General features: G+C 41.7%; 49 protein-coding genes and 2 tRNA genes. 29 read left to right on the top strand and 22 right to left on the bottom strand.

The annotated features are described in order from the left end of the window. The 6 genes from ENH88_RS13510 to cyaY all read right to left on the bottom strand — a co-directional run. On the bottom strand, positions 1 to 829 hold an 829-nt coding region (locus ENH88_RS13510), incomplete at its 3' end, for a heme biosynthesis HemY N-terminal domain-containing protein (RefSeq protein ID WP_304182845.1). Then, the gene (locus ENH88_RS13515) at positions 826 to 2691 is read right to left on the bottom strand and encodes a uroporphyrinogen-III C-methyltransferase (protein ID WP_304182846.1); all 1866 of its coding nucleotides are present in this window, start codon (positions 2689 to 2691) and stop codon (positions 826 to 828) included. The genes ENH88_RS13515 and ENH88_RS13510, both read right to left, overlap by 4 nt. After that, a complete protein-coding gene (gene hemC, locus ENH88_RS13520) occupies positions 2692 to 3630 on the bottom strand; it encodes a hydroxymethylbilane synthase (protein ID WP_304182918.1) in 939 nt (312 codons plus the stop codon). 63 nt (positions 3631 to 3693) lie between these two features. Next, the gene (locus tag ENH88_RS13525; protein ID WP_304182847.1) at positions 3694 to 4557 is read right to left on the bottom strand and encodes a DUF2914 domain-containing protein; all 864 of its coding nucleotides are present in this window, start codon (positions 4555 to 4557) and stop codon (positions 3694 to 3696) included. A 24-nt stretch (positions 4558 to 4581) separates the two neighbouring features. Further along, positions 4582 to 5238 (bottom strand): alpha/beta hydrolase, encoded by a 657-nt coding sequence (locus tag ENH88_RS13530; protein WP_064666844.1) that lies wholly within the window; start codon positions 5236 to 5238, stop codon positions 4582 to 4584. Continuing rightward, the gene (gene cyaY / locus ENH88_RS13535; protein WP_304182848.1) at positions 5235 to 5558 is read right to left on the bottom strand and encodes an iron donor protein CyaY; all 324 of its coding nucleotides are present in this window, start codon (positions 5556 to 5558) and stop codon (positions 5235 to 5237) included. Before cyaY ends, ENH88_RS13530 begins: the two co-directional genes overlap by 4 nt. Before the next feature lie 148 nt (positions 5559 to 5706). Here cyaY and lptM point away from each other — a divergent pair, with 148 nt between their 5' ends. The 8 genes from lptM to ENH88_RS13575 all read left to right on the top strand — a co-directional run bounded on the left by lptM (position 5707) and on the right by ENH88_RS13575 (position 11859). Next, positions 5707 to 5901 carry an LPS translocon maturation chaperone LptM gene (gene lptM, locus ENH88_RS13540; protein ID WP_304182850.1) on the top strand — a complete coding sequence of 65 codons (195 nt, stop codon included), beginning with the start codon at positions 5707 to 5709 and terminating at the stop codon, positions 5899 to 5901. Further along, positions 5901 to 7154, top strand: coding sequence for a diaminopimelate decarboxylase (gene lysA / locus ENH88_RS13545; protein ID WP_304182852.1), 1254 nt, complete (start codon positions 5901 to 5903; stop codon positions 7152 to 7154). Before lptM ends, lysA begins: the two co-directional genes overlap by 1 nt. A gap of 62 nt (positions 7155 to 7216) precedes the next feature. After that, positions 7217 to 8047 (top strand): diaminopimelate epimerase, encoded by an 831-nt coding sequence (gene dapF, locus ENH88_RS13550; RefSeq protein ID WP_304182853.1) that lies wholly within the window; start codon positions 7217 to 7219, stop codon positions 8045 to 8047. Continuing rightward, on the top strand, positions 8044 to 8676 hold the full coding sequence (locus tag ENH88_RS13555) for a DUF484 family protein (protein WP_304182855.1): 633 nt from the start codon (positions 8044 to 8046) through the stop codon (positions 8674 to 8676). Before dapF ends, ENH88_RS13555 begins: the two co-directional genes overlap by 4 nt. Continuing rightward, on the top strand, positions 8673 to 9638 hold the full coding sequence (locus tag ENH88_RS13560) for a tyrosine recombinase XerC (protein ID WP_304182856.1): 966 nt from the start codon (positions 8673 to 8675) through the stop codon (positions 9636 to 9638). Before ENH88_RS13555 ends, ENH88_RS13560 begins: the two co-directional genes overlap by 4 nt. 12 nt (positions 9639 to 9650) lie before the next feature. After that, the gene (locus tag ENH88_RS13565) at positions 9651 to 10364 is read left to right on the top strand and encodes an HAD-IA family hydrolase (RefSeq protein WP_304182857.1); all 714 of its coding nucleotides are present in this window, start codon (positions 9651 to 9653) and stop codon (positions 10362 to 10364) included. A 17-nt stretch (positions 10365 to 10381) separates the two neighbouring features. After that, positions 10382 to 11494 (top strand): retroviral-like aspartic protease family protein, encoded by a 1113-nt coding sequence (locus ENH88_RS13570; protein ID WP_304182858.1) that lies wholly within the window; start codon positions 10382 to 10384, stop codon positions 11492 to 11494. Between the two features lie 8 nt (positions 11495 to 11502). After that, positions 11503 to 11859 (top strand): HopJ type III effector protein, encoded by a 357-nt coding sequence (locus ENH88_RS13575; RefSeq protein WP_304182860.1) that lies wholly within the window; start codon positions 11503 to 11505, stop codon positions 11857 to 11859. Here ENH88_RS13575 and ENH88_RS13580 read toward each other — a convergent pair. The 3 genes from ENH88_RS13580 to ENH88_RS23215 all read right to left on the bottom strand — a co-directional run bounded on the left by ENH88_RS13580 (position 11852) and on the right by ENH88_RS23215 (position 12878). After that, positions 11852 to 12262 (bottom strand): GNAT family N-acetyltransferase, encoded by a 411-nt coding sequence (locus ENH88_RS13580; protein ID WP_304182862.1) that lies wholly within the window; start codon positions 12260 to 12262, stop codon positions 11852 to 11854. The genes ENH88_RS13575 and ENH88_RS13580 overlap by 8 nt on opposite strands. Positions 12263 to 12308: 46 nt before the next feature. Then, positions 12309 to 12491 (bottom strand): DUF6482 family protein, encoded by a 183-nt coding sequence (locus ENH88_RS13585; RefSeq protein ID WP_304182863.1) that lies wholly within the window; start codon positions 12489 to 12491, stop codon positions 12309 to 12311. A 180-nt stretch (positions 12492 to 12671) separates the two neighbouring features. Further along, on the bottom strand, positions 12672 to 12878 hold the full coding sequence (locus ENH88_RS23215; protein ID WP_304182864.1) for a DUF6482 family protein: 207 nt from the start codon (positions 12876 to 12878) through the stop codon (positions 12672 to 12674). An 85-nt stretch (positions 12879 to 12963) separates the two neighbouring features. On the opposite strand from ENH88_RS23215, the gene ENH88_RS13595 reads away from it, so the two are divergent. The 3 genes from ENH88_RS13595 (at position 12964) to ENH88_RS13605 (ending at position 15334) form a co-directional block, all read left to right on the top strand. Further along, positions 12964 to 13656, top strand: coding sequence for a pseudouridine synthase (locus tag ENH88_RS13595; RefSeq protein WP_304182865.1), 693 nt, complete (start codon positions 12964 to 12966; stop codon positions 13654 to 13656). An 82-nt stretch (positions 13657 to 13738) separates the two neighbouring features. Then, entirely contained in the window at positions 13739 to 14113 is a 375-nt protein-coding gene (locus ENH88_RS13600; RefSeq protein ID WP_064666829.1) for a BlaI/MecI/CopY family transcriptional regulator, read from the top strand. 9 nt (positions 14114 to 14122) lie between these two features. Further along, positions 14123 to 15334: a M56 family metallopeptidase gene (locus ENH88_RS13605; protein WP_304182867.1), complete on the top strand. Its 1212-nt coding sequence runs from the start codon at positions 14123 to 14125 to the stop codon at positions 15332 to 15334. A gap of 69 nt (positions 15335 to 15403) precedes the next feature. On the opposite strand, the gene ENH88_RS13610 is transcribed toward ENH88_RS13605, so the two are convergent. Then, positions 15404 to 15787, bottom strand: a complete 384-nt coding sequence (locus tag ENH88_RS13610) for an MAPEG family protein (protein WP_304182870.1) — start codon at positions 15785 to 15787, stop codon at positions 15404 to 15406. 260 nt (positions 15788 to 16047) lie between these two features. Here ENH88_RS13610 and ENH88_RS13615 point away from each other — a divergent pair, with 260 nt between their 5' ends. Further along, positions 16048 to 16929: a DMT family transporter gene (locus ENH88_RS13615; RefSeq protein WP_304182874.1), complete on the top strand. Its 882-nt coding sequence runs from the start codon at positions 16048 to 16050 to the stop codon at positions 16927 to 16929. 55 nt (positions 16930 to 16984) lie between these two features. Here ENH88_RS13615 and ENH88_RS13620 read toward each other — a convergent pair whose 3' ends face one another. From ENH88_RS13620 to ENH88_RS13630, 3 genes are all read right to left on the bottom strand, one after another. Then, positions 16985 to 17302, bottom strand: coding sequence for a DMT family transporter (locus tag ENH88_RS13620; protein WP_304182876.1), 318 nt, complete (start codon positions 17300 to 17302; stop codon positions 16985 to 16987). Beyond that, complete coding sequence (locus ENH88_RS13625; RefSeq protein ID WP_304182878.1) at positions 17302 to 18834, bottom strand: bifunctional GNAT family N-acetyltransferase/carbon-nitrogen hydrolase family protein; 1533 nt, start codon at positions 18832 to 18834, stop codon at positions 17302 to 17304. The genes ENH88_RS13620 and ENH88_RS13625 overlap by 1 nt, the downstream gene beginning before the upstream one ends. Before the next feature lie 183 nt (positions 18835 to 19017). Continuing rightward, entirely contained in the window at positions 19018 to 21309 is a 2292-nt protein-coding gene (locus ENH88_RS13630; protein ID WP_304182880.1) for a penicillin acylase family protein, read from the bottom strand. 257 nt (positions 21310 to 21566) lie between these two features. On the opposite strand from ENH88_RS13630, the gene ENH88_RS13635 reads away from it, so the two are divergent. The 6 genes from ENH88_RS13635 (at position 21567) to folX (ending at position 28337) form a co-directional block, all read left to right on the top strand. Continuing rightward, positions 21567 to 24929: an ATP-binding protein gene (locus ENH88_RS13635; protein ID WP_304182882.1), complete on the top strand. Its 3363-nt coding sequence runs from the start codon at positions 21567 to 21569 to the stop codon at positions 24927 to 24929. A 37-nt stretch (positions 24930 to 24966) separates the two neighbouring features. Then, complete coding sequence (locus ENH88_RS13640) at positions 24967 to 25596, top strand: YceH family protein (RefSeq protein ID WP_304182883.1); 630 nt, start codon at positions 24967 to 24969, stop codon at positions 25594 to 25596. Positions 25597 to 25649: 53 nt separating this feature from the next. Then, complete coding sequence (gene nadE / locus ENH88_RS13645) at positions 25650 to 26480, top strand: ammonia-dependent NAD(+) synthetase (RefSeq protein ID WP_304182885.1); 831 nt, start codon at positions 25650 to 25652, stop codon at positions 26478 to 26480. Between the two features lie 196 nt (positions 26481 to 26676). Continuing rightward, positions 26677 to 27396: a dihydromonapterin reductase gene (gene folM / locus ENH88_RS13650; protein ID WP_304182888.1), complete on the top strand. Its 720-nt coding sequence runs from the start codon at positions 26677 to 26679 to the stop codon at positions 27394 to 27396. A gap of 22 nt (positions 27397 to 27418) precedes the next feature. Next, entirely contained in the window at positions 27419 to 27973 is a 555-nt protein-coding gene (gene folE, locus ENH88_RS13655) for a GTP cyclohydrolase I FolE (RefSeq protein WP_064666818.1), read from the top strand. Between the two features lie 4 nt (positions 27974 to 27977). Further along, a complete protein-coding gene (gene folX / locus ENH88_RS13660; RefSeq protein WP_192540825.1) occupies positions 27978 to 28337 on the top strand; it encodes a dihydroneopterin triphosphate 2'-epimerase in 360 nt (119 codons plus the stop codon). Here the strand turns inward: folX and ENH88_RS13665 are convergent. The 4 genes from ENH88_RS13665 to ENH88_RS13680 all read right to left on the bottom strand — a co-directional run bounded on the left by ENH88_RS13665 (position 28334) and on the right by ENH88_RS13680 (position 35797). Beyond that, on the bottom strand, positions 28334 to 28768 hold the full coding sequence (locus ENH88_RS13665) for a YqaA family protein (protein WP_304182890.1): 435 nt from the start codon (positions 28766 to 28768) through the stop codon (positions 28334 to 28336). The two genes, folX and ENH88_RS13665, sit on opposite strands and share 4 nt — an antisense overlap. Positions 28769 to 28833: 65 nt before the next feature. Then, the gene (locus tag ENH88_RS13670; RefSeq protein WP_192540823.1) at positions 28834 to 29205 is read right to left on the bottom strand and encodes a DUF4870 domain-containing protein; all 372 of its coding nucleotides are present in this window, start codon (positions 29203 to 29205) and stop codon (positions 28834 to 28836) included. 186 nt (positions 29206 to 29391) lie between these two features. Further along, positions 29392 to 31584: a S9 family peptidase gene (locus tag ENH88_RS13675; RefSeq protein WP_304182894.1), complete on the bottom strand. Its 2193-nt coding sequence runs from the start codon at positions 31582 to 31584 to the stop codon at positions 29392 to 29394. A gap of 163 nt (positions 31585 to 31747) precedes the next feature. Then, a complete protein-coding gene (locus ENH88_RS13680; protein WP_304182896.1) occupies positions 31748 to 35797 on the bottom strand; it encodes a S8 family serine peptidase in 4050 nt (1349 codons plus the stop codon). Positions 35798 to 36036: 239 nt separating this feature from the next. Here ENH88_RS13680 and ENH88_RS13685 point away from each other — a divergent pair, with 239 nt between their 5' ends. Together ENH88_RS13685 and ENH88_RS13690 are read left to right on the top strand one after the other, a co-directional pair. Continuing rightward, on the top strand, positions 36037 to 36507 hold the full coding sequence (locus tag ENH88_RS13685; RefSeq protein ID WP_192540820.1) for a DUF2721 domain-containing protein: 471 nt from the start codon (positions 36037 to 36039) through the stop codon (positions 36505 to 36507). A 119-nt stretch (positions 36508 to 36626) separates the two neighbouring features. Continuing rightward, positions 36627 to 37079, top strand: a complete 453-nt coding sequence (locus ENH88_RS13690) for a c-type cytochrome (protein WP_304182899.1) — start codon at positions 36627 to 36629, stop codon at positions 37077 to 37079. Positions 37080 to 37146: 67 nt separating this feature from the next. Here ENH88_RS13690 and ENH88_RS13695 read toward each other — a convergent pair whose 3' ends face one another. Beyond that, on the bottom strand, positions 37147 to 37803 hold the full coding sequence (locus tag ENH88_RS13695) for a cytochrome b/b6 domain-containing protein (protein ID WP_304182900.1): 657 nt from the start codon (positions 37801 to 37803) through the stop codon (positions 37147 to 37149). Positions 37804 to 37926: 123 nt separating this feature from the next. On the opposite strand from ENH88_RS13695, the gene ENH88_RS13700 reads away from it, so the two are divergent. Continuing rightward, the gene (locus ENH88_RS13700; RefSeq protein ID WP_304182902.1) at positions 37927 to 38637 is read left to right on the top strand and encodes an AzlC family ABC transporter permease; all 711 of its coding nucleotides are present in this window, start codon (positions 37927 to 37929) and stop codon (positions 38635 to 38637) included. After that, positions 38634 to 38933 (top strand): AzlD domain-containing protein, encoded by a 300-nt coding sequence (locus ENH88_RS13705; RefSeq protein ID WP_304182904.1) that lies wholly within the window; start codon positions 38634 to 38636, stop codon positions 38931 to 38933. Before ENH88_RS13700 ends, ENH88_RS13705 begins: the two co-directional genes overlap by 4 nt. Before the next feature lie 16 nt (positions 38934 to 38949). Here the strand turns inward: ENH88_RS13705 and ENH88_RS13710 are convergent, their stop codons facing one another. Beyond that, complete coding sequence (locus ENH88_RS13710) at positions 38950 to 40104, bottom strand: iron-containing alcohol dehydrogenase (RefSeq protein ID WP_304182906.1); 1155 nt, start codon at positions 40102 to 40104, stop codon at positions 38950 to 38952. 167 nt (positions 40105 to 40271) lie between these two features. Between ENH88_RS13710 and ENH88_RS13715 the strand changes: the two genes are divergently transcribed. Beyond that, positions 40272 to 41138: a LysR family transcriptional regulator gene (locus ENH88_RS13715; protein ID WP_304182907.1), complete on the top strand. Its 867-nt coding sequence runs from the start codon at positions 40272 to 40274 to the stop codon at positions 41136 to 41138. 233 nt (positions 41139 to 41371) lie between these two features. Continuing rightward, positions 41372 to 41863: a glutathione peroxidase gene (locus tag ENH88_RS13720; RefSeq protein ID WP_304182909.1), complete on the top strand. Its 492-nt coding sequence runs from the start codon at positions 41372 to 41374 to the stop codon at positions 41861 to 41863. 50 nt (positions 41864 to 41913) lie between these two features. Here the strand turns inward: ENH88_RS13720 and ENH88_RS13725 are convergent, their stop codons facing one another. Continuing rightward, positions 41914 to 42102, bottom strand: a complete 189-nt coding sequence (locus ENH88_RS13725) for a PA3496 family putative envelope integrity protein (protein WP_145240019.1) — start codon at positions 42100 to 42102, stop codon at positions 41914 to 41916. Positions 42103 to 42510: 408 nt separating this feature from the next. Between ENH88_RS13725 and ENH88_RS13730 the strand changes: the two genes are divergently transcribed. Further along, a complete protein-coding gene (locus ENH88_RS13730; protein ID WP_304182910.1) occupies positions 42511 to 43308 on the top strand; it encodes a YggN family protein in 798 nt (265 codons plus the stop codon). Between the two features lie 72 nt (positions 43309 to 43380). Here ENH88_RS13730 and ENH88_RS13735 read toward each other — a convergent pair whose 3' ends face one another. After that, positions 43381 to 44823, bottom strand: coding sequence for a PLP-dependent aminotransferase family protein (locus ENH88_RS13735; RefSeq protein WP_304182912.1), 1443 nt, complete (start codon positions 44821 to 44823; stop codon positions 43381 to 43383). 128 nt (positions 44824 to 44951) lie between these two features. Here ENH88_RS13735 and ENH88_RS13740 point away from each other — a divergent pair, with 128 nt between their 5' ends. Next, the gene (locus tag ENH88_RS13740) at positions 44952 to 45887 is read left to right on the top strand and encodes a DMT family transporter (protein WP_304182914.1); all 936 of its coding nucleotides are present in this window, start codon (positions 44952 to 44954) and stop codon (positions 45885 to 45887) included. 76 nt (positions 45888 to 45963) lie between these two features. Here ENH88_RS13740 and ENH88_RS13745 read toward each other — a convergent pair whose 3' ends face one another. Then, complete coding sequence (locus ENH88_RS13745; RefSeq protein WP_304182915.1) at positions 45964 to 46818, bottom strand: diacylglycerol/lipid kinase family protein; 855 nt, start codon at positions 46816 to 46818, stop codon at positions 45964 to 45966. A 323-nt stretch (positions 46819 to 47141) separates the two neighbouring features. Between ENH88_RS13745 and ENH88_RS13750 the strand changes: the two genes are divergently transcribed. The 3 genes from ENH88_RS13750 to ENH88_RS13760 all read left to right on the top strand — a co-directional run bounded on the left by ENH88_RS13750 (position 47142) and on the right by ENH88_RS13760 (position 47728). Then, a complete protein-coding gene (locus tag ENH88_RS13750) occupies positions 47142 to 47282 on the top strand; it encodes a hypothetical protein (RefSeq protein WP_167542975.1) in 141 nt (46 codons plus the stop codon). Positions 47283 to 47493: 211 nt separating this feature from the next. Then, positions 47494 to 47584 (top strand) — tRNA-Ser (locus ENH88_RS13755). 51 nt (positions 47585 to 47635) lie between these two features. After that, a tRNA-Ser gene (locus ENH88_RS13760) sits at positions 47636 to 47728 on the top strand. Positions 47729 to 47732 lie beyond the last annotated feature (4 nt).

Here is a 47732-nt window from a genome sequence, read left to right on the forward strand (position 1 = left end):
CTGGTTTTTTCAGCATTTTAAGTAAACTTAGTTCAATCTCATTTAAACGCCCAGCTTTTGCCATTGCCGCTAAATAACAAGCATGTGCTTTTGCTTTTACGTTTTTAGAAAGTTGCTGATACTTATCGGTTAATTGCGATTCTGGCTGAGCCATAAAATAGCTGGTCAATAATATCGCCCACTGACTATCCGTTAACGCTTTTTTGGCTAATAAACGCGGCATAAACTGCTCAAGTGCAGTCCATTTTTGTTGCTGAACAAGTACTTCGGCATACAGTTTTAGTTCCAAGGCGGTGGCTTTTTTAGCCTCCGCTAATAGTTTTAATTCACCGGTCACGGTACTGCTATCACCACTGGCTAGCCAAAGCTTCGCCGCCTTTAATTGATTTTCTGGTGAGATTTGATCAAGTAACGCAATTGCCTTGTTAGGCTCATTGTTTTGTAATGCCGCTTTGGCTAGTAACGCATAGCGCACATCTTGCCAATTATCAGCCACACTATTGTTTGCCAGCGCAAGTTCAAGTTGCTCACTATCGCCATTAATTAAGCTCCATACACCTTGCTCAATTGCCGCTTGTTTACGCTCTTCACTACGGGCAAAAAAACGATGGCGAGTATTGCTGTATAAAGACCATAAGTAACGCACTAATTTATAAATTAAATAAGCACCAATAAATATCGCTAATGCTGTAATTGCAAATGCAACAATGGAGCCCTCAATTGTTGTTTGCTTAAATGAGATCAATACATAGCCTGTTTCGCCGAGTAACAATGGCGCAACAGCAAGCAATACTACAATCGCTAAAATAACTAAGATTAAGCGGATCATTGTGCCCACTCCTTGACCTGCTCAGTACTTTTCAAAGTGATCTCTGGATTAAAGTTTAATGACTCTTTATTCAATGCAGCTAACGCTTTCAACACGCTTTGGGTTTGCGGATCATCTTGCTTAAAGTAGTCATTAACTAATTCACTTGCTTGGTTTAAGGCAGTAAAATAAACACTCGCCTGTTTAGTTAATAAAGCATCTTGAGCTTGTGATAAATACAAACTCAAACGTTGTTTAATTAGGTGGCGTTCTTGCTCTGTAAGCAGTGCTTCAATAGCAACATCTTCACGTTGGCGGATTTTTATAAAGCCATCCATCATTTGATGCCAGGTATTAGCTAGATTTTGCTGCCAGTCACTAACGTTTTCGCTCAATGCATGTTGCTCTTCTTGCTCCACTTCTTGTGGTAATGCAACCGCATTAAAAGTCAGTTTATCAACTTGTCCTAGTACACCATGTAGCTGCAAATAAATGGCTTCAACTGGCACACTTTTTACAATGCTTAATGCTTGCAAGTCCTGATGTATAGCTTGGCGAATAGCGCCAGTTCCAGGATGCTCTGCAAGTAACGCATCTAAACGAGACAACACGGCAGTTGCGCCTTGGTAATCTTTTTCAGCCCACAGTTTAAACTCAGCCATACGCTGTAAACTAGTCACCTCTTGTGGATTAAGGCTATATGTTTGTTGCTCTGCACGCTGCAAGGCACTTTCTAATTGCTGCTGTGTTTCAGCTTCACTTGCAGCTAAAGCTGCCGTCACTTTTTGCTCACTATTAAACAGTGCTTGTTGCAAGGTTTGCTGCGCAACTTTAACGGCTTGTAGCTCTTTACTGAGTAGTTGGTTGTCAGCTGATAACTGATTAACTAACAGATTTTCTTGCTGCTGCGTATTTAATTTTTGATAAAACTGATAGCCCACACCAGCTGCCACAATTAACGAGATCAATAATGCTAAGCTGCCAGTTTTACTTACTTTTTGTTTGTTAGTTGGGTTGGGTTTTTGATTCATAGCAAAGTCTTTTTTTGTTGCCGAAGGAGAGTCTGCAACCTTAGCATTCGCCTTGGTTGAACTGCTTTGCGTTGCTTTAGTGTCAGCAAGCTGAGATGTTGGCTTTGTGTCTTCACTCATAATGTTACCTTCGCTGATACAAGTAAACATAGCGCTATCGCTTGCACCTGCAGCAATGTGTATATTTGCCGAGTCAATCTGTTGCGCCGCAAGGTGTTCACTGATGCGAGCACTGGCAACATAAAACTGGCAGCGTCTGATCCACTCTAATTGTTTTGCGCCCAGTTCACGAAAAATTGCATCGACTGCCGCATTACTTGTTATGACTATACCTTTAACATCAAGGCTTTGCCAGTGGTCTATCCAGTCAGTTGCATTACCTTCTACAGGGCCACGTTGATAGACGACTAAATTATTTAAAAATGCCCCACGCTGCTTGAGGTTTTTTGCAATCGTTGCTCGGCCATCTTTACCTTTGACCAACACTATATTCTGCCCATCAATCTGCTGTAATGACTTTAGCGCTAATAACCCTTCGGAATCATGCTGCTTAGGCACTGCGGCTCGCACCCCAAACGCCTGCCAAATGGCTTCAGCGGTTTGTTCGCCTACGGCATAAAATTGTGCTTTGATATTTATATCGGGCTTAAGGGCCAACAATGCTTTGACTGCATCTTGGGAGATAAAAATAATTTTATCTGCATTCAATAAGGGGCTGAGCTGGGTGTTATCTGGGGTGAAATAATCAATTTTTAAAACCGGAAATAAAGTCGCCTGATAACCCCCTTGCGACAGTTGCTCTGCAAGGTCGGCGCCTTTTCCATGTGGGCGAGTTATCAGGATCTGTGACATTTATGCGTCTCTATATACGTCTGCTAAAATTTTATCTGCGCCTAATGCAAGTAATTGCTCGGCCAGTTGTACACCCAGTTGTTCTGCATCGCGAGCATGACCACTGATTTCAGCATGTAAAATTTCGCTGCCATCAATCGCGCCAACTAAGCCACGTAAATGTACTTGCTCGCCATCAACTAAAGCATAAGCACCAATTGGCACTTGGCAACCACCTTCTAAACGGCGATTCATGGCACGCTCTGCATTTACGCGAATGCGTGTTTCATTGTGTTCCAATGGTGCAAGTAACGCTTTGGTTACTTCATCATCAATACGACATTCAATGCCAACGGCACCTTGGCCATTGGCTGGTAGCGATTGTTCTGGCTCAATAAAGGCTTTAATACGGTCATGCATTGCTAAACGAATTAAACCCGCGGCTGCTAAAATAATCGCATCATATTGGCCATCATCAAGCTTAGCTAAGCGGGTATTGACGTTACCGCGTAAATCGCGAATTTCTAAATCAGGTCGCAATGCACGTATTTGGCACTGACGACGCAAGCTAGATGTACCAACAATAGCACCTTGTGGTAACTGTGCAATGTTATCAAAGCTATTTGATACAAACGCGTCCCGTGGATCTTCACGCTCACAGATAGTATGCAGTGCTAAACCTTGTGGAAAATCTACCGGTACATCTTTCATTGAATGCACCGCGATATCAGCGCGGCCATCAAGCATGGCTTGTTCAAGCTCTTTAACAAACAGTCCTTTGCCACCAATTTTTGCAAGCGGAGTATCTAAAATAATATCGCCTTGGGTCGACATAGGCACCAACTCAACAGTAAGGTCAGCATGAAAATGCTCAAGTTGTGCTTTTACAAATTCAGCTTGCCATAATGCTAAGGCACTTTTCCGTGTCGCAATACGGATAAGTTGCGATTTTTGTGTCACTTTTTCAGTCATAAAAGGAGTCCAATTAATTTTCTTTGCTAAGTCTTAAAATATGCTAATCAATTACTCAGCTAAAATGCGAAATTCTTTTTGTGCCAATAAACGGCCCTGTTCATCAACAACATCAACGCGCCAATTGCCAACTTGTTCAGGTAAAATAGTTTTATTGGAGAAAGTACGATAGCGAGGAGAAGTAACATCAAGTTCAATGCTGGCTAGCACTTTATCTTCATAGCGCCAAACATGCTTCACTTTTTGCCCTTGCAGATTTTTAAGTTCGCTAAAAAATGCCATCGTGTCGGTAAATTCATTAAACCGTACATCTGCTTTAAATACATTAACAGGCTCACGATCCACGACCTCTCGAGTCAACACTGCGCGACTTACTTTGTCGGTATCAATTCGTGCACCAAGCGCTACACTGGCTACATGCGCTGAATCTGCAAAGCTATCGACTGATTCTGCAACACCATCACGTTCAAGCAACTCATCATTGCTATCAGCTGTAACTGCGCTGATAACTGCTGGAGTTTCACTTTGTTCAGGCTCACTCACAGCAACAACTTGCCGTTCTGGCTCAGTAACTAATTCTGTTACATCATCCTTGTTATTTTCACTAACGGCTGCAATAACCGGTGCAGCAGTCGCCGATTCAAGCTCAGTCTCTTCATCATGATTTAGATCGACTAACGACATTTCATCATCACTCGCGGCAATAACAAGCGGGGCTGGATTGTCTGTTGGTTGTTGTTCATTTTGCTCTGCGTTAACCGAGCCTAATAGGCTATAAGTAAAAATAACTAACGCAAATACCACTAATAACATAACTGTCACAATGCGCTTCCAGTGCCATTGATAGGTTACTTCAGGGGCGATAGGTGCTGCCGCACGACTCATATTTGCTGTGATCACTATTTTTTGTTTCATTTTAGCCTCGGCTACTCAACACTATTAACTTAAGCGAGCAATCAACCAATGACGGATCGCCAAAAGTTCTTCCCCACAGACCTGGTGGCCCATTGGGTAATCTTGCCAACTTACCTCCATGTTATGCGCTGTTAATACATCAAACGCATGACGACCAGCCTCACAAGGAACAACTGGATCTTGACTACCATGAGCCATAAATACATTTAAATCTGTGTGTTTTGCTTCTGCGGTTAATTTCTCAGGCACGCACATGTATGTCGACAGCGCCATTACACCAGCCAGCTTCTGCTGTAAGCGCGGCGCTAAATGCAGCGTAATAACGCCACCTTGTGAAAAACCCGCCAAAATAATTTTATCCGCAGCAATACCATTATCAAGCTCTTGGTTAATTAGCTGCTCAACTTTAGCTGCTGATTCACGAACTCCAGTTTCATCGGCGCGCTTGTCTAAATCCATTGATTTAATATCATACCAAGAACGCATTGCCATACCACCATTAATGGTGACCGGTTGCACTGGCGCATGCGGAAACACAAACCGCAAACCTAGCTCATCAGGTAACGCAAGTTGCGATGCAACAGGTAAAAAACCATCGCCTGAATCACCTAAACCATGTAACCAGATAATCGTCGCTTTATGTTCACCCTTAGCTGGGTACTCTACAAACGCTAAACTCATAACTCTGATTGCCACTGCACAGTTTGACCTGCTTGACGCGTTGCTGCTTCATTCATAAATTGCCAAAACTCAGCGCCTGAGCGGTTATCAATCCACTGATCACCACGTAATTCAAAGTGATGACCATTAAACTTAGTCGCAACCCATACTTGATGTAAAGGCGCTTGCTTATTAATGACAATTTTACTGCGATCCGCAAAAATAATTTCCAAAATACCTTCGCCAGATTCATAGTCTAAGTCGGCTTCACAGTCATCCACTTGTTCTTCAATAGTGAACATAAGTGCTTCGGCTAATTGGTGGTATTCATGATCAGTCATAATTGTTTCCTTTTACGGGCATTTAGCCAGGTATTCGGTACGAATTGCATGCAGACAGTGTAACAGGAATAAATTCATCCGCGAATAGCTGCATTTTTTAGATATTCTGTTAATCTGCGATTATAAAGCCAGCAACGCGATTAATCTAATGAAAGAGATGCATCTTAAACAATTAAAACGACTTTCCCCACTTGGTGTACTACTCATCACTTTAGCTGGCTGCGGACAAAGCGGGCCACTGTATTTACCGGAAGATAAAGTCGAACCAAATCAACCAGAACAAGTAGCGCCACCCGCTACCAAAACCCCATCATCAACAACTGAATCGAAACAGGACCAATAATGGACTTTTTTGACTATAAAAATAACCAGCTGTACGCTGAGGACATCGCTGTCAGTGAGCTTGCAGCGCAATACGGAACGCCTTGTTATATCTATTCCCGCAAAACCTTTGAACGCCATTATCTTGCCTTTGCCGAGGCCGCGACCAACCATAAAAACTTAGTCTGTTATGCGGTAAAAGCTAATTCAAACATCGCAGTGTTAAATGTGCTAGCTCGTTTAGGTTCAGGGTTTGATATTGTTTCTAAAGGTGAACTTGCCCGCGTCATTGCGGCCGGCGGCGATGCCAAAAAAGTGGTGTTTTCAGGGGTTGCGAAAACAGCTGACGAAATTGCCTATGCACTCAAGCTCGGCATTAAATGCTTTAATGTTGAGTCGGTGTCTGAACTAGATCGCATCTCTGAAGTTGCCAGCGAGCTTAACTTAATAGCGCCTATTTCGATTCGGGTGAATCCTGATATCGATGCAAAAACTCACCCATATATTTCAACGGGTTTAAAAGAGAATAAGTTTGGGATCGATATCCTTACCGCTGTCAGCGTTTATCAATATGCTGCGTCATTACCTGGTTTAAAAATCACTGGGGTTGATTGTCATATTGGCTCGCAGCTTACTGAGATAAAACCATTTCTTGAAGCGCTAGATAAAGTACTGGCACTGATTGACGATTTAAAAGCCAACGGTATTGAACTTAGCCACTTAGATATTGGTGGTGGTTTAGGGGTACCATACAACGGCGAAGCACCACCGCATCCAAGTGAATATGTGGCACATATCACCGATCGTTTAACTGATTATCAACACTTAGAACTTATTTTTGAACCGGGCCGTGCGATTGCTGCCAATGCGGGTATTTTGGTTACAAAAGTTGAGTTTATAAAACAAAACCAAGATAAGTTTTTTGCAATCGTTGATGCGGGTATGAACGATATGCTGCGCCCTGCTTTATATCAAGCGTGGCAAAACATTGTGCCGGTAACGCCGCGTAATGACGACACACCCACATACAACTTTGATATTGTTGGTCCAGTGTGTGAAACCGGTGACTTTTTAGGTAAAGATCGCCAGTTAGCCTTACAACAAGGTGATTTACTTGCCCAGCGCAGTGCTGGTGCCTACGGTTTTACCATGAGCTCAAATTATAACTCACGGCCACGTGTGGCAGAGATCATGGTCGATGGCGAGCAGAGTCATTTGATCCGCGCCCGCGAAACTCTGGAAAGTCTATGGCAAGGTGAGAAAATTTTACCATAAACTTTTTGTAACGAGGCTGCTCTGTGGCATGATTAGCGCAGAGCAACCCGAATTAGAGCGCTATGTTAGTTAATTTTTCTAAAATGCACGGCTTAGGCAACGATTTTGTTGTAATTGATAACATTACACAGAACGTTTTCTTGTCACGAGACCAAATAAAAAAACTGGCAGATCGCCATTTCGGCATCGGCTTTGACCAACTATTAATGGTTGAAGCGCCTTATTCTCCCGATCTTGATTTCCATTATCGTATTTTTAATGCTGACGGTAACGAAGTAGAACAATGCGGCAATGGCGCTCGCTGTTTTGCCCGTTTTGTACGGATGAAAGGCCTTACTAATAAACATAAAGTCACCGTATCGACTAAATCAGGTAATTTAACCTTATACATCGAAAAAGATGGCCAAGTCACCGTGAACATGGGCCACCCTAATTTCGAACCGAGTAAAATCCCACTCAAAGCGACTAAGCGTGAACTGACTTATATTATTCGAGCAGAAGAACACACCGTATTTAGTGGTGCTGTATCAATGGGTAACCCACATTGTGTACTTGAAGTTGATGATATAGACACCGCTGACGTCAGCACTTTAGGCCCGCTACTTGAAAATCATGAACGTTTTCCGCAGCGCGTTAACGTGGGTTTTATGCAAGTGATCAATTCTGAACATATTAAACTGCGAGTTTGGGAACGTGGCGTTAACGAAACGCTCGCCTGCGGTACCGGCGCCTGTGCCGCGATGGTGATTGGCCAAATTCAAAGTAAATTATCCACCACAGTACAGGTCGATTTACCGGGTGGTAGTTTACAAATTCGCTGGCAAGGTGAAGGCCATCCAGTACGTATGACCGGCCCTGCCGAGCATGTATTTGATGGGCAAGTTGCTTTATGAGTAACTCAAACGACAAAGTAACTAATGAGCAAGTTAGTGAGTTTTTACAACAAAACCCCTTATTTTTAGCTCAAAATCCAGCACTATTAGCCCAACTTGAGCTGCAGCAAGCGCAAGGCGCGACCTCATTAGTGCACATTCAGCAACGGCAATTGCGTGAACACAACACCATGCTGAAAAGCAAAATTGACAACTTAATTAAGCACGCAAAAGAAAATGAGCTCATTTATAGCTTGTTCAGCGAGTGTCACCGCCAACTGTGGACCAACTACGATTTTAAAACCTTAGCAATCAACTTACGCAATATTATTTGTACCAATCCGGCGATTAATGAATGCCACTTGCTTAAGTATGATGAAAAATTTGCGCACCTCATTGAGCACCGCTTACAGCATAATGGCGTTTATTTGGGTCGCGTAAATCAGCAAGAACGCGATTTACTGTTCAGTCCTGCGACACAATCAACTGCGCTGTATTTAATTGGTAACAGTCAGCACCCTATCGCTATTTTGGCATTTGGTAGTGCAGATGCAAATCACTTCGAACCGGCAAAAGACAGTTTATTTGTGCTGGAGTTTGTTCGTTCACTGCAACTTAGACTGTTGGAATTGGAACTAGAGCAAGCATGAGCGAGCAGCAGCCGCCAGATGTTGAGCAATTATGTAACCAGCTAAGCGATAAGTGGCGCACGCCAATCTTATTATTTAGTGACTATTTACGCTTCGAAAGACAATACTCACCGCACACTATTAGCCAATACACTAGCCAACTAAACTTTGCCGCCTTGTATTTCAGTAAACTGTGTAATGATTGGTCAAGCGTACAGGGGGAGCATATACGTCGTTACAGTATGCAACTTCGCAGCAAACAATTAAGCGGCCGTACGATTAGTTTAAAACTCAGCTGTATTCGCAGTTTATATAAATTTTTAAAAACTAAAAATGTCAGCCAACAAGGTCATTACCATAATCCGGCAGAAGCAATCAAAGGCCCTAAATTTGCCAAGCCATTACCTAAAAATCTCGATGTCGATCAAATGGCGCGGTTACTGGATATTCACGATGACGATCCGCTGGCGGTGCGCGATCAGGCGATGATGGAATTAATGTATTCTTCTGGTTTAAGGATAAGCGAGCTAGTGGGCGCTAACTTGCAAGATATTAACCGCAGTTCAGCTGAGATTTTAGTTAGAGGTAAAGGAAATAAAGAACGGTTATTACCTGTTGGTGGCAAAGCACTCGAATCATTAAATAAATGGCTCAAACTACGCCCGCAATTTGCTCATCCAGAAGAAATTGCAGTATTTGTCAGTAGCAAAAAGTGCCGAATTTCAGCGCGTCATGTAAGGCTTCGTATGCAAGAGTGGGGCATAAAACAAGGTATTAGCAGCCAAGTTCATCCGCATAAATTGCGCCATTCATTCGCCTCACATATTCTAGAATCATCGGGCGACTTGCGAGCAGTACAAGAGCTATTAGGCCATAGCAGCTTATCGGCCACCCAAGTGTATACTCATTTAGACTTTCAACATTTAGCAAAAGTGTACGACAACACTCACCCTCGCGCTAAAAAACGCTCAAATCCCGACTAGCAAGGAGCTGATATGATCCGCTTTAATCGTGCCATTTCACCTTTTACCGTACTGAGTTTTGACTTAGACGACACCTTATACAATAACCATCCGATTATTACAGCAGCCGTTCAAGCACAGATAAATTACCTCAATGCACTGCCAAACTGGCAAGCACAAGGCAAAGACTTTTGGCAACAATGCCGTGAGCAGGCGCTACTGGATAACCCCGAGTTAGTCGACAATGTTACGCAATGGCGCAAAAGCACTCTGCGTACAGCACTGGCAAAGCTCGGTTATAAAAACGCAGAGCTCGAACGCCATGCTAATAATGCGTATCAAGCATTTGCTGATGCCCGCAGCCAAATTGTGGTGGATGATAAAGTGCTCGATTTACTTTCACAACTGAGTAAACGCTATCGCTTAATTGCTATTACCAATGGTAATGTAGAAATCGAACGTTTTAACTTAAATGGTGTATTTGAACTGGTTTTACAAGCAGGCATTCACGGTAAAGCGAAACCTCATAGCACGATGTTTGAGCAGGCCGCCGCCGCGCTTGGCGTACCAACTCGGCATATTTTGCACATCGGCGATAGTTTAGACACCGATGTACAAGGTGCACATAATGCGGGTTGTCAGTCACTTTGGTTAAATGACCAACCAGCTAAATATGCCTACAAAGGCTTAGCCGATATTGAAATAACTGATATTCAAGCGCTTAAACACTTTTTAAGCCAGCCATAATATTCTAGGAGCGAGCAATGAAAGGGACTGCTGTTACTAAACTGATCACGCTGCTGCTACTGCTATCAGTGGCACTTAATGGCTATTTATTGTGGCCACAGCAGCAAGCAACAGCCCCGCAAACAGCGGTTAAATTGTCGCCATCAGTTGTCGTTGCAAACAATCAGCAATCACTCTATCAGCAAGCTCTACAGCAATTTAATCAGCGACAGTTTACGGCTGCCTTAGCCAGCTACCAAGCATTAACTACAAGCCAACCATTACAAGCTGAACAACTTTACTTTTTATGGTTGGATAAACTCGATAGCTGGTTAAAAAATAATGAGCTCACCGTTGCAGAGACTTTTTTGCAATTATTTTTAAACAGCTACCCATACGATATAAATATGTTGCAGCTCGACGGCGAACGTTTAGTGAAAAACCAGCAGCGGCACCAAGCTATTGTTGCGTTACTCTCATTGCAATCACTTGCCAATGAAAGCCAGCAAGCAGCCATTAATATGCGTTTAATACAATTGACTATCGCACAAATAAAAACGCTTACAGAGCAGCACGCGTGGCAAAAAACCATCAATCAAACCTTAGTGTGGCTTGACTATGATAACGAAAATCCTAATTACTTATTCGCACTCGCTAATGCGTATTACCATCTCGAGGATCTGCTAAGCGCGCAAGCAACATTAGAGCGCTTTCCTGTGGAACATCCATTACAAGCACAGGTTGCTGAATTACAAACACGCATAGCACAAGCGCAAAGCGGCATTGATCTAGTGCCATTACGTCCATACGGCGTCCACTATTTATTAGATATGCAAATCAACGATGCGCTCAACACCCAACTAATGATAGATACTGGGGCAAGCTTTACCGTATTACCAAATAACGTATTTCAAGCATTACGGCCAATACCCGACTATATTGATAGCTTAAACATCAATACCGCCAACGGCCAAGTAATCGCAAAACGCTACCAACTTGATTCAATTTTAATTGGCCAGCAATACATTGAAAACTTTGAAGTGTTAGTAATTGATAACCATAGTGGTTATGGATTACTCGGCATGAATTTTTTACAGTTGTTTAAATTTAATATTAATCAACAAACTAATCAGCTAGAGTTAGCTAAATAAGGATGACGATGACACTCAACGATTTTTTAAGCCGTCTGGCTAATGAGCCACACACCATTGCATTTGCCGATACGATGGCAGTGATTGAAGCAAACTATACTTTTACAGCCTGCGCATTCAATAACCACGGCTTAAAAAGTGCCGCTGGTGAAAATAATGGCTCATGTAAAATTTTTGCTTTTGCTAAACTGAACCAGCTAAGTAAACAAAATACCCTAGATTGCTTTGGCGCATTTTATCGTGATGATGTACTTGGTCATCCTAATGAACACGATCACATGAACATTCGTACGTTTATGCTGGCACCAGAAATAACCCCCTTCTTGGGCATTACTTTTGATGGCGAGCCATTAACAGCTAACTAAGTGATTTTTCCATAAAGTAGCGGGTGCCAGAGCAAGGATAATTATCGAGTTGATATTTAACCTCATAACCACGGCGTTCATAAAATGGTTTAGCTTGAAAATCTAAAGTATCAAGCTGAACTTGCAGCGCACCTAACTGCTTACCCTTTAGTTCGATCGCGCTAAGTAACTTACTGGCTAAGCCTTGACCGCGTGCTTTTTCATCACACCAAAGCCAATTTATTTGTAACCAGTTACCAAATAATTGAGCAGCGACAGCCGCCACCACTTGCTGATTTTCATCAACAAATTTACACCCCAATGGCAGTCTTTGGGCATCAAAGTGAGCTTGATTATAAGCAACTATTTGCTCACGTAATAACTGTTCTAATATCTGTGAATCATCATTTTCAAACTGATACATGGTCGCTGTTTACCAAGTTAAAAGGTCAGTTTAAATGACTAACAAGTTAATACAAATGATTTTTACCATAAGGCACTTCAAGCATATTACTGGCCACTTTTTCACTCTGGCCACACATTTCATCGTATGCACTGGTGTGCCGCAATACCATTTGCGCATAACTAAGGTGGTCGAGTCGTTTTTGAATATGCAATGGACTTAAGCCACGGATAAACTCCCCCCTGCTCATCCGTTATATACCCAAACCACCTCAAGATGCGAGTTTCAGTTGGAATTAAAAGCGATTTAGGCAAGGCATTGATTGCAAGTAATAGTGGTTCTATTGTTAAAATCAATAACGCAGTATAAATCGCTTTTAAACCAACCCATTGGGCGCTTCACAGGCACTTACTCTCATCGTTGTTACTTCTTAAAAGGGATTGCCATTCTTGCAAAGTAACGCCTTGATATTAAGCCCCTGTGAAACGCTGAATTCTGTATATTGAGGTGGCTTGGGTATATAGTACTCAACATTATTGATCATCACCGACACATTGTATAAAGCCATTTCCAATGAGTGAACAATGACTTTTTGCAAAGGCTGATGGTTTTTAAGTTCTGATAATTTAATCGCCATGGTAAAACCCTTTTTACAGTGGATTAAGTGATCTGTACGTTGCTTTGATATACTTTGATCAATTTAAACCGAAGCGACTTAATTTATGAGCGAGAAAACTCGTCTAGCTAAATACCTTGCCCATGCTGGCGTTTGTTCTCGTAAACAAGCCTCGCGGCTAATTGATGAAGGTGTGGTGAGCGTAAATAACCGCCCAGCCAATCATATTGATCACGTTGATGATAACGACGATATACGTGTCAATAGCACGCGTATCCAAGGTAAAGCCGCACGGGTTTATTACGCTTACCACAAACCCGTGGGCATTGATTGCAAGCTTAATCAACATGATCCAAGCAGCTTAATTCACCATCTACCAACAAATACCCGTGTATACCCGATTGGCAGGCTAGATAAAGATTCTCGTGGTCTGTTAATACTGACTAATGATGGTGAATTTTGTAATCAGTTGATCCACCCTGACTTCCACCAACCAAAACGCTATTTAGTCACCGTTGACAAACCTTTGGATGACGACTTTTGCCAAAAAATGGCTCAGGGCGTTCCTGTAAATAAACAAATCACCTTACCCTGTACGGTGGAAAAAATAGCCGACTGCCAGTTCAGTATTATTTTAAAGCAAGGCCTTAATCGCCAAATCCGGAAAATGGCTCATTACTGTGGCTATACGGTGATTGATCTATATCGTGAGCAAATTAGCGACCTTAATCTGGCTACGCTCAACCTCCCTGAAAACAGCTACCTTAAAATCAATAAATCCGATATTTTAAAAAATTAATTATTTTTTACACAAAACAGTTGCAAATAATGATTACAGGTGTAATCTTAATTTATAGATTACATTTGTAGGCAACATATTAATGATTGAATTATCGAAAGCAGAATTTGAAGTACTCGATGCACTTTGGTTGAGCTACCCAGCAACAGCGAGCCAAATTATTGAACGCTTAAGCGATGAAAAGCAGTGGCACGAAAAAACCATTAAAACCTTGCTCGGTCGGTTAGTTAAAAAAGGCGCTTTGAGCTTTGAAAAAGATGGCCGGCAATATATTTACACGCCCTGTATGGAACGTGCTGAATACACGCTAAAAGAAAGCCAAAACTTTATTGAGCGATTTTTTAGTGGCCGCATTGCACCTTTAGTTAGTGGTTTTGCGAAATCTGAGCAACTTTCTCAACAAGACATCAACGAGCTAAAAAAAGTCATTGATGACTGGGAAAAACAGCAAAAGTAAGGATTTAAGATGCTAGAAATAACCTTAAACTGGCTGATTGAGCAACAACTATTGCTCAGCATACTGATCGTTAGCCTGCTCATTTTAGAGCGCTATTTGTTAAAATGGCTCAGTGCAAACTTTGTCTATAAGCTATGGCTGCTAATACCCATCGCCCTGTTGCTTGCTAATTTACCAGCCCATTTAAAACCATTACAAAGTGCAGCTATAAGCACTATGTTGATCACTCCAAATCAAGCCTTGGTAGCTGATTTCAGCATTAATTGGGCGCTACTGTATGGCGTGGTATTCAGCTTATTGGCTGTGATTGCCACGCTGACACACCAACGCTTTATCAAGCAACTGCGTTTGACTGCTCTTAATGATGAACAGTTTGCAAAGGATAATCCAGGTATTCAGTTACTACAAAGTGATGCTATCAGTACACCGATGGTGATTGGTTTATTACGTACTCAGTTAGTGTTGCCAACTGGCTATTTGCAAAAAACCGATAGCGTCTCATTAAAGCTGATCATTGAGCATGAACAAGTACATATAAAGCGTGCCGATAATTTGCTCAATATGCTGTTATTGATGACCACTTTGGTGTTTTGGTTTAACCCGCTAGCATGGATAGGTTACCTGAGTTTCAGGCGCCTACAAGAGCTGTCATGTGATGAAAAAGTTCTAATCAATAAGAGCATCCAACAACGAATTTTATACAGCAAGGCCCTCATTAATTGCGCAGCGAATAGTCGTGCAGGCTTGATGGCTTATTCACACTATGGAGATAAAAACACTATGTTACAACGACTCAATCAAATCAAACACAATGGCAATAGCTCAAGGGTTGCCAAGGGCGCACTGCTAATTTTTGCCGCAGGGATGTTAAGCAGCGTTGCTATTGCTAAACAGCCAGCAGCAAAAGCCGCACAGCAGTCGATTGCACCGATTATGCGAATTGAGCCTTTATACCCGATACAGGCAGCTGAACAAGGTATCAGCGGTTCAGTAGTATTAAAATACGATATTAGCCCAGCCGGAAAGACACAAAATGTGTCGGTTGTGAATGCCAAGCCTGAAGGGGTATTCGATAGAGAGGCAAAAAAAGCGTTAATGCAATGGCAATATAAGCCTTCTGATTCGGGCTTTAAAGATGTATTGGTACAGCTAGACTTTGCTATAGATAAAGATTACAAATCAGCAGATCTTATTGAAAAGGTGACTGTTGCGGCTAAGTAAATTTTAACAAGCGAAGACTCTAAAGCAAGCGCCTTATTTAAGCCGCTTGCTTTGGCGTTTTAGTTGTTTTTAAATACACACAATAATCATGGCAACTGCGGTTGCTAACCCAACAAACCAGACTAATGAGCGCAGTACATCTAAATTTAGATAATAAAAAACACAATATAAAGTACGCGAAATAATATGAGCAATAGCCAGTAATTCCGTGACTTGATGAACGTTATTAGTACCTAGAACTACGGCTAAAGCCACTGCAAATACTGCCAGTGATTCAAAGCAATTTTGATGTGCAGCCAAAGCTCTTGCACCAAAGCCCGTTAGTTTAGATTGTTGGTCACGAGGATGCTTATTGTCATAGCCATTTAGCTTGTTCATCGCAACTGCCACGGGTGCTTTGGCAAAGTAAGGCATCAACACAGCAAGCAGCGCACAAATTAATAAAATAGTCATTATTACTCCTTATCGTTGTGCTCATCAACTTAACATAGCTAAGCGCATAGTGTAAAAAACCGAGTAATAAAAAAGCCGCCGTTGCTTACTAAACAATAGCGGCTAACAATAACATCACTTTAACTATAGCTCAGTGTGAGCATTTTGCAGCTGTGACATATTGTCGCAGTTGAGATATTTTCATTTTTACTATTCTTAGTTCGCTTTAGCACCCTTGCACTGGTAACGTATCCGCCTCTCTCACTTGCTATTTTTTCATTATGATCTGGATCTTTTTAACTATTTTAGCTGCTTTTATGCAGTCATGGCGCAACGCTTTACAAAGTAAGCTAAGTGCACATGTCAGTGTTGCAGGCGTCACTTTAGCGCGCTTTATACTGGCAAGCCCGCTTGCATTAGCTTATTTAATTGCATTATATAGCTACCAAGATGCCCCCTTACCCTCTTTCAACCTTATTTTTATTGGTTATATTGTCGGCGCAAGCATAGTGCAAATTATTGCCACTGGGCTGATGGTGAAATTATTTAAAATGAATAATTTTGCAGTCGGTGCGGGACTTGCGAAAAGTGAAGCGCTGGTTGCCGCCATTTTGGGAGTGTTGTTTTTTGGCGCGACGCTATCTTTACTCGGCTGGCTTGGCGTATTTCTTGGATCAATTGCAGTATTACTATTAAGTGGCATTACGAATATTAAGCACTTTAGCCTCAAAACCGCCTTGTTAGGTTTAGCCTGTGGCACCGCATTCGCCCTTTCTTCGTCATGGATACGTGAAGCAAGCCTAAACTCAGGCCTGTCGTTTCCTTATTCAGCAGCATGGGTTTTACTGCTTATTATTAGCCTACAAACCATTATGCTTTGTGGCTATATTGCAGTAAAAGAGCGCCCTACATTTCGCGCTATGTGGGCACATAAAAAAACCACCAGTGCAGTGAGTTTCTTTAGTTGTGTCGGTTCGATTGGCTGGTTTAGTGCGATGAGTTTACAGCATGTCGCCTATGTTAAAACCTTAGGACAAGTGGAAGTGTTTTTTACTATTTTGATCTCAGTGTTGTGGCTCAAGCAACCATTAAAACGCCAAGACAGCGCAGGGCTGCTATTAATTGCCATTGCGGCGGTGTTAGTGATGTTGCCTTCGATCTAAGCAACAACGGCGGCTCACTGTAACGTGGCCGCCTTTCATTTTTTAATCCACTGAATTAATGACTAATTTTTAAGGTGATCACGCCGCTGATGATCATCAACACCCCGGCAATACGACCAAATGTCGCCGCATCGTTATAAAATAAAATACCGACAATAAATGTTCCAGCTGCACCTATACCGGTCCATACCGCGTAAGACGTGCCCATCGAGATATCACGCTGTGCCAGCCATAACATAAAACCACTGGCGACCATAAACGCCACAGCAATGCCAATACCTAACCAGCGATTTTCACCCTCTTGCGACATTTTTAATCCCACCGGCCAACCAATCTCCAATAAGCCGGCAATAATTAAATAAATCCACGCCATTAATTTTCTCTCTTTTTCAATATTACATCGTACAGATCCTCACGACGATCTTTTAAGTTACGCACCGTGCCTTCACTGTGCAAAACTTTTAATTTATCCATATCTAAATCACTAAATAACAGCATTTCAGTATTGGGGGTTGCTTCATTAAGCGTCGCATCATGAGGGAATGAAAAATCAGACGGTGTTAATACCGCTGATTGTGAATACTGCACATCAAGACTTTCTACTTCCGGTAAATTACCCACAGAGCCGGCAATAACCACGTAGCATTCGTTTTCAATCGCCCGTGCTTGTGCACAGTGACGTACTCGTAAATAACTATTTTTAGTGTCGGTCCAAAATGGCACAAACAAAATATCTAAACCTTGTTTTGCTAAAATTCGTGACAATTCAGGAAATTCAACATCGTAGCAAATTTGAATACCCACGCGACCCGCATCGGTATCAAATACCGCAATTTTATCGCCGCCTTGGATCACCCAATCATTTTGCTCATGAGGGGTGATATGAATTTTACGTTGTTCGTCAATTTTACCGCTGCGATGACACAGATAACTGACGTTATAAATTTTATCGCCTTCAGCCAGCGGCATTGAGCCGGTAATAATATTAGCGTTATATTCAATCGCCATGCGCGACATCGCATCACGGAAAGTCTCTGTATATTCAGCTAAATAACGAATAGCCTCGGTTTGATTTCTTTGCTCACTAAGTCCCATAAGTGGTGCATTAAAAAACTCAGGGAAGAGAATAAAATCACTTTTATAGTCAGACACTGTGTCTACAAAATATTCAACCTGGGTGAGCATTTCTTCAACCGACTCAACACTGCGCATTTGCCACTGTACTGCGCCAACTCGTACTATCGACTTTGTTGATTCAAGTACCGTGTCGGTCGGTTCAAACATAATGTTATTCCACTCAAGTAGCGTGGCATAACCCACCGAATTTTGATCTTCCGGTAAATATTTTTTAAGCAACCGTTTAACCTGAAAATCATTCGATAATTGAAAACTTAAAATTGGATCATACAGCTCTTTATGATCGACCTTGGCAATATATTCTGTTGGACTCATGTCACTGCTGTGGTTGTAATAACGCGGAATACGTCCACCAGCCAAAATAGCCCGCAGATTATACTGACGACACAATTCTTTACGCGCATCATAAAGCCTGCGCCCTAAACGCATACCACGATGAGTAGGCGAAATAACCACATCCAACCCATACAGCGCATCACCATCAGGGTCACTAAATACCCGATCATGGCCGTCAACAATATCTTCATAGGTGTGCGGATTAGAAAAACGCGTGTAATCCACTTGCACGCTCAGCGCAATCCCTACCAGCACGCCATCATCCACCATGCCCAACTGTCCTTCCGGGAACTGGTCAATCAACCGAAATATAGTATGGCTTGGCCACGCACCACCTAAATCTGGATAAGCTTGATCCATCAAGGTTTTTACTTGTGGATACTGCTCTTTGGTTAAATTACAAATCTCTAGATGGGTTTTTTCTGCCGACATACACAACTCCTTTAGGCGTAGGACATTAAATTTGATATTCAATACGACATCATACCTTTTCAGCTCTGAACGTTTGCTTAGTGCAGCATACTTAGCGCTGGTTTATTTTTAAGATAGCACCAACAACTGTATTGAAGTAAGTATAAGTAGGTATAATTTTTAATTTTACACCTCTTTGCACATTTAAAGCTCACTTACAGGTAAGATTGTGATCTCATGAATTAGTGTTTGCGGTAATAGCGGCGTTGGTTTTGCAGCTACGTAGTCATCAAATCCTGCGCGATAAAAAGACGATAATGGATGCCCTGATTGACCACCGGGAATGGCCATTATGGCGTTTTCTAAATGCCCAGGCTGAGCAATAAAGCGCTGCGACGCCCCAAAACTTCGCCCCTGCACTGCTGGCATATAACTATCGCCAAACCCTGCGGCGGTCGGCATATTTAATAATTTACTGAGCTGCGGTATTTGCTGGGCGAATGGATGCTCAATAACTAATGCATTCACTGTACCCCACTGCCAAGCTTTTAAGTTACTGCCAAATTCTTTACTTAAGTTACTGACAACTTGACGAAATGAATCAGTTAATTGTGCATCCCAATCAGCAAATTGTGGATTTAACCAGCTGCTTGGTTGCTGTTCAATAAGCTGCCATATTGCCGGCTCTAAATCACGTTTAACATACTTTAATGAACCGCCCTGAGCCTGCAGCTTTGCTTGCATAGCCGTAAATACACTATTAATAACTTCATCACGATAACGCCTAACCAGTGTATAGCCTATTGACGTTGCACAGGCACACCCTTGCCAGTTTTCTAATTCTGTTATGTATTGCTGATTAGCCGTACTATTTTTATTAAGCTGTTGCAGCAATAGACTATGCCACGGTTGTAAAAAGCGCGCCTGATTATCATGCTGTAACTGGTTAAAATCAGCTTCATTAAAGTGTTGCTTTTCATACAATCGATCACGAATTTGACTCGAGCGTGCTCCCAAGGCATAACCACCATTACCAAAACGCTGATCATCTTCAGCCGATACAACGCGAGAGTTCCCAGTCCATAAACGGCCATCAACAGGATTTTTGACTTCTGGCCTTTGCTGTTCATTATGCTGCCAAAGTGTTGAGTAATCATTTTCCTGAACAGCTAGTTCACTGGGCTTAATACGCCCTGGAATGGCTCCCATATTTTTCCAACCCGCATTACCTTGGCTATCTACCACCATTAAGTTTTGTACTGGAATACCTACTTCACTGGCAATCAGCAGCGCGTCATCGACTGTGGTTGCTTGTTCTAATTTCAATAAATCCATATCAACGGCATAAGGTTGATGGCCAACCCAGCTGAGCGCATAAGGCTGGCCATTAATTTCTCGCACTGGGCCGTACTCACTCAATGTCAGCTTATATTCTTCAATTGACCCATCGGGTAGTGCTATTTGTTCAACCTCTTGCCAGGTTTTACTATTATCAGTTAATGCAATCCAATCAGCCGTATCCAAATAGCCATTAGTAAATCCCCAGGCAATATTGTTATTAGTCCCTACCACAATGGCGGGTGCGCCAGGTAAGGAAACCCCTGTCACTTGGCTCGCTTTTCCTGACATTGCATAGTTAAGTTGCGCACGATACCAAATAACCGGCACCGCCATCGACAAGTGCATATCATCCGACAGCATCCCAGCCCCGGTGGTCGTTAACTGCCCTGTCACTGCCCAGTTATTACTACCGCGCTCTTGGTTTGCATCAATATTTAATAAAGCTTGTAAGGTTTGCTTAGGAAATTCAGGAATAGCTAAATTATAAGGTGCGAGTGTGCTGCCATCTAAAGCCGCTTGATATTGACTGGGTTGAGTTAAAAAACTGACCATCTCTGAGCCATAAATATCGGCAATTTGAATTAACGCTTGGTCACGCTCAAAGGTCGCTGTTTGTAAATCTAAGTACATACTGTAAATCACTAACAAGCTATCTTCACTGCGCCAAGGCTTTTGCTCTGCGCCTGTTAGTAAATATTCAAAGCTGCTAAAACCTACCTGCGCTAAGCCTTCGTTAACGCCAGCGGCATAACTTGTTAATAATGCTTGATCGGCTTGAGGCAATTGCTCAACGATCGCTGCACTGCGTTTTCGTAACTGGTGAAAGCGCATGTTTTTATCCAACCCTAATGCTGCTTTGCCAAACAGTTCACTCAATTCACCCGCCGCATTACGGCGCAATAAATCCATTTGAAAGAACCGGTCTTGGCCATGTGCGAAACCTAAACCATACGCGGCATCAAGGCGGTTTTCAGCTGAAATAACCGCTTGACCGAGTTGATCTCGAGAGATTTTTACCGCTTGGCTGACGTGGTTACTACGCCCATTACCATCAAGCGCCGGTAAGCTAATTGCCAGTACACCATAAATAACTGCCGTTGCAGCTAACCCTAAAATAACGATTGCCAACACCAACCACTTAATTACTTTAAACATGAACCGGTCCTTTCACTGTGAATTAGTTCTATCATAACCATAGTTTTATGAAAAATAATGTTCTTCACTCGTTTCAAGGAAATAAATTCCAACTGGCCCCAAAATCAGCTCATCGATCATCACGATTAACAGTTAATCTGGCAGCTAACATGCCGAAATTTAAATAAAAATAAAAAGTGCGATTTACCAGGACTATTTTTATTTCCACGATAAATTGACTATAGTTGAACAGCCGATTCTAAAATGCACTAATCTTAATGCCATTGCCAAAAACAGATGATTATAAACAGGTATATAAATTCAAACTGACATTTTGGTTTTCACTCGCCTTTATTCTATTTATCAGTTTAGTACTTGATCAGGTCAGCTATAACCGTGCCAAACAATCTCACCGGCTATTAATTCTGTCTGAGGTGAGTAGCTACCGTACTCAACTTGAATCAACCTTAGTGTCGAATATTCAACTTGTCCGTGGTTTAGCCGTCGCTGTTGCCGCAGAGCCTAATTTAGATCAACAACGTTTTGCACAAATCGCCGCGCCATTATTCGACACCTCATCTGAATTACGCAATATCGGTGGCGCACCTGATATGGTGCTGAGTATGACTTATCCGTTAGCTGGCAATGAAAAAGCGATTGGTCTAAATTTTTTAGCAAACAAAGCACAACACGCCGATGCTATTCGTGCCCGTGACAGCAATGAAATAGTTATGGCAGGTCCTCTCACTTTAGTTCAAGGTGGCGAGGCCTTAATTGCCCGAGTCCCTGTTTATCTTCCCCCTGATAAACATTTTTGGGGATTACTCTCTGTGGTACTCGACATTGACAAAATATACACTAAAGCAGGTATCTACGAATTAGAAGAGCACTACGATGTCGCCATTCAAGGGCGTAATGGCTTAGGTCTAAAAGGGGAGTTTTTCTGCGGCAGCTCTGAAATTTTAAAGCACAACCCACTAGCATTTAAGTTAACTTTTCAAGGCGGAGAATGGGAAATTTTTGTTTCTCCAAAAACAGGCTGGGCGCCACCAAGCTCCGCAATATGGCCATTACGATTAGCAATATTTACAATTTGCGGACTACTAATTTTAGCATTTTTAGTGTTCTTAAAAATGCTCAACCGCCAGCTACAAAATGAAAAAATGTTAATCACTATGAGTAGCTTAGCAAAAATTGGCGCGTGGTCATTTAACCTCGAAACACAGCAAGTATATTGGTCAGATATGACCAAAGAAATTTTCAAATATCCTTTAGATGAACAACCCAACTGGCCAAAGAACCTTGCTTATTTTAAAGCTGGAGAAAGCCGTAATACTATAAAAGAACTCGTTGAGCGAGCGATAAAATACGGTGAAAGTTACGAAGTAGAACTCGAAGTAATTAATTCTCAGAACCAATCCGTGTGGGTATTAGTACATGGCGAAGCAGAGATCCGTAATGGCCGTTGTGTAAGGATTTTTGGCTCACTGCAAGATATAAACACCCGCAAATGTATTGAATTAGAAAGCAATAAAACTGCACGGCACAACGAAGCTCTTGCCTCTCTTACGGTTAATAGCGCGGTGCTCACTGGTAATTTAAAACAAGCAAAAGATATTATCACGCAATCAGTTTGCGATGCCTTAAATGTCGAACGCGCCAGTATTTGGCTGTTCAATGATGCAAAGGATCAATTACAGTTATTTGCCCATCACGGTAGACACGCTCCAGATAATACGATATTGCAAACATGGCAGCATAGTGAGCTACCACATTTTTTTACCGCCATTAATCATCAAGCAGTGATCTGCGCCCCTAATACACTTAGCAACGAACTGACAACGCCACTCACAGAGCACTATTTAGCGCCTTTAGAAATACAATCTATGCTAAGTGCTTCTATTCCAGCAGGGAGCGGCGCCATTGGTATTGTCTGTGCTGAGCATTGCCTGCATCCACGGGCATGGTCTCGCAACGAAGAAAGCTTTCTAATCGCTGTAGCCGCTTTAATTGGCAGCTTATATTCTAGCGAACAACGTATAGAAACAGAGCAACAGTTAGTAAAAGCCAAGGAAGCTGCTGAAAAAGCGGTGGCCGCTAAAGGGGAGTTTTTAGCTAGTATGAGCCACGAAATTCGCACCCCGATGAACGGGGTGCTCGGTATGCTGAATATTGTGCAGCAAACCCCGCTAGATCCCCAGCAAGCCCATCACATTGAGTTAGCGCAATCATCAGCGCAATCGCTGCTTAACATTATTAACGATATTTTGGACTTTTCAAAAATTGAAGCGGGTAAATTAGGTATTGAAGAAATTGCCTTTAATTTGCCGAAATTACTGGGGGAAATTGTCGAATCATTTGCCCTCAAGGTCGAGCAACAAAATACTAAACTGGTTTTAGATGCCACTAAAATTGATGTTAATGAAGTTATTAGCGATCCAAACAGGCTACGGCAAATTATTAATAACTTGCTCGGTAATGCGGTTAAATTCACTCACGATGGAGAAATTATTGTCATTGCCGATTTAAAAAATACCACTGATGGTACTTTTTTAAATTGCTCAATAATTGATACTGGGATTGGTATAAAAGCCGATAAGCAAGCATCGTTATTTGATTCTTTCACGCAAGCAGATACCTCAACCACTCGCCAATATGGTGGCACAGGTTTAGGACTGGCGATTGTTAAGCAGCTCTGTAATTTAATGAATGGCGAAATTAACGTTACCAGTGTTTACGGGCAAGGTAGTACGTTTACTTTTTCAATTAAAGTACAGCCGCTACTAAGTAGAGAGCAAGATTTACCGAGCCATTTAATCAAAAATAAACGCATTTTAGTTGTTGATAGCTGCCCTTTAAATAGCGCAATTGCTCATAAACAACTGCATGTATGGGGCGCACAAGCTGATATTGTCGGCCACTATCCAAGTATTACCCAGTACTTAACAACAAGTGAGGCACCTATTGATGCTATTTTGCTTGATTATAGCTTTACTCAACAAGTCGATAGCACAGTGATGAACACGCTCCAAAGCTACCTACATGAGCACCAAGTAAAGCTGATCCTAATGGCACCGATGAGTTTCTCGCAAGAGCATACCTCCTTGTCGGTCAAGGTTGATTGCATGATATTTAAGCCTCTAACTCCTTCTGATTTATTTGACTCGCTGGCAAATGACAAGTTTATTGAACAACAACAAAATAACCCTGTATTACATAGCAACATTGCAATAAATAACGTGCACTTTGCAAATCAAGACAAAATTCTGCTAGTAGAAGACAACAAGGTCAATCAAGTGGTTGCCTGTGCTTTGCTTAAACAAGCCGGTATTAATTTCGATATTGCTGAAAATGGCCTTGCAGCAATTGAGCAACTAAAAAGTAATTCTGCGCAACCATACAAGTTATTATTAATGGACTGCCAAATGCCAGAAATGGACGGCTACCAAGCAACTCGCGCTATCCGTAATGGGGATGCCGGAGAGCATTATAAAAACGTAGCTATCATTGCCTTAACAGCGAATGCTATGCAAGGCGATAGAGACAAATGCCTAACTGCGGGCATGAGTGATTATCTAACCAAACCGCTCGATTTTGAGACGCTTAATCCGAAATTACAACAATGGCTTGATAAACAATAAAAGTGTAAGCTTAGGCATAACAAAAGAAGGATTTATTATGCAACTTACCGCTATTGAACAACGTGTGATCGGCTGCTTACTTGAAAAACAAAGCACCACACCAGAGCATTATCCGCTGTCACTCAATGCATTAACTAACGCGTGTAATCAAAAATCGAACCGTGACCCCGTACTCACTCTTAGTGAAACGCAAGTACAAGAGGCGTTAGACGCTTTACTCGCGCAGCGCTTAGTCACACAAGATGAAGGATTGTCTGGCCGCGTAACCAAGTTTGCACATCGTTTTTGCAACACCGAATTTGGTAATTTACAATTAACCGAGCAACAACGTGCCATTATTTGTCTCATGTTACTGCGTGGCCCACAAACTCCTGGTGAATTAAGAACCCGCAGTAATCGACTCGCAGAGTTTAATAATGTGACTGAAGTTGAATCAGCATTAAATGCCTTGATCAACGCAGAGCATGTGCTAAAACACCCGCGCGAACCAGGTAAACGTGAAAGCCGTTACAGCCATTTATTTGCGGATCCACAAAGTGCCGTTACTGTCGCTGTAGAGCCGCCTGAATTAGCAGCACTCAAAACTGTTGAATTCAATGAGTTGCTTACAGAAATTGATCAGTTAAAAGCCGAATTACAAAAAATTAAACAACACCTAGGGCTTTAATTTAGCCTTTGCCAATAACATAATAATGACAACATTAACTATTAGGAGTCAGCATGCGTGCCGAGATCATGGCTGAAATGAAAGTTCAACCAAGGATAAACGTTGAGCAGGAAATTACCCGACGCGTTAACTTTATCAAAAACCGCCTTGTGGCAGCACATTCACGTTCTTTAGTGCTGGGGATCAGTGGTGGCGTAGATTCATCTACTTGTGGCCGCTTATGCCAACTCGCCGTTAATGAATTAAATGCACAGCAACAAACTGACAAGTATCAATTTATAGCTGTTCGTCTGCCCTACGGCATTCAAGCCGACGAAGCTGAAGCGCAATTAGCGGTTGATTTTATTCAACCTAGTAAACGGCTAACGGTTAATATCAAACCCGCCGCAGACGGCATGCACGAACAAGCATTAGCGGCGGTGGTTGGCTGTGGTGAAACATTGCCTGAACAAGCGCAAATTGATTTTATTAAAGGCAATGTTAAAGCACGTCAACGCATGGTTGCGCAATATGAAATTGCTGGTTTCTGCCAAGGGCTGGTAGTGGGTACTGACCATAGTGCCGAGAACATTACCGGTTTTTACACTAAGTTTGGTGATGGTGCCTGTGACTTAGCCCCCTTATTTGGTTTATCAAAACGCCAAGTACGCGCTTTGGCAAAGCAACTCGGTGCGCCTGAGTTACTAGTGAATAAAACCCCAACCGCGGATTTAGAATGCGATCGCCCAGGCCTTACCGATGAAGAAGCTCTTGGTTTAAGTTATGAACAAATTGATGACTTTTTAGAAGGCAAAACCGTCAGTGATGAAGTCACTGAAAAGCTCATTGCTATTTATCAACGCACTCAACATAAACGCCAAGCCATCCCAACAATTTACGATTAATTGCATACTGACGAACTGAGTGCAGGCCAGCAGCAATAAAGAGCCTGCACTGATGATCCTTCTCTTATCGTCAACCGTAATGTACAACTCAATGATGCGGTAATGACTTTGCCACGCTAATGGGTGAAACATTACTGTAATTTAGATTATAGTTAGCTTATTAATACTTAGCGCTAAATAGAGAATACAGCATTTTATGACATCGCCCATTTTAATTACTGGCGCAGGCCAACGTATTGGCTTAGCACTTGCTCAGCATTTTATTGCCGCTGGCCAAGCTATTATTGTGACTTACCGTACTCGCCATAAAACAATTGACGATTTAGCGCAACAAGGGGCTATTTGTATCGCTGCAGACTTTACTGATGATAATGCTATTGCAGAGTTTATTAAGCTATTAAAAAGCCATACTGGCAGCCTCAAAGCGATTATTCATAACGCCTCAAGCTGGGATTGTGAAGCCAATAATCCAGACAGCGCGACACTATTTGATAATATGATGCGTATCCATGCCAAGACGCCTTATTTGATCAACCTTGCCTGCAGTGAGTTATTGCAATGCCACTACGAGCAATATCATCAGCCAGCCGACATCATTCATTTAACAGATTATGTTGTCGATACTGGTAGCCCAAAACACTTAGCCTATGCAGCCAGTAAAGCTGCGCTTGATAATTTAACTAAATCGTTTGCTGCTAAGTATGCGCCACAGATAAAAGTCAATGCAATTGCACCTTCGCTGATTATTTTTAATGAACACGATGATGAAGCGTACCGTGCTAAAACGTTGAAAAAATCATTAATGGGCATCGAACCAGGTTGCCGTGAAATCATTAACAGTGTCGATTTATTACTCAATAGCCATTACATCACAGGGCGTTCATTACCCGTTGATGGCGGCAGGCACTTAAAATAACTAATTTAAAACTGAGAAATTTATGCATAACGAATTAAAGAATAGTTACCAAGAGATCATTGCAGCCGTAGGCGAAGACCCACAACGCGAAGGGCTGCTAGACACACCAAAACGTGCCGCCAAAGCGATGGAGTATTTAACTAAAGGCTATCGTCAAACATTAGACGAAATCACCAACAATGCCGTATTTACCTCTGATGCTGACGATATGGTACTAGTACAAGATATAGAGCTTTACTCGATGTGCGAACACCATTTACTGCCTTTTGTTGGCCGCTGTCATATTGCTTATATTCCTAACGGCAAAGTACTTGGATTATCTAAATTTGCGCGTATCGTTGATATGTACGCTCGCCGCTTTCAAATTCAAGAGCAGTTGACTCATCAAATCGCTAAAGCGGTAGAAGAAGTGACTGGCGCCAAAGGCGTGGGTGTTATTGTTGAAGCAAAACATATGTGTATGATGATGCGCGGGGTTGAAAAGCAAAACTCCAGCATGCGGACATCAGTGATGCTAGGTAACTTTAGAGCAGACCCAAAAACCCGCAATGAGTTTTTGCAGCTTGTAAAAGGCTAAATCTATGGCCAATGCAATTATTAATGTAACTAACTTACGGCTGCGTACTTTTATCGGCTTTAACCCCGATGAGCGTGAAAAAAAGCAAGATGTAGTGATCAATTTAGAAATTCACTACCCCGCAGAACAAGCCTGTGAAACCGATCAAGTAGAACAAGCATTGAACTACAAAGTGATCACCAAAGAAGTCATTTCGCTGGTCGAACAAGGGCACTTTTTACTGCTGGAGAAGTTGGTCGCAGAGATACTAGAAGTGTGCCACCGCCACTCTAGCGTCAATTACGCTAAAGCGCGGGTTGATAAACCCCACGCCTTGCGCTTTGCAGACTCAGTGTCACTAACACTCGATTGGGCTAAAAATTAAATCAATTGCTCTAAACCTGAGGCAAAGGCCAGCACCACTAAATAACGAGCGCCTTTGCCAAGGGTAACAATCCATAAAAAGGTCCACCAGCGAACCTTAAAAATTCCACCAACTACAGTCAATGGATCGCCAATAATCGGCACCCATGCTAAAAATAAGCTGTACACGCCATATTTTTCAAAACGCTGCTGCGCTTTATCAATATTAGCCTGTGATACCGGAAACCATTTGCGGTCTTTAAAACGGATCACTTGGGTGCCCAACCAATAATTAACACAACTCCCTAACACATTGCCCACCGTTGCAGTGAGCCACAACAACCAAAGTAAATATTCGCCTTTGGTGACCATCGCCGTCAGTACCACTTCTGATGAGCTGGGCAACAAGGTTGCAGATACAAACGCGGTAAAAAATAACGTTAAATAAGCCATCTAAGCCTTTTTAAAGCGTATAAAAAACCCAGCAGAAGCTGGGTTTCAGTAAAATAAAGTATGCTTTATTTTATCAAATTTAAACTAAATGGATAGTTAAACTCTTTACCGTCATTAGTTTTTATTGCGCCAATCACCACCATAATAAATGAGAAAATAGCGACTATAGGTAATAAAATCACCCCAATAACTGCAAACATCAAAATAAAACACACTATATATGCAATAAGCATAGTGATTTGAAAATTAAGCGATTTACGGCCATGCTCCGCCACTAATGGCATCTCATCTTTTTTCACTAACCACACAATCAATGGACCAATAATACTGCCCATTGGGATTATGAATCCCGCCAATGCGCTTAAATGGCATAACATAGCCCACGTACGCTGTTCTTTATCTACCACAACTGGTTCAACCTGTTGATTATCTTCCATTATCATCTCCTTGTTTTTGTTAACACCTACATGCTGACCTTTTTCAGCCTTAATGTCTAGATTTTAATCAGCGTCGTCACTACTGCTAAACTGCAATAAGTGAGCAAAACAAACACACTCAATTTAGCCAAAGAATTAGGGCGTAACCTAAGTCACACCTTAATTGTAAAACGCTAGGGCCAGTTATTACTCTTTAATACCGGCTAAATCTAAAATAAAAGCATAGTTAAGTGCGGTATCCGCTAGGCTTTTAAAACGCCCTGAGGCACCACCGTGCCCCGCTTCCATATCGATTTTGAACAGTAATTTATTATCATCCGTTTTAAACTCACGTAGTTTTGCAACCCATTTTGCAGGTTCGAAATACTGCACCTGAGAATCATGCAAACCAGTCGTTACTAACATATTTGGATAGGCCTGTTTGCTTACTTGATCATACGGGGAGTACGACAGCATATAGTCATAATATAGTTTGTCGTTTGGATTGCCCCACTCACCATATTCGTTGGTGGTCAGCGGCAAACTGGCATCAAGCATAGTAGTTACTACGTCAACAAATGGTACTGCGGCAACCATGCCTTTATAAAGCTCTGGTGCTTGGTTTGCCACGGCGCCCATAAGTAAGCCACCGGCACTACCACCCATGGCGAATATTTGCTCTTGCGCGCCATACTGCTGGGCAACTAAGCTTTTGGTAACATCAACAAAGTCATTAAAGGTATTCTTTTTATTGAGTAGTTTGCCATCTTCATACCAAGGGCGACCGAGCATCTGCGATCCACGAATATGCGCGATAGCAAATACAAAACCACGATCGAGTAGACTCAAACGACCACTTGAGAAACTTGGATCCATGGTTGCACCGTACGACCCGTATGCATATTGTAGCAGTGGATTGGTGCCATCTTTTTTGAATTTATCTTTACGATAAACCAAGCTCACAGGTACTTTTACGCCATCTCGCGCGCTAATAAACAACCGCTCTGACGCATAGTTATCAGCGTTAAACTCACCAATGACTTGTTGCTGTTTTAATAATGTTTTATCTCCTGTGTTTAAATCAATATCAAAAGTGCTAGCGGGGGTGGTCATGCTAGTGTAGTAAACGCGTAGATTTGGGTTATCGAGCTCATTATTACCGTATGCAGTAACCCTATAACTGCTGTCATTAAAGCTCAGCTGCTGTTCATCACCCGTGGTTAAATTACGCACCGTTAAACGAGATTGGCCCATTTCACGTTCTTTATAAACTAAGTGATTAGCAAATAAATCAATCCCCTCAAGCTTCACTGCATCACGAGCTGGGATCACTGTTTGCCAATTTGCTTTATCATGCGCCTGATCTTTGTGTACTTTCATTAATTGAAAATTCACGGCGTTCAAATTGGTCACGATATAATAAAAATCAGCCAATTTTTCAATACTATACTCAAGGTTTTCTGCTCGCTCAATTAACCGCTTAGGCTGCGCCTTGACGTCATTAGCATCAATTACCGATACACCAGAAGCATTGGTACTAGCATGGAAAATATAAATTTCTTGCTGGTCTTTACTCTTACCAATACCAGTATAATAACTGGTATTGCTCTCTTCATAGATCAACTCATCTTCAGCTTGCGCAGTACCTAACGTGTGGCGATAGACTTGGTAACCTAATAAGGTTTGTAAGTCTTTTTTAATGTAATAAAAGGTTTTATTATCGTTAGCCCAGACAATTTCACCATCAGTGCCTTCGAGTTTATCTTCAAGCAATTTTCCTGTGCTCAAGTCTTTCACTAAAATAGTGTAAATTCGACGACTTACCGTGTCTTCGCCATACGCTAATAAATTACCATTTGGGCTAACTGATAACCCGGTTGCCGCATAATAGTCATGACCTTTCGCCAACTCATTAACATCCAATATAACGTGTTGATCAGTGCCCTTGTCATCGCCACTGCGAACATAAGTCGGGTATTCATTATCCCCACGGGTTTGTGATGAATAATAATATTGACCACTTTTAGTTGGCACGGAGTCATCATCTTTTTGAATGCGCCCTTTGAGCTCTTCAAACAAGGTGGCTTGCAACGATTCAGTGTGTTTTAGCATCGCATCTGTATAGCTGTTTTCTGCATTGAGGTGCGCAATTACCGCGGGATCTTGGCGTTCATCATCACGCATCCAGTAGTAATTATCGATACGTGTATCACCATGAATAGTCATTGCAAATGGTATTTTATTGGCTACTGGCGCTGTAATTTCCTGCACTACATTTTTCTGTGCCGTAGTTTGCTTATTTTGGGCTACAGTTGTTGAACTTTGTTCTGGTGCTTTATTACAACCAGCTAAAACCGCAAGCGACAAAATCGCTAATGCAAATGAGTGACCTGTTTTCATTGTTATTTCCCTAGAGTTATTATTATTCCACTACTTGCAATATATCTAACTACCTGTTGATTACCTATATTAGTTTGTAAAGCAATGTAAAAAGGGAGCCTAAGCTCCCTTTATATTTGTTTTCAGTTACTGATGTGCAACTGTTGCTTAAGTGATTAAGCCATTACTTTTGTTTGCGACGACGCATAAATGCAAACGGTGCTACAAGCAGTGTTAACCATGCTAGAGAACCAGAGTTGTCGTCGTCATCGTTCGCACGTAGATTGTTAACGTCAATCTCAACACTTACAGCTTTCGATACATAACCTTTGCTATCTTCAGCTTGAACACTGAAAACAATCTTTTTATCAAACTCATAGTCAATTTCACCCATAGTCACAATTGAACCATCTAACTGAACACTAACTAATGTTGTTCCAGATACAATAAAACGAGTAATTGGCGAAATATCCATATCAGGATCTGAGAATAGCAATTGACCCAACACGGTACCAATGGCAACATTTTCATCAGTTCTGAATTTTTGACCCCCCTCAATGACTGGGGCATGAGATTTAGGATCGGCGGTTACATTCAACATAACTTGCACAACTTCAGACTCTAAGCCGCTGTCATCCATTATTGTTACATCAAGAGTCATAGTTGGAGTTGCATAATAACTTAGGCTGCCAGTGACAACTAGCTCACCCTTATTATTAATACTAATTAAGTTTGTGTTTGCAACTGTACCACCAGTAACCATTGTTGCCGCACTTTCAAACAAACTATGATCAAGCAGACCAATCACTGTACCTTCGGCTGCGGATTCAATAATACTGAAATTTTGCCCTTTTGCTACAACTGGCAGCTCATCGGCATCATTGGTGATCGTTACTTTAATATCGGCTGCTGCAGATTCAGTACCAAGTAAATCAGTCGCCTTCACTGTTAAAATGATTTCTTTAACGTCAGACTCAAAATCCAACATACTCGTATTTTCAACCATGATATCGCCAGTTTCAGCATCAACCATTAAGCCTGGAGCAGACATACTAACAACAGTAAAGTTTGTTATACGCAGTGCTGGAGTATCTTCAAAACTAAGTCGACCAATAGTAATACCATCAAGTGCAGTTTCATTAATTGTAAATTCTGCTGCAACGAGGTTAGGCACAGCTGGAACAGCCGGAACACCAGTTACTGAATTAGTATATACATCTGTTCCTGTAGCTGAGGTCAATGCGAAATTACCATCAGCTCTAATTACAGCCTTCTGACCTGGTGCAAGTTCAGATAATTTAGTTTCAGCGTCTTCTGTCGATTCCAAAGTAACCACAGGATTACCTGTAAACACAGTAGAACCAACAGCACTATCGGTTTCAGAGAACACACCGGCTTGATAATTTGGATAACCAACTGAAGCTGCAATGTTAATTGTGCTGCCTAGCATATTTGCATCTAATCCTAACAAATTACTACATCCAGAGAAGGTCACTGTATCTTCACCAGCAGCATGATACATCGGTGTACCCCACTGCCACACATCCTCACCCGCGGCATCGATTTCACCAATTAATGTACGGCTGCGCCCAGGTATGGCTGCATCACGGCCAACATCATTAATATTCATCATAAAATGATCATAAACACCATCATTATCAATATCGAGATTCATACGAACACCGATTTGACGCATGTGGGTAATTTCATCTCGTAATTGAATTGAAGAGGTAATGAACACACCTGACTCACATGTCTCAGACGCATAAGCAGCAAATGTAGTTAAGAGAATATCAAAGTCAGCGTCGCGGTTCTCTTCACTTGTAGCAACCACTGATTCTGCAGTCGGTAATATCGTAGTCGCCCCCACATTGGTTACAACCAACTCGCCAATGCCATTCACTTCTTCATATGAGAAAGCTAACTCTGCACCGGCTTTAGGCAATGCATGGTAAACAATATGTAGATCACGGTCTGTATCTGCTGTTGAAGTGTCATCGAACACTAAGGCACCATCAAATTCAGCCATAGTCAGTGACGGACTACGAGCTGCTAGGTCATCTTGGCTAAATGGGTTTTCTAGAGTCCAAACAGGTAACTTAGTTGGATCTACAGTCATAGTTACATCAAATGTTGTTACGGCATTCGCTGCAACTGTAACGTCACGTGGAATATCAAAACTTACTGCAGCACTATCAACATCGTTCATGTAGCGCTCTTCGATACGAAGATCGTATGTTTTATCTGCATCTGAGAAGTTTTTCAGCGTCACAGTTTTAGTAAAGCTCGTTACTTCAGTCATACGCTCTAAACCAAATGATAATGCAGCTTGTTTGGTGTTAAATATCGTATCTTCAACCCATGCAGCAACCGGAAGGTTAACTGCTTTTTCCACATCAACTAAACCAGCACCGATTAAACTAATTGGTGCAAGCGGCGAATCTGGGTTAAGACTAAGTGGCTCAACAGTCACGTTTAGATCTGCGGCATTCATGATTGTCGCTTTGATTTCAAGCGCACTGCGCTCTGGATGCGCCTCACGAACAAGTGCAATTGCACCTGCTGTAATAGGACCAGAGAATGAAGTACCTGTAGCTGGGGCAAGTTGATCTTGCGTACCCGTGGCTGCAACCATAATCGCTGTACCTGGCGCTGTAATTTCAGGTTTTAATAAACCATCCATTGACGGGCCACGTGATGAGAATGAAGCCACTGCACCTGCGGTTACTTTACGCTCAACCTCGATGTTGTAAGTAGGCTGTTCGCCAGCAGTAAGTGCTGCCTTCATTGCTGCCCCAGCAGCAAAATTAATCCCTACATTTGGAATAGTTACTGCAGCATCAAAACCACCCATAGGCGCTGGTGTACCATCGTCGGTATTATTTGCAATGAATACAAATGCTGCACCACGGTTTTGAGCGCTTAATACTTTTTGAGTAAAGTTACATGCACCACGGTCAATTATAACTGCTTTACCGGTAAAATCAGTTTCTGCAGAGAATTCAACACAACCATCTTGATTTTCATCTGGGTAAACAACTTCAGCATCAGCATCCGTCATTACAAACGCAGTTTGCGGACCAAAACCTGAAGGCTGAATTACAGTTTCCGTACCTTCAACAGTACCAGAAGCAATGGCAATATCATTTGCTGGGTGAGTCATTGCGCCAACAGAAAGTGCATTAGGGGTGGTCGATGGGCCACCAATACGGAAAGGGTGATCGCCATCATTACCCGCAGAGATAACAACGTTTACACCCGCCTCTACTGCTTGTTGGATTAAGAATTGAGTGCCGCCACCGATATACGTGTCACCAAACTCACCACCTAACGACATATTAATTACATCAACACGATCTGCTGAATCACCATCACCATTTGGATCCATTGCCGCTTCTAATGCAGACACCTGTGCAGCACTTGGGCAACCGCCACCACACACTGAATACACATAAAGCTCCACTTCAGGCGCAATACCGGTCACTGAGTGAGAAACCGATGTACCATGACTTGTAGCATCACCAGTTGCTGGTGCAATTGATGGATCATTCTCTATTGGATCAGCATCGTCACGCATAAAGTCATAACCGCCCATGACTTGCCCTTGTGGCCAAGTAACGGTTGTTGGATCTACTTGAGCCGCTTCATACGCTTCAACAGTGCCTGCACCACCAAAAATTTTATGCGTGTAATCAATACCGGTATCTAATACTGCAACGGTTTGCGTTGAACCTGTATGCGTTCCACTCGTTACGATCGGTGATGCTTTGATATAATCCGCTGTAGCAGCAACATGTAAATCATAATCGAACATAGGCAATACGCGATCTACGCGAGAGTCTTGCGCAATGCGGTCTAACGCACCTTGGCTAGCTTGCACGATAAGTGTAGGCGCAAGTATTTTAGTTGAACCAAGCACTTTTACATTGCTATCAAGAGTAAAAAGCTTATCTTGAACCTGATTTTGTAACGTTTCTACATTAGCATAACTTTGGCGAGCATCTGAAACGCGGTACACGCCTCGCTCCATCATGTCAGCTGCGGTAGTTGCTTTAAGTACCACTAAGTACGCTGAAGGTTCATTTTTATTAACAATATCAGCCTGTGATATAGGTGTGTAACTAGTATGCTTAAGTGCGCTATTAATTGTTGTATTTGCATTTACAGCGCCAGCAATTAAGATACTTGATACGGCGGTTGCAACCGCTGTTCTTTTTATTAGATTGTTAGACATGATTTCCCCTAGGATATGTTATGTATTATTGTACTTATTAATGATCAAAAATTAAGTGAGGGTCTAATATAGAACTTCGCAACCCAGAATAACAACAATTCCATTACATACAAATTACATAAATCGGATGAAACCTTCGAACAACTGAAGTAACATATTGTAAAATATGACCAAAATTAAAAACCTAAAATGTAAACCATTGTAAACAAACGTAACCAAAACACCTAAAAAGGGAAAAAATGAATTCCGATGTTATAAATATTTTAACAATGGCAAAAGTAATCCAAACAGCCGTTGCGCCGGTTTTTTTAATCACTGGTATTGCTGCTACGCTAGGGGTTTTATCTAATCGCTTAGCACGTATTACTGACCGAGCACGACAGCTCGAGCGGAAGTTAAAAGTCAGTACCGATGAAGAATTTAATTCATCGCTAACCACAGAGCTACGAGCATTGTTAAAACGCTCTCGCTGTATTCATATTGCCTTTAGCTTAAGTGTATTAAGTGCTGTACTTGTATGTGCAGTGGTTATGCTACTGTTTTTATCCCATATTCAATCTATTAATTTAGGTGTTACTATTGGCAGCTGTTTCGTTGGCGCGATGGCATTACTTATTTGTGCATTTATGTCGCTACTAGGTGAAGTATTCTTAGCAACTCGAAGCATGCGCAGAGGGATGATATTTGCCGATATTGATATCAATGATTAGATTTTAATTATTAAGTTCAATAGCAGTTCAGTTTAACCGCAATAAACTTGAATAATCGAACTTGCTGATATACAACAGCAGCTATTCAAGCAATGAATTACTAATAAGGGGCAAAAGGAATGAAATTAAAGCAATTACTTTTAGGTGCAACACTGAGTGCACTCACATTTGGTGCAACTGCCAATTCAGCATTTGAAAAGCCAAGTGACGCAATTGAATATCGCCAAGCTGCGTTTTCAATGATCCGCGTACAAATCGGTGATATGGGCGATATGCTTAAAGGGAAAGTGCCATTCGATGCTGAGCGCTTTCAACAACGAGCCAATAACGCAGCAGCATTATCAAAAATGCCTTGGGAAGCGTTTGTTGCAGGCTCTGACAAAGGTGATACATCTGCGTTGCCAGCCATTTGGAGTGATAACGAAACTTTCATGAAAAAAGCCGCAGCGTTCCAGCAATACGCTGACGAACTTGCCGTTGCAGCACAAACGGGCGATAAAAAAGTAATCGCTAAAGCGTTTGGCCCATGGGCTAAAGGCTGTAAAGATTGCCACACATCATTTAAAGATTAATCTTTAATGCGATAATCTTAAAACTAAAACGGCGCTAAATTAGCGCCGTTTTGCTCCGTTGAACCGTTTAACTAAACAAGTAAGCCACAGGCTCTGCGCCCCATGTCATCAGTAATGCAGCAAATACAACGACAAAAATAATTATCGCAGCCCACGGTGATTTTGTTAGCTCTTCGTTACTATCATTATTTTTTTCAGCGGCATAACCGGTCATCATCGCTTTGACTAGTTTTTTGCCTTTTAGGCGATAAATAACAATCGCCACTACGTGCAAAATAATCGCGTAAAATAGTAGATCAAAGTTTTTATGATGCAGCCAACCTGCCCATTCGACAACTTGGCTTGATGCATATTGCACCAGCGGACCATCCGTTAAAATATCGTCAGTGGTCATTAAGCCACTGAGTAACTGCACTAATAGTAAAATAAAAAATGCAATCACCATGTAACTACCTGCAGCACCATGGCCCAGCTTGGCATCACCATGTTGCAAAGACTTAAGTACAGCTATCGGTGAGTGAATAAGTGCCGTTAACTTAGCCGTTTTACTCCCTATTACTCCCCAAATAAGACGAGTTAACAACAGCGCTAAGGTGAAAAAGCCAGCCACAAAGTGTAATTCCATCATGCCTTCTTCAGCACTAAAGTAGAGCGTTGCAATAGCAATCACTAATAACCAATGGAAACTGCGGATAAAGCCATCCCATACTTTAATTTTGTGCATGTTTAATCTCTTTTGCGTAAAAGCTTATTATTTCAAACTTTTGTTAATTTAGCATCTTTGCTGTTCAGGGTTAATTGATCTATGGCAGACTAAGGGCATTAATTACCGTAATGAATAATATGAATGACATTTAGCAGCAAACGCGCACCACTCATAAAAGGCTTTTTAGATATGCTACCGCTATGTTTAGCGGTGGTTCCATGGGGGATATTATGTGGCTCTTTAGCAATTCAAAATGGCTTTACTGCAGTTGAAACTCAAGCTATGTCGTTACTGGTATTTGCCGGCTCGGCGCAGCTCGTTGCCATTGAACTAATAGCAGGTAACACACCATTACTGACCATTTTATTTACCACCTTTATTATTAGCTCACGGCACTTTTTGTATGGTTTGGCTGTACGTCACAAAGTGATTGATCAACCCATGCGTTGGCGCTTACCGGTTAGTTTTGTACTGACCGACGAGTTATTTGCATTTTCCCATCATCGCAAAGCGTATCGTACAAAAACACGATTGATCTATGCATTAAGCGCAGGCTTTAGCTTTTACATCGCATGGAATCTATGGACCTTAATTGGCATAGTGGCAGGCAGTTTGCTGCCCGATTTAACTCACCTTGGGCTCGACTTTGCGATTGCCACCACCTTTATTGCCTTGGTGATCCCAGGCATTAAAAACCTTGCCACATTAGCAACAGTGATCACCGCGGGTGTTATGGCAACGCTACTTAAAAGCCAGGGCTTTGAATTATGGTTAGTGGCTGCGGCATTAACAGCAATGAGCGTTGGCTATATTATTAGTCGCATTCAAAGTAAAACGGAGCATAATGTATGATGACCACTATTTTATTAATGGCTTGCATTACCTTTTTTACTCGCTATTTATTTTTACATCGCCAACTGCCGTTTAAAGTCGGCCCGAAAATGCAGCAGTTTTTAAGCTTTAGTGCACCTGCAGTGTTAACAGCAATTTGGGTACCGATTGTATTTGTAACCGATGAGGGAATAAATTTAGATTGGCAAAACCCATACCTTAGCGCCGCTGTGGCAGCCATTATTGTGGCCTATAAAACACACAATATTTACTACACAACCTTGGTTGGTATGGGTTTATTTTTGATCTTAAATTAGCCTCTTTTTGGCTAATTTAAACGCTGGCTAATAAAATAGCGCGGCTTTTATCTAGCGTGACCTGCCCACGTTCGCCAATAGCTGTCATACCGTGGCGTTCAAGCTGCTCAACAATTTTATCAGCAACTTCTTCGCCTAACTCATAATCATTTAAACGCGTTGGCATATTCACACTGTGGAAAAACGCTTCAGTTGCAGTAATTGCCTGCTCAATCGCGGCATCTTCATCACTAATGTCTAATCCTAATACGCGCTCTGCGTACTGTAAGATTTTACCGCGCTTAGTTTCTTTTTGCTCAGCCATCATCCGTGGTAATACAATCGCAAGCGTTTGCGCGTGATCAAGACCATACATAGCGGTCATTTCATGACCTAACATATGCGTTGACCAATCTTGTGGTACACCCGCACCAATTAAGCCATTCAGTGCCATCGTTGCTGACCACATAATGTTTGCACGTACTTGATAGTTATCAGGCTCACTAAACGCTTTAGGACCCTCTTCAATTAAGGTCGTTAAAATACCTTCAGCGAAACGGTCTTGCAGCTTAGCACCTACATCGTAAGTTAAATACTGCTCCATCGTATGTACAAATGCATCGACAATGCCGTTTGCCACTTGGCGCTCAGGCAATGAAAAAGTCACCGCAGGATCAAGTACTGCAAATTTTGGCAGTACAAATGGACTAGCAAATGCAAGCTTTTCGTGCGTTTCAAGATTTGAAATAACACTATTGCCGTTTGACTCAGAGCCCGTAGCTGGTAACGTTAATACCACACCAAGAGCAATAGCCGATTTAATCTCGCCACCTTTTGCTAAAATATCCCATGGCTCACCCTCATAATTTGCCGCCGCAGCGATAAACTTACTGCCATCAGCGACTGAACCACCACCCACTGCAAGAATGTAATCAATGTGCTTTTCTTGCACTAAAGCCACGGCTTTCATACAAGTTTGATAACTTGGGTTAGGCTCAATACCCGCAAACTCAAACCAAGTATGTTCACTTAATGCATCGACAACTTGCTCATAAACGCCATTACTTTTAATGCTGCCGCCGCCATAAGTAACTAATACTTTTGCGTCTGCTGGGATCTCATTTTTAATTAAAGCGATTTGTTGTTCGCCGAAATGAATTTTGGTTGGGTTTGCAAAACTAAAATTTAACATGGTTACTCCATTGCTTGACAGTTTGCTCTCATGAGCCAAATTAGGTGACTTAGTAATTGTATGGGTTTAATGATTTATTAAAAGAGCAAGCTCAGAGAATCACTTTTGCACAGCTGCAACAATAGATGCTATAAACTAGTATTACTTAATATTTTGAGAACAAAGAAATGTGGCAAGGCCTCGATGAATTTTTGCATGTAGTTGAACATGGCAGCTTTACCCAAGCAGCAAAAGCCATGGAAGTATCTACATCCCACATTAGTCGCCAAGTACAACAGCTTGAAAACCGCTTAGGCTCCGTATTATTTCAACGTACCACACGAAAAATAAGCCTCACCGATATTGGCCGCGAATACGCCATAAAGCTCAAAGCAATCAAGCAAGAATTAATCGACGCGAATAACCAACTACAAGGTGAACAACGCAAACCTAAAGGCTTAATTCGAATTTCTGGCGCCGGTGAGTTTGTGGCCTGTCATGTCGCACCTAAGATTGTGGAGTTTGTAAAACGCTACCCTGAGGTTGAAGTAGATATGGACTTTAACAATCGCAATGTCGATTTAGTCGAAGAAGGCTTTGATTTAGCGATTCGCTTTGGCCGTATGCAAGACTCCAACTTAATTGCAAGACCACTTAGCCCTCGCATAATGACGCTCGTTGCCAGCCCAGAATATTTAGCACATCAGTCAATCCCAACTACGCCATACCAATTAACAGAGCATAATTGTTTAATCGCTTTGGGGAAACGCTGGCGTTTTAATTTTAATAATGAAATAAAAGAAGTTAAAGTTGCCGGTAACTGGCGCAGCAATCATCCTCGCGCACTGCTTGCAGCAACATTAGCGGGCTTAGGGATCGCCCATTTAGCCACCGATATTGTTGCTGAGTATATTCAACAGGGGCAGTTAGTTACCTTACTTGATGAATTCCAAGTAACTGACAACGCCTCCTGGCTGATCTATCCACGTAAAGACTTAATGCCGTACCGAGTGCGATTATTAATTGAATATTTACTTGCCAGCTTTAATCCTTAAAGCACTAATAGCTAAAATTTCATCGCTAAGTTGCGCTCTGATTAAGCGAATTGGCGCCTCAGACACTTGCTTCTTGCAAATAAACTCAACGCAGTTAGTGTTGAAAATTGCCGCTGAAGAGTACGTCATTATCTAGCGTTCAACTTAATAAATTAAATGCGCTTAGAATTTAAGCTGTATGTCTGTCGCAACTCAGGATAGAATTTAGCAAACAACAATAATAAGTGATTACCATGAACGACTTTCACCAACTTTCAGCCAGCAACCTTCAAGGTCAGACAATTGATTTTTCAGACTTCGTAGGCAAAGTCGTATTAATTGTCAATACAGCGAGTAAATGTGGTTTCACACCACAGTATGAAGGCTTGCAGCAATTACATGCAAAATACGCCGAGCAAGGATTAGTAATTATTGGTTTTCCGTGTAATCAGTTTGGTAAGCAAGAGCCAGGCAGCGCCAAAGATATCGAGCAAGGGTGCTTAATTAACTACGGCGTAGACTTTGTAATGATGAGCAAAGTGGATGTTAATGGCGAGCACGCCCACCCTGTGTTCAGGCATTTAAAGTCTGCATTACCGGGATTTTTAACCCGCAAAATAAAGTGGAATTTCACCAAGTTTTTAATTGGCCGTGACGGTAAGGCGATCAAACGGTTTGCACCATTTACTAAGCCGCAACAAATCGAAGGCGCTATTATCAAAGCCCTTAAAAGCAACAATATATGAGCTGCTAAAAGCAATAAAGAGGCAATTTGCCTCTTTATCTAAATTATCTCTTAGTCGTTTAAATACTCATCCAAGTCATCATCGCCCAAGTTTTTACGCAAGCGTTTTTGCTCAAGGTAGTCTTCCAACTTTTTCTTTACCTTTTGCTTATTCTTGTCGTGTTGATTACGCCCGACCATTTCGTACTCGTCTTCAACAAAATCGTCATCTAGCGCATCGTAACTAAATGTCTTACCCACAACCCACTCCATAAAGTGTTTGAGACCAATTCAGGATTTTTTATCACTATCATTGGTAAAATTAAAAATGTTCAGCACGATTTCAGATGATGAAAACGCACTAAAATAAAGCCACAACACCACTGTAGAATAGTGTTATGTCGATATTGTGAATAAATAGCGCTAAATTTGAATTCTGGAAAGTGAGAGTTTTTTATCGAAACGATAAACATCTTTTATCCATTGATGCATATTAGTCAAAATGACTAAAAAATAGCTTTTTTATAATCTGAGCATCCTCTTTAAAAACCACAAAAAACTGTTAGCCCTTTGTTTTTAAATGCTAAAAATTATTGGCATCAAACTTGATAAGTATTAAATACGAAAAATACGTACTGGTTACAATCAACAAATTAGCAGGAAATTAAAATGAAAAAATTACTATTAATAAGTTCTTTATTCATTGCCACAGGGGCAATGGCACATAATGATAATGAGACTAATATCTCTTTCAATAGTGAATCATGCGATATTGAATTTAAAAATGATATTCGTATCAAACCAAGCGAATTAGAAATATTTACCGCAGATAATCACACCATGACTTTTGCTGATAATGGTGAATTAATCATCGATGGCCAAACTTTGCCACTAAACAGTCAACAACACCAAGCGATCAGTAATTACTCAGACAGCCTGCGTAGCCAATTACCTGAAGTTGCCAACATTGCCCTTGATGGGGTAAAAATCGCGGGTGTTGCCATTGCAGAAGTCGCCAATGCATTTAATATCGATGGCCTAGACGGCATCAATGCCCTAATGGCAGATATTCAAGTTGAAGTTGAAAACACCTTTTATCAACAAGGCGCTTTTGTAATGGGGCAACAAAGCTTTAACCAATTTGGCGAAAACTTTGAAAGCCAATTTGATCAGCAAATAGAAAGCGCCGTGCAAGCTGCCATGATGCAATCAATGGGCAGCATTTTAATGGCAGTAGGTTCAGAACTAATGGGCTCAGGTGGTGATATGCAAGCCTTTGAACAGCGCATGGAAAATATGGGGACAGAAATCGAAGCCAAAGTTGAGCAACAAGCGAGTCAATTAGAAAAACGCGCTGACGCACTGTGCGGTAACTTTTCAACAATTGCAGAGCAAGAGCAACAATTAGTTAAACTAGTACCAGAGCTGAAAGATTACCAATTATTTAGTTATAAACAAAATAACTAACCAGAACTCTGGTTCTACACGCTAAAAATTTGATATCCCTTTAGCAGCACTCTTTTAAAAGGTGCTGCTTTTTTATTTTTTAGCTAAATGAACGAGCTCACCAAGCGTTTTTATTGCTTGCTCAAGTTTTTCACTCCATGGCAAACCATAACTTAACCTAATACAACTACGGTATTTATTGGTGGCGGAAAAAATATAGCCAGGAGTAATGCTAATGCCATTTTCGAGCGCTAGCTGAAACAGTTTAACACTATCGTACCCGCTCCCTAAATCAATCCAGATCACACAACCACCTTGCGGATCGCTGATCCGCGCAGTACTCGGAAAGGCTTGTTGTAAGCACCAGATCATGCGCTCTTTGTTATTACGTAAACGCTGTTTGAGTAGTTTAAGGTTTCGCTCGTATTCGCCACTTTGTACAAATTCATATAACGTCCACTGATTGATCAACGAAGTAGAACAGCTCAATGCGCGTTTATAGCGCCGTGCTTGGGCTGCAAACTTACCAGCAATCAACCAGCCAACGCGATAACTCGGTGTTGCCGTTTTTGAAAAAGACGCACAGGTAAGCACCAACCCTTTCGTTGAGTAAGCTTGCGCAGGTGTGCCTCGTTGCGCAGTAAAATGTAAGTCGCCGTAAACATCATCTTCAATTAATACCACATTATGAGATTCTAATAATACGACCAGATCTTTACGCTTACTATCAGGCATAAAGCTGCCGACAGGGTTATTAATCGAAGTAGAGAAAACACAAGCCTTAATATCATGATCTTGTAAAGCCTGGCGAAGATCATCAAGCCAGATCCCATCATCAGGGCATAATGGGATCTCAAGTGCTTTCAGCCCTAAACTTTCGATCAATTCAATAATGCCAAAATAACAAGGCGACTCAATGGCAATCACATCGCCCGCTTTTGCCACACATTTAAGGGCAATAGCCAACGCTTCTTGTGCGCCGTTAGTGATCACCAGCTCTTGCGGATCGACACCAATACCAAAATCTAAATAGCGATGGATCAACTGCTTTTTCAACGGGGCAAAGCCATCCATTGCACCATAATTTATTGCGCGGCTGCCTGCTATAGACATAACTCGGCGCATTGTACGGCTCAGCATTTTATCGGTTGGCGCTGCCGCCACTGGATTAGCAATACCAAATGGCACCACACCCGCTTGGTGAATAGCATCATAAACTTGCTCTATCAACACCTGCATATTTACCGCAACCGGCTCACGACTGAGCTTTACTCGCCTAGGTCGTGCTAATTGCGTAGTCGATGACTTTAGAAAATAGCCTGACTTTTCTCGTGCTTCAACCAACCCTTGTGCTTCAAGTGATTGATAAGCCAATTTCACCGTCGGAATACTGACTTTAAGTTTATCGGCCATTTTGCGCAGCGAAGGTAACTTTTCACCAGGGAGTAAAGTTCCTTGCTCTGATAATTCACGGATCAGCTGCATAACTTGCAAGTATAAAAAATCGTGATTACTTTTACTTACTACTAACGACATTCGATGCCTCTCAAAATAGTTTTATCAACCGTCAAAATCTGTACAGGTTGCATTTCTAATTTTCTGTATATGTTAAGTATACAGAAGCAGATTAAAATAAACACTTAATCGACACACTAGGATCGGCCATGAAAAGCATCGCGCTTTATACTTTAACTGTTTTGATTTGGGGTTCTACGTGGCTCGCAATCGAATTTCAACTAGGCGACATTGCCGTTGAAGTATCACTATTTTATCGCTTTAGTTTAGCGGCCATATTAATGTGGATCTGGGTAACTGTTAAAAAGTTACCAATGCAGTATAGCCGTCGCGATCATGGTTTTTTCGTATTACTGGCGCTGTGTAACTTTGGCCTAAATTACTTAGTACTGTATTGGGCGCAAAATTATTTAACGTCTGCCATGGCGTCAATCGCATTTTCAATGTTGCTGCTGATGAATATAGTAAATACCCGCTTATTCTTTGCTAAACCAATAGCAAAACGAATTTATAGCGGTGCATTAATTGGCGTCGTGGGTATCGTAAGTTTATTCTGGCCACAATTACAGCAGTTCGACTTGAGTAATGGGGCGTTGGTCGGTTTACTACTTGCCTTAGTCGGTACCTTTGTGGCTTCATTGGGTAATATGGTCAGTGTCCGTAACTCCCAACAACAAATTGGTGTTATGCAAGGCAATGCATGGGGCATGCTATACAGCGCGGTTGGGTTGTTATTTTATGTATTAATTACTGATGCTAGCTTGAGCTTATCTGCGCCTGCTAGTTACTGGTATTCATTAGTTTATTTATCGGTGTTTGGTACGGTGATCGCATTTGCTTGTTACTTTGCCCTATTGAAAAATATCGGCCCAGAACGTGCCAGCTATGTGATTGTGTTATTTCCATTGGTTGCAGTGACTTTAAGTACATTATTTGAAGGTTTTAGTTGGCAAGCCAATACATTTATCGGCTTTAGTTTAGTACTGCTTGGTAATGCCATTGTACTAACACCCACAAAAAGAATTAAAGCGTTTATCGAGTCACATAAGGCATCACTTGCCAGTAAACGCTCCATCCCCAGTTAGAATGCGTATACACGCAACTAACGCCAAAAGCGCCTACCTGTTAGGCGCTTTTTTATTGCGAACTTATTACTTAAATTTAGCACTGCGGTATGCAAAAACGCAGCGCTTGCGAATGAATAGTCACGGTGGCAGGCGTCATCCCAACCAGCTCACCATCAGCCTCTATCAGTAAATTAGGGGTATCAATATGCGCAATGGTTAAACGCTGATAACTAAGCCCTGTCATATCGTGGTGGTTACGCAGCAATAAGCGTATAAAACTATATAAGTTACCTACTAAACCACCCGCAGCCATACTGTAGCACTCTAAATAACCATTATGTAATTGGGCTTTGGGCGCTATCTTCAAACCACCACCAAAATAATGATGATTAGCAAATACAGTAAGCAAATTATGATACCCAACTTGCTGCCCAGCAAAACGTCCCTCTAGCCAAGTAGCCTGATAAGCCAATAAATGCTTAAAGCCTGCAAAACTATAACCTAACGCGGATAACACTGGCTTGGCTTGTAATGCCTGTACCACATGCGCATCAAAACCAACTCCCGCAATATTAATAAAGTAACGGCTATTTATTTGCCCAATATCAATTTTTACTTGGTGATCACTAAAAATAGCATTACGCCAGGCTGAGTTGCTACAACCAAAGCCACGGGCAAAATCATTGCCTGTTCCCTGTGGCAATAATGCCAATGAGCAATTTAATGCCATCAATGCGTTAACAGCCAAATGCAAACTGCCATCCCCACCGAGCACAACAACACGCATTTGTGACTGAGCCAAACGAGTTATTTTTTGGCAATCATTGGTAAAATGGCCTGTTGTGTAAAAAATAGTGTAACTAATTTCGCGTTTTTGACACTGTTGTAACAACCAAGCACAATTTTTTTTATGTTTTTTTTGCGTACTTGGTTTAATAATTATTAGCATCTAGATACCTGCCTATTTAAAAACATGACAATAGACGTTTTCAAAAAATAAACTCATCTGAATAATTAGTCACTTTATTTATTACCTAATGCATAAAAATATAAGCGATAGTACAATATTGTATTTGAACAAGGCGGTTAGCCCATTTAAAATTTCATAACCATGCATAACAACCAGCACCCCCTATCTGAATCATTCCTTAACAAACATCATTCGGATTAGTTATTTTTATCCGACCACCCTAATTTTTATCGTTTTATTTTTGTGCAATTTAAAGTCAAAATAGCCGTGTTGTCAAAACAGACATAACCCGGAGCAAAGTAATGAACCCAGTTAATACTTTAAACGAAAGTGCAGCTACCCATGTTGCCGTAAAACCGACCAACCGCAAAGCAAAAATGCTTGCCAGACTTAACCGTTTCGGCAAAAAGCTAGCTCTTGGCGGCGCAGTTCAATACAAGTAATCACCCAACCATGATTGCTTTAGCGGTGCAGCAAACACCCAACCACTAAATGAAACCACTTATTTAGCTCCCTCGTTTGCTGCAACCCCTTCTTTAAACTCCCTAAAAACCCTTTTTTTATAAAAAAAACCACTTTTTAGAACAAAAAAACAGCAAACGATCTTTTTCCTATTTACACACCCCAATCACCTGCGTATTATTCCCTCCCAACGGAGAGATGGCAGAGTGGTCGAATGCACCGGTCTTGAAAACCGGCAGGGGTTTATAGCCCCTCTAGGGTTCAAATCCCTATCTCTCCACCATTATTACGTTTTGGTGGTTCACTCGATTATCAAAATGACAGTTTATGCGCCGGAGAGGTGGCCGAGTGGCCGAAGGCGCTCCCCTGCTAAGGGAGTATAGGGTTTGTAGCTCTATCGAGGGTTCGAATCCCTCCTTCTCCGCCATTTA

The organism is Pseudoalteromonas prydzensis (genome assembly GCF_011050055.1).
Lineage (GTDB): Bacteria > Pseudomonadota > Gammaproteobacteria > Enterobacterales > Alteromonadaceae > Pseudoalteromonas > Pseudoalteromonas prydzensis_A.

What these genes read in the sequence shown, in the direction of transcription:
- ENH88_RS13515 (WP_304182846.1), bottom strand. Translation starts at nt 2,691, where the DNA reads ATGTCACAGATCCTGATAACTCGCCCACATGGAAAAGGCGCCGACCTT.
- ENH88_RS13525 (WP_304182847.1), bottom strand. Translation starts at nt 4,557, where the DNA reads ATGAAACAAAAAATAGTGATCACAGCAAATATGAGTCGTGCGGCAGCA.
- ENH88_RS13530 (WP_064666844.1), bottom strand. Translation starts at nt 5,238, where the DNA reads ATGAGTTTAGCGTTTGTAGAGTACCCAGCTAAGGGTGAACATAAAGCG.
- cyaY (WP_304182848.1), bottom strand. Translation starts at nt 5,558, where the DNA reads ATGACTGATCATGAATACCACCAATTAGCCGAAGCACTTATGTTCACT.
- lptM (WP_304182850.1), top strand. Translation starts at nt 5,707, where the DNA reads ATGAAAGAGATGCATCTTAAACAATTAAAACGACTTTCCCCACTTGGT.
- lysA (WP_304182852.1), top strand. Translation starts at nt 5,901, where the DNA reads ATGGACTTTTTTGACTATAAAAATAACCAGCTGTACGCTGAGGACATC.
- dapF (WP_304182853.1), top strand. Translation starts at nt 7,217, where the DNA reads ATGTTAGTTAATTTTTCTAAAATGCACGGCTTAGGCAACGATTTTGTT.
- ENH88_RS13555 (WP_304182855.1), top strand. Translation starts at nt 8,044, where the DNA reads ATGAGTAACTCAAACGACAAAGTAACTAATGAGCAAGTTAGTGAGTTT.
- ENH88_RS13560 (WP_304182856.1), top strand. Translation starts at nt 8,673, where the DNA reads ATGAGCGAGCAGCAGCCGCCAGATGTTGAGCAATTATGTAACCAGCTA.
- ENH88_RS13565 (WP_304182857.1), top strand. Translation starts at nt 9,651, where the DNA reads ATGATCCGCTTTAATCGTGCCATTTCACCTTTTACCGTACTGAGTTTT.
- ENH88_RS13570 (WP_304182858.1), top strand. Translation starts at nt 10,382, where the DNA reads ATGAAAGGGACTGCTGTTACTAAACTGATCACGCTGCTGCTACTGCTA.
- ENH88_RS13575 (WP_304182860.1), top strand. Translation starts at nt 11,503, where the DNA reads ATGACACTCAACGATTTTTTAAGCCGTCTGGCTAATGAGCCACACACC.
- ENH88_RS13580 (WP_304182862.1), bottom strand. Translation starts at nt 12,262, where the DNA reads ATGTATCAGTTTGAAAATGATGATTCACAGATATTAGAACAGTTATTA.
- ENH88_RS13585 (WP_304182863.1), bottom strand. Translation starts at nt 12,491, where the DNA reads ATGAGCAGGGGGGAGTTTATCCGTGGCTTAAGTCCATTGCATATTCAA.
- ENH88_RS23215 (WP_304182864.1), bottom strand. Translation starts at nt 12,878, where the DNA reads ATGGCGATTAAATTATCAGAACTTAAAAACCATCAGCCTTTGCAAAAA.
- ENH88_RS13595 (WP_304182865.1), top strand. Translation starts at nt 12,964, where the DNA reads ATGAGCGAGAAAACTCGTCTAGCTAAATACCTTGCCCATGCTGGCGTT.
- ENH88_RS13600 (WP_064666829.1), top strand. Translation starts at nt 13,739, where the DNA reads ATGATTGAATTATCGAAAGCAGAATTTGAAGTACTCGATGCACTTTGG.
- ENH88_RS13605 (WP_304182867.1), top strand. Translation starts at nt 14,123, where the DNA reads ATGCTAGAAATAACCTTAAACTGGCTGATTGAGCAACAACTATTGCTC.
- ENH88_RS13610 (WP_304182870.1), bottom strand. Translation starts at nt 15,787, where the DNA reads ATGACTATTTTATTAATTTGTGCGCTGCTTGCTGTGTTGATGCCTTAC.
- ENH88_RS13615 (WP_304182874.1), top strand. Translation starts at nt 16,048, where the DNA reads ATGATCTGGATCTTTTTAACTATTTTAGCTGCTTTTATGCAGTCATGG.
- ENH88_RS13620 (WP_304182876.1), bottom strand. Translation starts at nt 17,302, where the DNA reads ATGGCGTGGATTTATTTAATTATTGCCGGCTTATTGGAGATTGGTTGG.
- ENH88_RS13625 (WP_304182878.1), bottom strand. Translation starts at nt 18,834, where the DNA reads ATGTCGGCAGAAAAAACCCATCTAGAGATTTGTAATTTAACCAAAGAG.
- ENH88_RS13630 (WP_304182880.1), bottom strand. Translation starts at nt 21,309, where the DNA reads ATGTTTAAAGTAATTAAGTGGTTGGTGTTGGCAATCGTTATTTTAGGG.
- ENH88_RS13635 (WP_304182882.1), top strand. Translation starts at nt 21,567, where the DNA reads ATGCCATTGCCAAAAACAGATGATTATAAACAGGTATATAAATTCAAA.
- ENH88_RS13640 (WP_304182883.1), top strand. Translation starts at nt 24,967, where the DNA reads ATGCAACTTACCGCTATTGAACAACGTGTGATCGGCTGCTTACTTGAA.
- nadE (WP_304182885.1), top strand. Translation starts at nt 25,650, where the DNA reads ATGCGTGCCGAGATCATGGCTGAAATGAAAGTTCAACCAAGGATAAAC.
- folM (WP_304182888.1), top strand. Translation starts at nt 26,677, where the DNA reads ATGACATCGCCCATTTTAATTACTGGCGCAGGCCAACGTATTGGCTTA.
- folE (WP_064666818.1), top strand. Translation starts at nt 27,419, where the DNA reads ATGCATAACGAATTAAAGAATAGTTACCAAGAGATCATTGCAGCCGTA.
- folX (WP_192540825.1), top strand. Translation starts at nt 27,978, where the DNA reads ATGGCCAATGCAATTATTAATGTAACTAACTTACGGCTGCGTACTTTT.
- ENH88_RS13665 (WP_304182890.1), bottom strand. Translation starts at nt 28,768, where the DNA reads ATGGCTTATTTAACGTTATTTTTTACCGCGTTTGTATCTGCAACCTTG.
- ENH88_RS13670 (WP_192540823.1), bottom strand. Translation starts at nt 29,205, where the DNA reads ATGGAAGATAATCAACAGGTTGAACCAGTTGTGGTAGATAAAGAACAG.
- ENH88_RS13675 (WP_304182894.1), bottom strand. Translation starts at nt 31,584, where the DNA reads ATGAAAACAGGTCACTCATTTGCATTAGCGATTTTGTCGCTTGCGGTT.
- ENH88_RS13680 (WP_304182896.1), bottom strand. Translation starts at nt 35,797, where the DNA reads ATGTCTAACAATCTAATAAAAAGAACAGCGGTTGCAACCGCCGTATCA.
- ENH88_RS13685 (WP_192540820.1), top strand. Translation starts at nt 36,037, where the DNA reads ATGAATTCCGATGTTATAAATATTTTAACAATGGCAAAAGTAATCCAA.
- ENH88_RS13690 (WP_304182899.1), top strand. Translation starts at nt 36,627, where the DNA reads ATGAAATTAAAGCAATTACTTTTAGGTGCAACACTGAGTGCACTCACA.
- ENH88_RS13695 (WP_304182900.1), bottom strand. Translation starts at nt 37,803, where the DNA reads ATGCACAAAATTAAAGTATGGGATGGCTTTATCCGCAGTTTCCATTGG.
- ENH88_RS13700 (WP_304182902.1), top strand. Translation starts at nt 37,927, where the DNA reads ATGACATTTAGCAGCAAACGCGCACCACTCATAAAAGGCTTTTTAGAT.
- ENH88_RS13705 (WP_304182904.1), top strand. Translation starts at nt 38,634, where the DNA reads ATGATGACCACTATTTTATTAATGGCTTGCATTACCTTTTTTACTCGC.
- ENH88_RS13710 (WP_304182906.1), bottom strand. Translation starts at nt 40,104, where the DNA reads ATGTTAAATTTTAGTTTTGCAAACCCAACCAAAATTCATTTCGGCGAA.
- ENH88_RS13715 (WP_304182907.1), top strand. Translation starts at nt 40,272, where the DNA reads ATGTGGCAAGGCCTCGATGAATTTTTGCATGTAGTTGAACATGGCAGC.
- ENH88_RS13720 (WP_304182909.1), top strand. Translation starts at nt 41,372, where the DNA reads ATGAACGACTTTCACCAACTTTCAGCCAGCAACCTTCAAGGTCAGACA.
- ENH88_RS13730 (WP_304182910.1), top strand. Translation starts at nt 42,511, where the DNA reads ATGAAAAAATTACTATTAATAAGTTCTTTATTCATTGCCACAGGGGCA.
- ENH88_RS13735 (WP_304182912.1), bottom strand. Translation starts at nt 44,823, where the DNA reads ATGTCGTTAGTAGTAAGTAAAAGTAATCACGATTTTTTATACTTGCAA.
- ENH88_RS13740 (WP_304182914.1), top strand. Translation starts at nt 44,952, where the DNA reads ATGAAAAGCATCGCGCTTTATACTTTAACTGTTTTGATTTGGGGTTCT.
- ENH88_RS13745 (WP_304182915.1), bottom strand. Translation starts at nt 46,818, where the DNA reads ATGCTAATAATTATTAAACCAAGTACGCAAAAAAAACATAAAAAAAAT.
- ENH88_RS13750 (WP_167542975.1), top strand. Translation starts at nt 47,142, where the DNA reads ATGAACCCAGTTAATACTTTAAACGAAAGTGCAGCTACCCATGTTGCC.